This window comes from Paenibacillus sp. BGI2013 (assembly GCF_002843485.1).
In the GTDB taxonomy this organism is placed as follows: Bacteria; Bacillota; Bacilli; order Paenibacillales; family Paenibacillaceae; genus Paenibacillus; species Paenibacillus amylolyticus.
In genome coordinates this window covers 1-57,671 of sequence record NZ_PJFA01000023.1, presented here as the reverse complement: position 1 = coordinate 57,671, position 57,671 = coordinate 1, and the positions used below count along the sequence as shown (strand labels likewise).

Sequence of the window (57,671 nt, the reverse complement as noted above, 5' to 3'; positions counted from 1 at the left end):
ACTCTACGTTTACAACTTTAGGAAGTGGACGTAATTTCTCATATACTGGTGAGAATGGTGTTGGATTCAATGCTGATCTCAAAGGGGGCATTATTATAACAGAACAGGTTGCCTCTGCCGTCTTTACAATAGAACATAAAAAGCAAGGAAATCAAAGTGGTCTATCTCAAATACAATCCAATTACTACCACATTAAAGGTACGGGCAGTGTAGGATTGAGTTTTGGAGCTCTAGAGGTTAGCTTCTCAGGCTCTGCTGATAATGATTCCAGAGGTACACTTAAAAATTTTAATTATTAATAAAGTCTTTGTTAAATATGTTTATGTAATATAGGTAGAGTAAATTTAAATTCACAAAAGAGAACGATATAAAAATCGTTCTCTTTTACACATTTCACTCAAAAAGAGAGGTGAATAAATTAATGCGATTTTTATATATTCTTATCTTGTTCCTAGTCGGTATGGGTTCTTCCGCACTTCTACATGCTAGTAATCTTAAACTTTCTGATGGCGTGCTGTTTGTCATCGCAGGCATCCTATTTCAGATTTGGCGTAAGTTGGATTGAATCCAAGAGTTACGGTGAAGCGGGTTTGGCCTTGTCCAAACATTAATCAATATTTATAATTTAAAGCTTCAAAAAAACCTTCATCACTTGGCTCCCTTAGGAGCGCATCCGGTACTCCTCAGCCTTCGCCTGCATCCCTGCGGCTACGGCCTCGTCTTCGGGCAATTTCTGTTCAGCAGCGTAAGCACGAATGTCCTGCGTGATGCGCATGCTACAGAACTTTGGTCCGCACATGGAGCAGAAATGAGCTTCTTTGGCCCCTTCTGCTGGCAGCGTCTCATCATGGTAGGACAGCGCACGTTCCGGGTCCAGCGACAGGTTGAACTGGTCCCGCCAACGGAACTCGAAGCGTGCCTTGGACAATGCGTCATCGCGGCGCTGGGCACGTGGATGTCCCTTCGCCAGATCGGCGGCATGAGCTGCGATCTTGTAGGCTATAACCCCTTCCCGCACATCATCCTTATTGGGAAGGCCCAAATGTTCTTTTGGCGTAACATAACAGAGCATCGACGTGCCGAACCAGCCAATCATGGCCGCACCAATGGCGGATGTGATGTGATCGTAACCCGGGGCAATGTCGGTCGTCAGCGGCCCCAACGTATAGAACGGTGCCTCTTTACAGATCTCCATCTGCAAGTCCACATTCTCCTTGATCTTATGCATCGGCACATGCCCAGGACCTTCGATCATCACCTGCACATCGTGCTTCCACGCAATCTGCGTCAGTTCCCCGAGCGTAGCCAGTTCCGCCATCTGAGCCTCGTCATTGGCATCGTAGATACTGCCTGGACGAAGTCCATCTCCCAGCGAAAACGCTACATCATACCTTTTCATAATCTCACAGATTTCTTCAAAATGGGTATACAAAAAATTCTCCTGATGATGCGCCAGACACCATGCTGCCATAATGGAACCGCCCCGAGACACAATGCCTGTCATTCGCTTGGCGGTCATGGGGATATAACGCAGCAGTACACCTGCATGAATCGTAAAGTAGTCCACGCCCTGCTCTGCCTGCTCAATGAGTGTGTCACGGTACAACTCCCAGGTCAGCGCTTCCGCTTCGCCATTCACCTTCTCCAGCGCCTGATACAGCGGCACCGTACCAATCGGCACAGGTGAATTACGGATGATCCATTCCCGGGTGGTATGGATGTTTTTGCCTGTGGATAGATCCATCACGGTATCCGATCCCCAGCGTACCGCCCAAGTCATCTTCTCCACCTCTTCCTCGATGGAGGAAGATACAGAAGAGTTGCCTATATTGGCATTGATCTTCACATGAAAATGACGACCAATCAACATCGGCTCACTCTCCGGGTGATTGATGTTGGACGGCAGGATGGCCCGTCCACTCGCCAGCTCCTGCCTTACAAATTCCGGTTCCACGCCTTCACGAATGGCGGCGAATTCCATCTCTGCCGTAATGACTCCCTGCCTCGCGTAATGCATCTGAGTCACACAACGTCCTGGCTGTGCCCGCAGCGGTTTGCCTCGTAATCCGGGGTACTCTTCAGCGCCAGCTCTCTTCCCTCCGGGCTTCAGTCCGTTATCCTCCGGTTTAACCGTACGACCCTGATAAGCTTCAACATCGCCACGCTCTGTGATCCAGCGGGTGCGCAGGGCTGGCAAACCTGCGCGGATATCCGCATGAAATGCGGGATCGGTCATGGGGCCGCTCGTATCATAGACACGCAGCGGTTCGTTATGCTCCACCCCTTGGGGAGTATTCGTGTCATGAAGGGCTATCTCACGTTCCGGTACAGCAATGTCCGGCCGTGAGCCCTGAATGTAGACTTTGCGGCTGCCCGGAAAAGGCTGAACCCGTCCGGCCGCGCTTGTTTCCTTTTCCACCTGCTGATCGTTATGTTCCCGTTCCATCGCTTGTTGTCCCATTTGATTTCCTGTACTCATGTTCGCTTGTCTCCTCCTCAGTGTTCGTCGCTTGTTTGGTTGGAATAGTCATTAGCTCACTTACGTACCTGTCCCAAATCATGCGCAATGCAGAGAAGAAAGAGCGATCCTACACCAGACCAGGGGAGACATAATTTATGTACAGTTCACAACAGACCGGAAGGCAGCACAGATCATGGATCTATGGTGACTTCCCTCCTCATCCAAGCCCACTTTCGCAGGTATTGAAAAAGAAGTCGATGGAGTATGCGCTATATCGCCCGTTCCCTGTATATAAAAAAGCCGGTCCCCGAAGGAACCGACTTTTATGTCCATCACCAATAATGCACCTTTATGCAGCTCCTTAACGGAGCCCTACAAGGGTCACATCATGTGGTGGTTGTGGTCATATCGCCGATTACTTCCCTACGCTGGTATGATCCAGATCAGGTGCAAAGGGTCCGGAATCTCATGCGATTCCGTCTCAGTCCGGACAATTCGGACTCCCCCAGTAACGTTAATAAGTTGCGGCTTACATAAGCCGCTGTTCATATTCAATGAAGCTGGCCCCGTTGGGCCGTCCATTACAGAGTAGCGCAACCGGAACATAAAAACAACCTTTATATTCCAAATGATCAAACTCTATTGGAGAAAAAACTTACCTCAACATCAGGATAACATGAGCCCCATTTGCGTAGCAGCATCCTTCAACACAGGTGCGTATTCATGCAATGTCTCCTGTGAGAGTCGGCTGACAGGCCCTGAGACCGAGAGTGCGGCTGCAATATTGCCTCTGCGATCCATAATCGGTACCGATACCGCGGCAGCTCCCGGCTCACGTTCCTCATAACTCGTCGCATATCCGTTATCCCGGATATCTCCCATCTGCGCCAAATACACCGCGGGATCAATAAACACCGGCCATTCCGGCCCGTTCATCAGTTCTTCACGATCCTCGTCCGTGGCAAACGCCATCAGGACTTTGCTGGAAGCCCCCACAGACAGCGGGAGTCTAACACCAACGGGAGCAACTCGGCGGATCGCCTGATCACTTTGCACCGCCTGAATACGAATCCGTTCACTCCCATCACGCAGGTACAGACTCACGGTCTCCCCCAATCGATCTCTCAGTCGCTCCATCGCAGGCAACAGCAGAATAGCGGGATCATCACTGCGGGACATATGAGCTGACAGCTCCCAGATTCGGATGCCAAGTCGGTACTTCTCTGTTGCTGCATCGCGGATCACGAACCCTCGATCCTCCAGCGTAGCCATCAAACGGTGGACTGTACTTTTGTGCAGGCCGATCTGGCTGGCAATTTCGGTGAGTCCCAGATCACTGCGTGTGGTAAAACATAATAATATATCCAGCGCCCGTTCCACAGCCCGGACGGTTAACTTGCGATCTTCCATGGCATAATGCCCTCCTCATGTTTCATCACATGAAACTTGGTTACATAAATTATATGAGAAACGGTCTCATCTGTAAACCAAAAAGAGCCAAAATCAAAATAGGCCAACGTGTAAATTTTCCCTTTTTATAAGACTTAATCCCCTGTAATTTACACACTAAGGTAATGTTACCCATATATCTTAAGAACTATATAACAATTGCGTAACAAATGCCCTCAATCAATTGACTTTGACTATATTGGAACATACGATAAAGATATATTACATTAAGATATCGCTCTGAAGCAGGCTCTGAAATCGACGCAATTCTCTTTTCATGTCGTTGTTATCTTCAACTGAACTTCAAAGGAGGGGCATTCATGTATCAATCATCCCAGAGCGAAGCCCCGCTGCAAACAAAAGTGTCCGATCTGCCCTCTTCCCTATCACCGAGGCTGATTCGGTTCAAACATATTATCGTAGCGTTGCTGCTCTCCGTTGTATTTTTTCTACTGTTTTGTTTTATTGCACTGCATGGTTATATCGCATGGGTATTATCCAATCCAACGGTAGCGCCAGTCTTCTCCAATCCGATGCAAGCCAAGAACATGAAGTACGAAGACATCACGTTCCCGGCAGCAGATGGCAGCCGGACGATGCAGGGATGGTATATACCTGCTGACAATGCTGCAAGCAAAACGATTATTTTCAGTCACGGCTATGGTGCCAATCGTGAAGAAACATGGGTACCCATGTATGACCTGGCACACTATGCCCATCAACTTGGGTTCAACGTGGTCATGTTCGATTATGGCTTCGCCTCACAGGTGAACAAAGCTGTAGCCACAGGTGGCAAAGCTGAGTCACAGCAATTGCTCGGTGCGATCCAGTTCGCCAAGCAACGTGGTGCGCAGGAACTGGTTGTCTGGGGTTTCTCGATGGGTGCCGGTACAGCGTTACAAACCGGACTGATTACGAAGGAAGTGGATGCAATGATTCTGGACAGTGCGTTCCTGCTGGAGCCAGATACGCTGTACCACAACATTCACAACCAGATCGATCTGCCACGTCAGCCTACACTGGAGATCATGAAACTGTTGTTCCCTGTTCTGAATGGTACCGGATTACAACAGATTCCATACCAGGAAGTGAAAAAGGAAGATTATCCGTTCCCGATTTTCTTCATCCATGGTACAGAGGACGAGAAGGCGCCTTATCCAATTGCGGAGCAACTCGCCGCCAACCAGACCAATCCGTACTCGGATGTATGGATTGTCCAGGATGCGCATCATGAGTTGATCTTCCGGGAGCATCCAAAGGAATATCTGCGCCGTGTCTCAACTTTCCTGAGTCATGTAACGAAAACAAGCAGTGACGATGTGCAAAACACGAATAATGGAGAATAACCAAATTTCAATCATTGAATTTTTTCCAGAGCCCTCAGGGGCTCTTTTTTTTGCACTCATAGGACAACAAGCTCGCGGAATATACTCTTGGGACGCATGAACAGACGGTCTGCATGCAATGAATTTCATCTGAAGGAGGTTCAACATAGATGAACTGGTATGGATATGGTCACCTGCTGCCTCTGCGAACATTGGAGGAAATTCGTTTTTGGAAAGAGCAGGAGAAAGAACATACACTCGTGATTCGTGCCCTGGTTCCTGATCTGGAGCCCCCATACGTCAAGCTATTGGAGGAATGGGAGGTTACCTTTGCAAACAGTGAGCGAGTAGCCAATCAGCTTTTAAAACAACTATTGCCCGCAACCCATCCACCTGCTCCCTACATGGTTCGTTGTATCGATCAACTTGTGTTGGCAGCTCGGCAGCAATCGAGAGAGTTCATCAAACAGCTGTATGTTCTTCTGGAGCAAAGTGCTGCTGTGCAAGCTGTTCCGCTTGCCAAAGTACTCATTCTGCATTTTATCCGCGAGTCGGAGTATTTTCTGGGTGTATTGGATACGCTTGGCCAACCGGGCATCTTGCGTGAGACGGATTCGGAGCCATCACTTTTTCTGGAAAATGCGCTGCATACGTCAGAGTCAGGAAGCATCCATCGCCAAGCTTCAGAAGCTCCAACTTCTCCAGAGGGAAATGTAAATGCACCTGCCGCTCCAGCTCAGATCCAATCCGCAACCGTTCAACCGTCTTCTACCGGAACAACACAAGCCACACCCAGCTCTACAGCACCTCCTGTAAAAGAAAAGCCGGTTCCCATTGGAGGACACACACTGCCGCCTCTCCCCTATGCGTACAATGCGCTGGAGCCACATATTGATGAGCTGACGATGCGTATCCATCATGACAAACACCATCAATCTTATGTGGACGGACTGAATGTAGCAGAGAAGAAGCTGGCGGAATCGCGAAAAAAGAATAACTTTGAACTCATCAAACATTGGGAACGTGAACTTGCCTTCAACGGGGCAGGCCACTACCTGCATACGATCTTCTGGACAATTATGAACCCTGCTGGCGGCGGCAAACCTTCCGGTATGCTCGCAGAGCAGATCAAGCGAGATTTCGGGAGTTATGAAGCGTTTAAGAATCAATTCACAGAAGCCGCGAACAAGGTGGAAGGCAGTGGCTGGGCGATGCTTGTCTGGAGCCCGAGAGCACATCGTTTGGAGATTTTGCAGGCGGAAAAACACCAGAACCTGTCCCAGTCCGATATCGTACCACTCCTGCCACTGGATGTGTGGGAACATGCCTACTATCTGAAACATCAGAATGAACGCAAAAAGTATATCGAGGATTGGTGGAACGTTGTCTACTGGCCCGCTGTGGCCGAACGTTACGAAACGGCACGCAAGTTGTTGTGGCCGCCTTATTAAGCTTGGGGTTAGATGGATTAGAGAAAAAAAGAGATATCTCCAGCCGAATGACTGAACGATATCTCTTTTGGTGTATACAAAAAAGCAAGCCTCCTGTAAGAAGAGACTTGCTTGTATTTTGAGAGACTTCCTATTTCTAAATGTTCACTTAAGAAGCACAGCCCTCGCACGCCACATAGTTGTCGCCAACCTGTTTGCTAATGGAGATCAGATCGCCCAGCTTGATATCAGACTCATCTGTAAACTCCAGATCGGCTATACGTGCAACGATCAGTGCAGCAGCCTCTTCCTTGCTTGTTGCCATTTGGCTGAACTCGGATTTTTCGCCTGTTGATACAACCTCATATAAATACGTATATCTCAATGTGTCCATCCTAACACTCTCCTTCCGAAATCACATCATATCATCTCTATTAACCAATTCCAAGCCCTAGTAAAAAGTGTTAATCGTATCGCAGCTTCATCTGCTCAGCTGTCAGGCGTACTTCTTCAGAGCCAACGCTAAGCACCCTGCTGGTCTCCGCCTGTGGATAGCGATCCCGTAGTGTTCGAACCAAAGCCGCAGTATATGCCGCGGCTGAAGGTACACCTGCCAATTCTTTCAGACTTGCCATCGTGCCAGGCTGAACATCAGGATATCCTTCACTCGCCCCACCTGCTGCATGCTGATAGAATTGTCGCACGTCCGCTGCCAGTTGATCTCCCTGACCTTCCACGATGATAAAAGCCGTAATGATATACGCCTTTGCCTGCCTGCGCTGGGCAATACCACAGAATTTTAGGCCACCTACACTGACATCATAATCTCCCGGGCAAAAAGCACCCTGAACCTCACCAGTTTGCGCCTGATTCGACCACGGCGTTAGCGACTCGGCAATAATCGAAGCCATCTCTCGGAAATCATCATGAATATTGATGGCATGTCCGGGATTAGGCAGAATCAGCGACACATTAACTACCCCTGGATTCAAGGGTACTGCCGCTCCACCGGAAGGCCGAACACAGACCGCCGTCCCTTGGCTTCTAATCTGTTCCATCGCTTCTACAGCCTGTGGCAACCTGCGGTCACGCAGACCCGCTACAAAGGCATCTGGGTGTCTCCATATATGTGCAACAGGTAAATGCCCTGCCCCAACCCGCCTGCACATAACTTCTTCCCAAGCAAAAGCTTCGAGTACACTACTCCCTTGTCGCAAGAGTGGTGTCTCCCAGATTTGCAGACGCAATGTAGCCTGTTGATCTGCCTGTAGTCCCTTTTCCGGCTGAACCGGTTGATCTGAATGGGAAGGTACACTCATTGTTCCATTACCTCCGGCTTCACGAATTCATATGTATCCAGTATATAGGAATGACAACGCATATATAAATAAGCCGGTTCCCAGGGAACACGGCTTATTTATATCATATCCTATGGCTTAAAAACTGCTGCTTCCAAAACCAAAGGAACTTACTCATCCGGCTTGTCCAGCGAGTGGACATACCAGATCTTAATCTTTTACCAAAGACAAGAACTCTGCACGTTGTGCCGGATTCTCACGGAAAGAACCACGTACAGCAGACGTTACCGTCTTGCTTCCCGGTTTCTTCACGCCGCGGGAACACATGCACAAGTGCTCGCCTTCCACAACGACCATAACTCCATGAGGCTCAACGGCCTCTGTCAGAATGTCAGCGATCTGTGAAGTAATACGTTCCTGCACTTGAAGGCGACGTGTTACTGCTTCGACCAGACGAGCCATTTTGCTCAGACCAACGATCTTGCCGCTTGGTACATACCCAATGTGCACCTTGCCGAAGAACGGCGCCATGTGGTGCTCACACTGACTGTAGTAGACAATATCCTTGACGATAACCAGTTCTTCATGATTCTCGTCAAACGTGACACCGAGCACATCGCGCGGGTCTACTTCATATCCGCCAAAAATTTCTTCATACATTCGGGTCACACGTGCAGGCGTTTCAAGCAGCCCTTCACGTGTACTATCTTCTCCGATCAATTTCAGGATCTGCTCTACATGATACTCGATCTTCTCCCGATTGTCGGATACTTTTGAATTCAAATAATCTTTAACGCCAGCCACTGCCAAACGCCTCCTTTCGAACCACAATAAGGTAAGCAGTTATTCACTGCTATTATTTTCGGCGGCCCGAACTTTTACGCGCAGGATGCTGTTGCGGCTGAGGCATTTTCGCTCCTGGCTGCTGATTCTTCATCATCTGCTGGGCACGCTGCATTTGCTTGCCATTCAGGTTGTAGCCCATTTGCTTCGCCATTTTCTGAAGCATGTCCGGATTGCTTTGCATTTTCTCAAGTTGTTTACGCAAGTAGAACACCCCGATGAAAAATCCCCCGACCAGACCAACAATCAATGTAATAATCGGTATAACAATATCCATCTCTTAGACACCTCTGTATGCATTCTAAAAAGCCTGATAATCCGTGTCACTTCATGATGTTCGACACATAAGTTGCAAACCTGACACAGACCGGATTTCCTGAAAGTATCATAGCATTTCCGCACGCCTTGAGCAAACGGATTTTCCAGTTGAACCGCACACAAGCTACGTCATGACAGCTTCAATGAAAACGGTTGTATGCTGAGCCAGATCGATTTCAACCACATCCAGAGAATAACGCGTACTTCCGCGCGCCACCCTGATTACAGGTCTGCCGGGCAATCCCCGATGTTGACGCACAATGACTCCAGTCTCTTTGGTGGACAGTCGTACCGCTGTACCATTGGGATACACGGATACACTCTTATTGAACTCAATCAGAATGTCCCGATCCAGCTTTGTACCAGATAACGCCATCATCTCTTCACAGGCCTCATGTGGCATCAAACTGTCCTTGGATAAACCATTAATGAGATTATCATAGATATTAGCCACACTAACAATTCTCGCAAACAGATGAATGTCACTCCCCTTGATCCCTCTCGGCATGCCTGTACCATCTACATGCTCATGATGTTGCAGGGCTGTATGGGCGACCAACAGACTGAACTCCCGTTTGTTCTTAATCACTTCGAATCCAAGCCATGTATGGTGCAGCGAAGAATTTGCAGCAGAGCCACTGCCAGGAGGTTCCCCCACTTTGCCAATATCATGCAATAATGCCCCCACAGCAAGGTCCTTCAGTTGATTATAATTGAGTCCCATATTCAGTCCGATGACCGAAGACAACAAACATACATTCATCGCATGAACATACTGTGCATTGTCTTTGGTACGAATATCGGTGAGCTGCACAAGCATTTCACGCCCGTTCAGTACATCATTCAGCAACTTCTCTATACTGAGGGCAACTTTTTTCGGACTCCAGTCTTTCCCGGATCGAATGGATTCGAGTGTGACACTCATTTCGTTAATTATTGCCCGTTTCGTGGTTTCATCCAGAATGTCTTCTGCATCCACATCTTTATACGCTTCATCCTGGATGTATAACATGGTCACGCCAATACGCTTCAGCGTATTGACCATGTATACGGTGAGCTGGACTCCGGCAGACAGCAATACCGTGCCGTTACTGGAATATACCGTCTTGCCCAGAAGCTCTCCCGCTTCCACGCTCTCCACGTTTACATACTTCATGAACGTCCCCCGCTCTTACGATAGCTGCTCCAATGCGAGCAATTGCTCCTTGGTTTGCAGACCGCCTACATAACCCACCAGGGTACCGTCTTTACCACTGATACGGTGACAGGGAATAATAATCGGAATCGGATTCTTGCTAATGGCGTCCAGAACTGCACGAACAGCCTTGGGTCTGCCGATGATTTCCGCAACCTGTTGGTGTGATGAGGCCTCTCCATAAGATATATCGGACAGAACTTCCCATACTTGTAGCTGGAATGGTGTTCCAAGCCGATCAAGCTGCAAGTCGAACGTTTTTCTCTCCCCTGCAAAATACTCCTTTAACTGCTTTGCAGCTTCGCTGAGCTTCTCTTCATTCTTCTCATATCGATACTCGCCAATCCAGATGCGGGCCCATTGTTGCAGATGAGCTTCGCGTACGTGAAAGGCGCCAAAATCAATGTGACACAGCCCTTCATCCGTCGCGCATAACGTAAGAGTACCAATCGGTGTCAGTACCTCATCGTAGTATACGGGCTTGCCATGAAGACCCGTAACGGCTGAAGGTTTCCACGCTGCGGCTTCCGGTTTGGCAGGCTGTGCAGACTGCTCACTACCCGGTTCAATCCCGGCTTCCATTTTCAAATCCTGTTGTAACGCACGTAAGGCATTGTTCTCGTTGTTCTGTTCCTCTGGCTGCTTCTCACTCACTTGCCCAGCCTGTGGCTGTTTGGGTAAGGTCTCGGACGAACTCAGTCGCTCCTCGGCCTTCTGCAGCATGCTTAGTACGTTCCCATCTTGTTCGTTAGCGGCAGCTTCCCCAATTGCTCTCATGGCGTCTTCTCCTCCAATTCTGCTTAACGCCCAAGCTGCGGTTCCCCGCAACTCGGGGCGCGGATCACGTTTTAGTACTTCTGTAAGTTTGGGTACAGCACTTTTGTCTTTGAAATTGCCCAGGGCAATAACGGCGTTACGTTGAATCGGCTTTTTGCCCCGCCAAGCGGCGGAACTCTGACCGAAACGTTCCTTGAATTCCCGGTTACCGATGTCCAGCAGCGGCAGTAGGAGTGGCTTCACAATCTCCGGATCGGGGTGAAACTCGGGATGGTGATCCCAGTTCTTACCCCGGTTCTTCGGACAGACAATCTGACACGTGTCACAACCGTACAGACGGTTACCTATTTTCAGCATAAATTCTTCATCCACGAACCCTTTCGTCTGGGTTACAAAAGAAATACAACGCTGTGCATTCAACTGCCCCGGCCCCACTAATGCTCCTGTAGGACAGGCATCGATACATTTTGTACATTCACCGCAGTCTTCGGTCACAGGTGTGTCTGGTTGAAAAGGAATATTTGTTACCAGTTCCCCGAGGAAAATCCATGAACCGAATTTTGGTGATATAATGGCACAGTTTTTGGCGCTAAAACCAATCCCCGCACGCTGGGACACCGCACGATCCACCAATGCTCCGGTGTCTACCATGCTTTCGATCATGGCTTCAGGTACGCGTTCCTTTATAAAATTGACCAACTTGTCCATCGCTGCACGCAGGACCTGATGATAATCCTGACCCCAAGCCGAACGGGCAAAAATGCCTCGATACGCACCAGGCTCCGATTTCGGCGGATTCACCATTTTGGATGGGTATGCCACGGCTATTGCAATAAGTGAAGCGGGCTCACCATCTTTTAAGGCGGGGTGCACCCTTTTTTCAATATCCGGCTCTTCAAAACCTGAAGCATACCCTTTATCCCGCGACTGCTCCAGCAGCGACTTCAGGGAAACAAAGGGATCAGCCGAAGCAAAACCGATATCATCAATGCCCAGTCCGGGGCCAGCTGCCTTGATCTCCTGTTTTAACTTCTCCCATACGGAGGCATCCTGTGCTGCCCCGGTCTGTACGCTCGTCATTTCTCTTCCCTCTCTTCTTCCGACACTTATTCCGTAAATAGTGAACGCCCGCCTCACGGTAAGAGGACAGGCGTTAATTTCTATATATGCCTTACATACTTGAATTCAAACGGAACGAGTCTATATGGTTTAACGCAAAATGCAGTCTGAAGTTGTTGTCCTGTAAGCATTTTACAATTTCTTCAATTCAGAAAACGGCCAGAAAATAAATTCAGCTTTGCCTACAATCTGGTCGGATGTAATACTGCCAAACACTCGGCTATCCTTACTTTTGCCTTCATGACGATTATCCCCCATCACGAAGAAATGATCCGGCTCCAAGGTGATTGGGCCAAAATCTGGGTCCTGCACCTCAATATCGGTGTACGTTTCCGCTTGTTGCTCGCCGTTCACATATAGATGGTGATCCCTAACTTCAATTGTATCTCCCGGAAGTCCAACGATCCGTTTCACCAGAAAACCCTTCTTCTCCACACCTTCGCTTGGATCACGAAGTACGATCACATCTGATCGGGAAGGATTACCCAGATGGTATACGATTTTGTTGACGAAAAGGCGATCTCGCTCAACCAGTGTCGGCTGCATGGACTGTCCCTTGACCATTGACAGATTAAACACAAACAGGTTCAGCAGCATCATAATTACAAAAGCAACAACAATCGTTTTGACCCAGTCCCACAGCTCGACAACCCAGGATTTCCCCGATTGTTCAGGCTTTGACGGTTCATTACGTTGCTCGGAAGTCACATGTTCCATTGAATGATTATTGGAATTCAAAGGGACACCTCATTTATTAAATAGTTGAATTAAACTTGTAATATGGTAACCATACTCCCTTTCAGTCTACTCCATTTGGGAGAGTGAAACAATTGGTTATGAGCACCAATACCTTGGTTATCGTGAATACAGCCGGGATAGTCAGGGTGATTTAAATAGAATTCAGGGACTCCGAAGCATGTTCAGAAAATGAGGAAACTAGAGGAATATGACGTGAAGAACACTCATATAAATAGAAAGGCACATCCCTCACGTTCTTACACGTTAAAGAGATATGCCTAATATGAAATGAAAATCTTTTTTTTATTTCTTTTTAAACATGCAAACTAAGCTTTGGACAAAATACTAAGAGTCTGGAAAGCGCTCATAATCTGATTGGCACCGTAACCCATTGCTTCATATAGAGGCATGGCTACTTTGTTGTGCTCATCACCCGCCACCCATACTTGGCTGACTTTACGCTGCTGGAACCGCTGTTCCATAGCCTCGACAAGTGTTTTGCCGACTCCACGGCGACGATAGTCTGGATGTACCGCAATACGGTAGATACAACCCTGGTTGTGATCAATCGTACCGATCAAAGCGCCTACGAGGTCTCCCTCTTCTTCCGCAACCATGATCAGGTCAGAATCCCATGACAATTGACGGGCAAACGGGCCCATCGTGTTCTCATAACATTCTTCCGATAGTGCAACCTGGAGAAGCTCCGTCATCTGGCTTGCATCACTCAACTGAAAGGAACGAACGTGCATGTCTTAAATCTCCCTTTTCGTTAGCTTAGATGAGGTTTTTTACAAAAAGGGAATCCCTTTTTACCAAAAACCCAATGTTCATATAATGACAAAAAACGAGAAAATACCGCTTCTTCGTCAATTAAACCATACTTTTCTCCATAAAACACGCATTTTCTTTTGAAAGCGCTTAATTGTAACCGTTTACATACGGATATTAAAATTTCCATCCATTTAAACGCCTGAAAACACATAAATAGTTGCATAAAGGGTAAAATATGTTTGTTATCTCTGGCCCATCATTAGATCAACGCCTCGGGGGACTTAATAAACAAAAATGTTGCTTAATTAGCTCGAATGCGGTTTAATATTAGTGGCAAGGGTATTATTACATATGTACCTGTTTTCAAAAAAACCTAAAATCTCAGGAGGTATTTCATTATGACTTTTCAATTACCAGCACTTCCTTACGCTAACGACGCACTGGAACCACATATCGATGCAAAAACGATGGAAATCCACCACGATCGCCATCACAATACTTATGTAACTAACTTGAACGCAGCTCTGGAAAGCGCTCCTGAACTGCAAGAGAAAAGCTTGGAAGATCTGATTGCTAACCTTGACAGCGTACCTGAAGGCATCCGCACAGCGGTTCGCAACAATGGTGGTGGACATGCTAACCACAGCCTGTTCTGGGAAATCATCGGACCTAACGGCGGCGGCGCTCCTACAGGCGATATCGCAGCAGCTATCGATAGCGAACTGGGTGGCTTTGATAAATTCAAAGAAGATTTCGCTAAAGCAGCTACAACTCGTTTCGGTTCCGGCTGGGCTTGGCTCGTAGTTGGTAAAGATGGCAAGTTGTCCATCACTAGCACACCTAACCAAGACAGCCCTCTCTTCGAAGGTCTGACTCCGGTTCTGGGTCTGGATGTATGGGAGCACGCTTACTACCTGAACTACCAAAACAAACGTCCTGACTACATCGCCGCTTTCTGGAATGTAATCAACTGGGATGAAGTGAACAAACGTTACGCTTCTGCAAAATAAGACTGTTAGCATGCAACAGTTAACATAAAAGAGAGCCTGATTCGGTCGTCGTGACCGTGATCAGGCTCTCTTTTTGCTACCACTATAGTTATAGTTAATGGGTGTTTTATTTCTAACGAACCCAGGACACGTTATTGCTCCATATTTCATCGTATCGCTAACCTAACGAATCTCAGAGTAGCTCTTTCCCCAAATATGGGTTTTGATGCGCACTTTTGGGTTGATTTGTCTATGATAACGTCACTCAGGTTCGTTAGAATTCATAATTGTGGTATATCCACATGATAAGACCTCTGGAGTTCGTTAGCTCCCCCATTTAATCATTCACTTGATCATACGCACCAGCAAAATAACTGCTGATCAGCTTCAGGAAGATATTCGGGAATGCCATCTTATCCATATCTTCCGGACCGATCCAGCGGTAGGTCAAGCCATCGCCTTTACCTGTCAGTGTCGTAGTACTCAGTGCTAGGTCACTAACGTCAGATGATGACATCAACATCTCTCCATCGTTAAGTGATGTTGAGATGTTCTGCGCATTAGGCGTGTCTGGCTCCGATGGATGCATTGTGTCTGACTCAGGTGACACAGCTGATGATGAGGCTGTGCCCTCCCTTGCTGCCGCCTGTGCATCGTAGGCGGCTCTGGCTTCCGCTGCGATCAGCGGAAGCTCACTGCTCTGGTCCTGCTCGGTACACTTGTACACCTGCAGGCTCCAGACAATGTGGCTGAACACATGCTCCGCATGGGTAGCCAGCCCTTCCGGGCGGGCAGCGAAGCCTTCCGCCCATAGACTGCCGGCCAGCAATGCCATGGCCGGCTCATCCGCCAGCGGCGCCGCCTTCTTGCTCACTGCGGCGGGCGCCGCGAGCACATGCGGCAGCTCCCACATGCGGGCCAATAGGCCCGTGTCTGGGCGCTGGCGCACAAGCACTTGGCCGCGATGAGCACCGCGGCCCTCCACAATGGCGACCAGCCGCTGCTCAGGGCGCGGCGGCTTCGCCTTGGTCTTGACCGGCAGTGTAAGCTCTCTTCCGGCGATGCGGCCGGAACATTGCTCCATGACCGGGCAAGTCAGGCAGTGCGGCGCTTTGGGTGTACACACCAGCGCGCCAAGCTCCATCAGCGCCTGATTGAAATCACGCGCCCGCCCTTCCGGAATGAGCTCTCCTGCGAGCTCTTCCATCAACACCCGGGTGCTGCCCTTCATAATGTCCTCATCGATGAGGAAGTATCGGGACAGTACCCGCATGACATTGCCATCTACCGCAGGCTGCGGCTGGTTGAAGGCAATACTGAGAATGGCCCCGGCAGTATACGGGCCCACCCCTTTTAATGCAAAGACAGCCGGCTTGTCCTGCGGCATCTCGCCTCCGTGCAGCTCCATGACTTGTCTCGCAGCTGCCTGAAGATTACGTGCACGGGAGTAATAACCGAGTCCCTCCCAATTTTTCAACACATCCTCTTCGGGTGCCTCCGCTAACGCTTGCACGGTCGGGAAATTTCCGATAAAACGATTGAAATACGGAATTACCGTATCTACCCGAGTCTGCTGAAGCATAATCTCCGATACCCATGTAAAATACGGATTGTTGTGGCGACGCCACGGCAAATCCCGTCGGTTGACCATATACCAGTCCAGCAAATTCACGCTGAAATGTTGTTTCTGTTCCTGTAAACCCATATTTCCGTCCTCTCCTATTGCCAAGCTAACTACTTTTCCATCTGTTCCACGATCGCAAAGGCCGCTGCCAATTCCGTCTGATGTGTAATACTCAAATGAATGTCATATTGCTTATCATATGGCAGCTGCAGACGTTCCCAGGCTTGACTGGACAGCGAGGCCACTGGACGTCCTGTCCCATCAGGTAGCACCTCAATGTCAGTGAAGCCCATGACACCACCAATACCGCAGCCAAATGCCTTAGACACCGCTTCTTTCGCTGCAAATCGACCGGATACAAACTCCGTCATCCGCTTCCCTCGACGAACCGCGATCTCCTGCTCTGCTGGCGTTAAAATTCGTTTTATGAAAGCTTCCGCATGGCGACCGGACAATAGCTTCTGCATACGTCCAATCTCCAGCACATCATTACCTATGCCATATATCATCAACGCTTCACCCGCTTAATCTTTTATACTGTAAGAGGTTATTCAAAAAGTCCCATCTTCTCGGTACTGAAAACCGCTCTTTTTGAACCTTCATTGTAAAAGATCTCCATTCAATCACATGATCCGTAACTCTCCGAACACGTATTCTATTGTAGCAGGAGGGGCGATCAGAAGCGAGTACCTATCCGCATTACCATATATGCTAAAATATGAATCAGGAATCGTCTGAAATTCTTAGGAGGTCTGAATAATGCCCATAACTTTTGAATTGCCCACTGACGTAGATGCGATCATTCGCGGAGACTTTTTCCCTGCACAACAACCCGCTCAAGGTGTCATCGTTCTGTCTCACGGATACAAAGGCTTCAAAGACTGGGGCATGTTCCCCTATGCAGCTGCACAGCTAAGCCAGACGCATCATGTGCTTACCTTTAATTTCTCTCACAACGGTATCAGCGAATATCTGGAGCAATTCTCTGAACTTGAAAAGTTCGCAATGAATACCTACAGCCGGGAGCTTGCCGATCTGGCCCTGGTATTGGAACATGTGGCTACACAACCTGAACTCAGTGGACTTCCTGTATACCTGGTTGGTCATAGCCGCGGTGCGGGCGTAAGTCTCGTCTATGCACTGGATCATCCCGAGCAGGTGGCAGGTGTCATCTCCTGGAATGGCGTAACCAATCTGGATCTCTTCACAGCGGAGCAAAAAGAAGAAATGCGTACACATGGCCGCAGCCATGTCGTTAACGGACGAACAGGCCAGCAGATGCCACTGGACGTGGCTATTCTGGAAGACCTGGACAAGCATAGCAAACGTTACGCTATCCTTGACCGCTTGGCTTCTTCAACTTTGCGAGTCGCACTCATTCAGGGAACAGAAGATCCCCAGCGTCTGCGGGACGGTTCTGCTGCACTTGTGCAAGCACGCCCTGATATCCCATGGCACCAGATTCCTGATGGGAACCATACCTTTAATACCGTACACCCATTTAAAGAAACCACTCCGCAACTGGAGCAAGCCATCACCCAAACCCTGCAACAGATCAAAGACTGGAATAGCTAACACATCTTTAATATAGTAGTCACCTGGATTTTTGCGGTTTCTCGTTCCACATAACAAAAAGAGTCACTGCGTGAGCAGTGACTCTTTTGCATTCCCTAAGAGGGACGTTATTTCAATGTTGGTGTTAACAGCTTATAACGATCATGCTCATCCACCCGTATTAGATACCAGGAATGGCATTGCGTTTGTGATGTGTGCGCGTATAGAACGCTTCGAGGCGCTCTTGTGCAGCCGGATCGATCTGTTTGCCTTCGAGATAGTCGCTGTTCGCTTCATACGAGATTCCCAGCTCATCTTCGTCCGTCTGACCTTCCCATAGCCCTGCCGATGGTGCTTTGTCCAAAACAGCCTGTGGCACGTTCAGATATGCTGCCAGCTGGCGTACCTGACGTTTGTTCAGGGTGCTCAGTGGTGTGATATCCACAGCACCATCGCCCCATTTGGTATAGAAGCCCGTGATGGCTTCGGATGCATGATCCGTACCTACCACGAGCAGGTTCTCTTCAAACGAGAGCGCATATTGCATAACCATACGAGTTCTCGCTTTGACATTACCTTTGCCTTGGTGAGTCATATGACGTGGGCTACCCAAGGATTTGAAACCTTGCTCAACTTCCAGCGCAATCTCGTTAACTGCATCTTCGATATTGGTTTCCACGACATGCTTCAGATCGTATGCTTTGGCTACAGCGTAGCTGTGATCGATATCGGATTGTTCACCATAAGGTTGGAACACACCAAGCGTTTTGTACTCTTGGTTGTTCTCTTGCGTAAGCTCGTCCGTCGCTTTTTTGCAAAGCGCCGTAGCCACTGCACTGTCAATACCGCCGCTGATCGCAATCAGCAAACCCTTGGCACCCGCATTTTTCACATACGTCTTCAGAAAATCAACACGCTTGCGTACTTCCTCTTCTTCATTAATGCTTGGTTTAACCTTCAATTCAGCGATGATCTGTTGTTGCAAACTCATCGTTCACACACCCCGTTTCTAAATGAATGAAATTTGATGTTCAGCTTGAAAGGTCCGAATGGTTCAATAACCTTATCTATCCAAAATGAAACGCCCCGGCATCGGTGATCCGAAGGGCGGGGCGTTCTATTGGAGCGAATTAACGGCAGTAACGGTCAAATGCACTTTTGAGATCAGCCGCAATATCCTCTGCAGAACGGTCTTCCACTTGATGACGCTCGATAAAGTGAACGAGTTCTCCGTCTTTCATCAGAGCGATGGACGGTGAAGATGGAGGATACGGTGCAAAGAATTCACGTGCTTTTGCAGTTGCTTCTTTGTCCTGACCAGCAAATACAGTGTACAGGTGATCAGGTGTAATATCGTGCTGCAGTGCTTGGGACACACCTGGGCGACATTGACCTGCGGCACATCCGCAGACAGAGTTAATGACAACCAGCGCTGTTCCTTTTGCATCCGGAAGACTTGCTTCCACTTCTTCAGGAGTACGCAACTCCTGGATTCCTAGACGAGTTAAATCATCCCGCATCGGTTGAACCATATCTTTCATGTATTGATCAAATGACATCGACATTCGGTTTCACTCCTTATAAATGGTTGTTCTATGATCTCGATAAAATTAAAGGCCAATAAACTCTCCAAAACAACGTTACATTCATATCGAACATTATGGATGTAATGATGTGCTATTCCTATTATACATCCATAAGCAATGAAAGCAAGATTCAGAAACCGCCTGCGGAAAGGCTTCTTCCATAATATTATGTCTCAATGTCTGGCAAAATATGCTGAATGACTAACGTTCAAATGCTACTTTGAAGGTCGTGCCCTGGCCTTCCTCCGATTCCACAGTAATGGTTCCATTATGTCGTTCCACAATACTCAGGCACATGGACAATCCAAGTCCGGTTCCCTTGGCTTTTGTTGTATAGAAAGGTTCAAACAGCTTTTCCTTCTTCACTCTGGGTAGACCAGGTCCTGTGTCACGTACACACAGTTCCACCTTATCATCCACTATCCGTGTCTCCAGCGTAAGCACACCCTTCTCATTCATGGCTTCCATCCCGTTACGGGCCAGGTTCAACACCACCTGTTTGATTTCCTTAGAATTGAGATGCAGCTTCGGCACATTATGGGCCAACATGAGTTCAATACTCTGACCACGCAGGTTCGCATCCGCCCATAACAACGGACTCAGTTCATGTATGATATCGTGCAGCTGGGATTCTTCTTTCTCGGCAATACGATTCTGAGCCAAAGACAAGAAATCATTAATGATACTGTTGGCCCGGTCCAGCTCTTCCAGAACGATCCGGTAATAGTGATCGAGGGAATCAGGACTCTTTTCCTGCATGAGTTGAAGAAAACCCCGCACAACCGCCATTGGATTACGCACCTCATGCGTAATGCTTGCAGCCATCTGCCCCACCAGACTAAGACGATCCACATTATCCAGTTCACTTCGCAACATCTCAAGCTCCGTGATATCCTGGATAATCAGCATGGCTCCTGTAACTTCTCTCGCAGACTCTGTTGAAAAGGCATAAATCGGTACGGTTCGGGATTGAAATACGTATGCACCGTAACGAACGGTCAACCCACTAATCTCACCATGAACGACGGCTCTGCGAATGCTTTTATCCATCTTGTCCGCCTGACCTTGTTCAACAAATTGACTGGCAGGCTGTCCAATGAGATCAGGCGTGGAGGTACAAGGTAGCTGCTCCCTTGCCGTTTGCTCCATCATCTCATTGACAAACATCACTGTGCCTTGTTTATCTACGGTGGCAATGGAGAGAGGCACTGCGTTCAGAATCTGATGAAGTTTCTCCGTTTCGGCTATATATCGGTGGTGGACTTCCGAGAGATGCTGTTCCAGCCCGCGATAGTGCTTCATCCGTTCCAGCCATAGCAGACTCAGACTACCCGCAACAATGGCTCCAGCGGTATATCCAAGTGCTGTAAGTATCATGTAGGTCGCAGAGTAAGTGGATTCATTCTGGAGGGATGCGATCCATAACAGACTCGTTACAACCAGTTCCATTGTAATCAGGATGATGAGGATCGCCATTTTGCGTGAAGGTGTATTATGCTTGAATCGTTTGGCAGACAACCATACAATAGGATAGAGAAGAATGCCCGTATGAAGGAGAAATCCGTACAGATCATAGGGATGCGCAAAAAGAAAATAGAAGAGAATATGTAGAATGGACAGCGTTACGCCTATAGCGGACTTACAATACAAAATAACAAGTATCACAGGTACGATGCTTAATGATATGGGTACGGCCACCGGGCTTGCATAGAGCGCAAACAGCAGACACAATAACATGCTCAGGGCACTTGTCACAGCAAAACTGGTATGAACGATTCCGGCATGTTCCATTCTGGCAATAACCCGCTTGGAGAGTGCCAGACGGAATAAGGGAATCAGAAATACCGCCGACCCTGCCAGCAGTACTTGTAAAAGCATGTCCTTTAACGCAACCACAATGCCATCTCCTCCTCTGCCTGCACATTCCCTCATGTATTTCTGATTAAAACATAGGCGACAGTATATTACAATATATCCCTTAAGACTGCACAATAGAACTGCTCATAACTCCATTATATTTCAGAAAAAGCCAGGAGTAGACACATTTTACGTAAAACAGACAAAATCAATGAAAAAAGAGGGTAATAACATATGTATGATGTCATTGTAATTGGCGGTGGATCTGCGGGCCTGATGGCTTGCGTTGCTGCTGCTGAGCATGGAGCCTCCGTGCTTCTGCTGGATAAAGGAGATCAACTGGGTCGTAAACTCGGCATCTCTGGCGGAGGTCGATGCAATGTAACCAACGCCAAGGAAACGGATGAACTCATCCGACATATTCCGGGTAATGGACGCTTTTTATATAGTTCGTTTCAAAATTTGGACAACCAGGGAATCATGCGTTTCTTCGAGAATCTCGGAATTGCCCTGAAAGAAGAAGACAACGGCAGAATGTTCCCTGTAACCGATAAAGCGAAAACAGTTGTGGATGCGCTGGTTGGCAAAATTGTCTCCCTCGGCGTTGAGATTCGCACCAAAGAACCGGTCAAGGAAATTATTCAGAATGGTCAGCAGATACAAGGTGTTAAATTGATATCCGGTAAAACCATTCTTGGGCGCTCTGTCATCATCGCTACCGGCGGCAAGTCCGTACCCCAAACGGGATCTACCGGAGATGGTTATCCTTGGGCTGAGGCTGCGGGTCACACGATAACGGAGTTATATCCGACCGAAGTGCCCATTGTGTCTGGAGAGAGTTGGATTCAGTCCAAAGAACTGCAAGGTTTGTCTTTAAGGGATATCGCTCTATCCGTAGTAGATGCCAAAGGAAAAACAGTCATCTCTCATCGCGGGGATATGATCTTCACGCATTTTGGCGTGTCAGGACCGGTTGCACTGCGCTGCAGCCAATTTATCCGCAAGGTTCAGATGAAGTCTGGAAACCCACAGGTCATTATGAGCATTGATCTGTTCCCGGAGCTGTCCTTAGGTGCATTGGAAGCACAGGTGCAACAAGTATTGGAACAAGAGTCCCGCAAAGCTGTCAAAAATATTTTAAAAACATGGGTTCCTGAACGTATGATTCCCTTAATGATGAAACGGGCAGAGATCAGCGATGACCTCACGTTCCACCATTTCCCCAAAGGTATGTTAAGCAACTTATGTGGGCTAATGAAAGCTTTTACCTTCCGTGCAGACGGAACGAGATCACTTAAAGAAGCCTTTGTTACTGGGGGAGGAATCCACTTAAAGGAGATATACCCAAAAACAATGGAATCCAAGCTGCTGCCTGGACTATTCTTTTGCGGTGAAGTTTTGGATATTCACGGCTACACCGGAGGGTATAATATCACCGCTGCATTCTCCACAGGATACACGGCTGGCATGCATGCAGCAGAATATAAACACGTTACATCATAATAGGTATTACACACTTTAAGCGCATGATGAATTAGCTCAGATGCCAAAGACCCCGATATCCACATCTGTGGACGATCGGGGTTTTTGGGTATTGTTCCATTTTAGAAAAATTGGCTCGAACTGCTCTTAGCTTGTGATGCTTCTATGCTTTCACACTGCCTGAGAATCCATCAGCCGAATCATCGTATGCCGGATCATCGCTATAGTTATGTCTGCCTTGCTCCGTCTGGCTTCCCTGGTTTTGGCTCGCATAACCCTCATGCCAGTCTTCATTCACGAGATGAGCCGGAATCGATATATTCTGAAACTGATCCAGCTCTTCCGTTTGCGAGGCAAATACGGCACTTCCTCCATGAGATTGTGCAATCTCTACGGCAGACTGAGGATCTTGGCGATCTGTGGGGATGTACAGTTCCAGCGGGCCGGACTGATACGGCTTATATCCCAATTCCTCCAAGGTTGCCCTTGCGGCATTCAACGCTGAACCGTCTGAAAAATGCACCTGTAGTTCGCTATTATCCATCATCGTCTCTTCCTCCTTGCTACAGCTAATCTCTCATCATCCATAGACGAGATTCTTCTTCTATAGCATGGGCAGATATAGCGCACGATATGCTCCGAATTAGAAAGGAATTCCTTTAGGCCCGGGTCAGCCGGACCCAGCTGGCAATAGATAAGACACAGAGTCCGAAGGCCACCGCACCTGCAGCTGTCAGAATACCGACGATCCAGCCGAGCCAGGCCAACCCCAGCGTGAATCCCATAAGAATACCAATCGGGATGAACAACATCCGAACCATCATTGAACCTGCAAGATGCAGCGCCTCCGTGTCATACGTTATAAGCTGAACATAATCGGACGTGGCAAAAACATCCCAGGAACGATAAAACATCACCGTCAACATGATGATTAATAACGCACACACAATGACATTGACCGGAAAAGGTGGTAAGGCAACTGCTGCGATGGATAGTCCGCCAAGCTGCAGATACAATTTCATCGTGGCCGAGTTCCGGAAAAATGCCTTGAATGCAATCTCCGCTGTCCGATTCGCGATGGAACGATTACGTAACAGTTTACGCGGTTTACGGAAGATGATGGACCGTGTTCGTGGGGCTTTCGGCTTGCTCACCGCCCGGCTTAACATTAGAGCTGTAAGCTGCAACCTGCTCCGCAGATCCTCCCGCACATCCCCTTCAAACGTTCCCTTCATCAATAGCCTCATCTGTCCAACTGTAATTAGAAGAAGCATGATAATTACGATTCCAAAACTGATTTTCCACGTCTGTCCATGCATCCATGATGTCGCATTAATGGTCATGTAACCTATGCCTATGACGAGAGGGATCATCTGAATCCAGCGCCGCCATCCTGTATGTCGAACCTTTGTCATATGTAGTGTTATGGCTTGGAATGAAGCTACTGCACCAAACCAGACAGCCATAAGTGCAATCTGGAGATTCGACATCTCATATACACGGGACAACAGGGGAGCGGTCAGCGCTGCAATCAGGATCATTTTGCCCAGATGTTGCAGACAGGACCGGTAGAGCCCTTGCCTCATTAACGTGCGCATCCACAATGGCCTTGATTTCAAAAACAATACATCCGCTTCCTCCACAAATATCAACACACCCCCGGTGAGCATAACGACGTCAATCAACCCGGTCAGTACGGGGAGCGGTAATCCTGTCGCCCATGCAGGCAGTGGTTTGGTCCACAGACTCGTGTACCACCCAATCAGATAGAGCAGACCCGGAACAAGCAGGTATACCCACACTGTCCAATCCACGACGAGTCTGAGATTTTTCATCTGTTCCTTGAAATGCTCTTTACGTCTTCGTCTGTATAAACGAAGTGGGGTATAACGCTGGGAAGTTTCCATTCTCTCTCACCCTCTCTCTATCTAAGACGTCAGTACATCGAAACAGTCAAACAAAGAGGCTTCCGACAATCCTGCCGCTTCACGGATCTCATCCAATGTTCCCTCGGCAGCAGATCTGCCCGAAGCAATCAGAATAAACCGGTCGCAGATTCGTTCAGCGGTATCCAGTACATGCGTAGACATAAGCACACCCGCGCCGCGGCGACGTTCATCATCAAGTAATTTTAGAAAATCCTTGGTTGCACGAGGGTCCAGTCCGATGAAAGGCTCGTCCACAATATAGATATCCGGTGAAGACAGAAATCCGATCATCAGCATCATTTTCTGCCGCATGCCCTTTGAAAAACTGGCTGGAAGATCATTTCGAACATGGTCCATACCGAAACGAACCAACAGCTCCTCCGCTCGGGCAACAAAAGCTTCTTCCTCCATTTCATACGCCGCTGCGGCCAGATCAAGATGTTCCCATAGCGTCATATATTCATAAAAAACCGGTTGCTCCGGGATATAGGCATAACGACCATCTCCCCCAATCGTCACTTCATAGTTCGCATGCTCCAGCAGACCAAGAAGCGTTTTGATTGTGGTACTTTTGCCCGCACCATTTGGTCCGATAATACCTACCAGCTCTCCTCGCGCCACATTCATCCGAATATTGCGTATAGTCGATTGTCCCGGCTCGTATCCTGCCTCTGTAATATGTACGTCCAATATGGACTCCTGTATAGTTGTACTGTTATATTCCGTTCCCATATCATTCACTCCCTGTTCTAATCGGGTGTTTATTTCATTCTTTATGTTTTATTGTAATCGAGTTGCGGGCTGTGTGTTTGATCATTTTGAGCATTTCTATATAGATGGGTAGGCTTCGTTACCAAAAGCTGATGATTGTGCTCTTACAACAGCAGATTCAAGCAGACCAGAATCTTTAACTCCAATCTGCTCTCCAGGACTGTAACGCTTAATCATAGCGTCGTTGATCGCAATAACCTCTTGAATACTCAATACCGGGTCATACTCACCTATCCTTGAGACCTTTCAAGGTTTGATCATAATCACCCATCACATCAGCCAATGTATCCATAAAATCACTACTGATTCCGTTAGGCAAATTAACTTTTGCAGACTTTTTAATAATAATCTCCCCATTTTTATAATAAAAAGAAGCAGGGGTTCCGGAGCCCCTGCTTCTTCATATTACAGTGAAAATCTCATATTACCGATTTGTCTCCACCACAGATGTAGTTTCACTCTCTGCATCCGCATCCGCATCCACGTTCAGATCCAGATCCAGTGCTCCGCGGCTTTCATTCGCATAGCTGCTGTTGTCGTGACGCTCGCTGTCTTTCACGTTGCTGTTGCGTTCAGATTGAGTCCATGTTGCACTCTCTCCCTCCGCTTTCGCGTTCAGACCCAGATCCAGTGTGCCACGGCTTTTTTCGCTCGCATAGCTACTGTTCACATTACGCTCACGGTCATTCACGCTGTTGCTGCGTTCGGATTGAGCCATCATTGCACTCTCTCCTTCTGCTTTCGCGTTCAGACCCAGATCTAGTACACCGCGGCTTTCGCTCGCATAGCTGCTGTTCGTGTTACGCTCTCTGTCTTTCACGCTGTTGTTCCGTTCAGTTTGAGCTACTGTAGCACTCTCTCCTTCAGCTTTCGCGTTCAGACCCAGATCCAGTGCTCCGCGGCTTTCGCTCGCGTAACTGCTGTTCACGTTACGCTCACGGTCATTCACGCTGTTGCTGCGTTCGGATTGAGCCATCGTTGCACTCTCTCCTTCTGCTTTTGCGTTCAGACCCAGATCCAATGCGCCGCGGCTTTCGCTCGCATAGCTACTGTTCGTGTTACGATCGCCGTCTTTCACGCTGTTAGTGCGTTCAGATTGAGCCATTGTTGCACTCTCTCCTTCTGCATTCACGTTCAGACCTAGATCCAGTGCGCTACGGCTTTCGCTCGCATAGCTACTGTTCGTGTTACGATCGCCGTCTTTCACGCTGTTAGTGCGTTCAGATTGAGCCATCGTTGCACTCTCTCCTTCTGCTTTTGCGTTAAGACCTAGATCCAGTGCTCCACGGCTTTCGCTCGCAGTGCTACTGTTTACGTTACGCTCACGGTCATTCACGCTATTGTTGCGTTCGGATTGAGTCCATGTCGCACTCTCACCTTCCGCTTTCGCGTTCAGACCCAGATCCAGTGCTCCACGGCTTTCGCTCGCATAGCTGCTGTTCACATTACGCTCGCCGTCTTTCACGCTGTTATTGCGTTCAGATTGAGTCCATGTTGCACTCTCACCTTCGGCATTCACGTTCAGACCGAGATCCAGCGCTCCACGACTTTCACTCGCATAGCTGCTGTTTACGTTCCGATCATCGCCGCCTCGTGAATAGTCGCTCATCGTTGTACCTTCTCCCGACACATTGGCATTCAGGCCAAGGCCCAGCGTGCCAGAACTGTTACGCTCAGCAGTGTGATTGGAAGAACGATCATTGTATCGGTTCATACTCTCGGAAGATAAGCCGGCGTTAAGGCCAAGATCCAGATTCAATGCTCCAGTTGTACTGGATGAACCTCCGTAGCTACCATTGTTCCCGTGACCTGTGTCACGGTGTCCTGACAGAAGAGATCCCAACTCCAGACGCAAACCTGCATTCAGATCCAGATTACCACTGCTGTTATTGCTATAGCTATCTGCGTAAGTTGCCTGCGAAGCTCCCAGCAATCCAGCCACCAACGTACCCGACAATACCGACAATTTTACCCAACGACTCACTTTTTTCATGATTATATACACTCCTTCTCAATTTTGGTTGAATTAACGCCATTGTTGCCTATGAGAAAGAGGTATATTGCGGCGGCCGCCCCGGCGGTGCCTGTGACCATTGACTGAACCCATCGAGCCGTTCCATTCGGAAAGCAAAATCGTAATCTGGCGTAACCAGACCCGTTGCTGCTCCCGGAAGTGCAGCGGCTGGAGCGGTTGCTCCACCTCCAGTTACACCGGACGAACCGGAGCTTGTCCCTGCGGAAGCATTAGCTGCTCCGGGAGAAGTTGCTGCAACAGACCAACTGGTTGGTCGTTCTGTACGAGGCTGCAATGGAGCTGTTGCATCGACATCAACTTGTTTCAGATCGGCTTCCTGGTTACTCTGCACTTGTTCAGTGACAGCTGCTTTAGCAGCTGTCTGATCTACGAGGAATAACTCGTTATCGGGCAAACCTGCATTAACATCCGAATCCTGCGTCAGATCGGTTACTTCCACAGGCAATGCCTGTGGGACAACAGGTTGTTCTGGACGTACTTCTGGTTCCGGTGTGACCTCCATCACTTTGCCCGTAACCTGTACTGAGTCTTGTCCTTGCTCGTTGTTCTGAGATGCGACAGGATTTGCGAGCGCACTCGTATTGGAAGTTTCAACATTCGGTGTTTTGACGAGCGTCGGCTTTTCCGGAGTGACTACAGGCGATTCCGGCTTCACACTTGGAATCTCCACCTTTTCCTGATCAGGATTGAGTTCAGCGGATACGTCTACAACTGGAACTTCTGCTTTCACAGAAGGCAACTGTACATTTCCCTTACTCAGAACCACACGGGATGAAGAGATATTGACCGAAGTAACTTCAGGCACATCCACCTTCACGGAAGGCAATTCAACCTTACCCTGCCGAAGATCTGTTTTCACAGCAGACGTCTCTGCCTTGATCACATCGGGTACCTCTGCGGTAACGCCAGGCAAGGAAGCTGTACCTTCGTTGAGGTTCACCTGACTGCTTGATACATCGGCTTTGATCACCGGTGTATCCGCCTGTACAGACGGCAGTTCGACGGTTCCCTTCTTCGCATCAATCCCAATCTCTGATGTTCCGGCCGATCCAAGCGGTGTATCTACTTTTAGCTCAGATACACTCAGCTTACCTGTCGATTCATTCGCTTTGATCGAAGGAACTTCAACATCCAGCAGTGGTGTGGATACCGATACTGACGGAGTCAGGTTCAACATCTCATCCGAATCACGTGAAAACAAATTTAGCGACAATCCGCTGGAAGGTTTTTCAGAAGATACCTGAGCCTCGTCTGCGTATACATGTGACGATCCAAACCCCAGCATCAAAGTCCCGGCGAGTATAGCCAGTGGTATGCTTCCAAGACGCACAATCGATTTTGGTAACTTTACATTCAAGTTGCTTCACCCCCTTTCCGCTAATGCGTTGGTGGGACAAGGCATATGAGTTTTCCCCTAGGAATAATTAGAATACAGGGATTTCTGCCTGTTCCTCATTAAACGTGAAGGCGTTTACTCAAACGCTTTATAATCATAAACTTAAAATTTGAAGTAAATTCAAACCTTCATTTCAACTGTTCTAACCTGAGCAGATCCGGCCTGTTTTCAGTCGCCTGCAATCATCGTCTTGGCTTCAATGGAGCCAGTCAAATCGGCTTTTTCCCCGCTACGTTTCATCAAATAAATCAAACCAAGCAGGGTCATCAAAATGCCTGAACAGACAAAAGCCGGCACTACACCAAATGAGGTGACCATAAATCCGCCTACCACCGGGCCCATAATATTACTGGCTGTCATCACGCTGCCTACCGTTCCAAACACCCTGCCTGTCATCGCCTCAGGTGTCTGTTCCTGCAACAGGATCTGAAAGGGGACAATTGCAAACCCAATTCCAACACCTGCCAGGGCAAAGAGGGATACTAACAACAGATTGGCACCTAATCCGGCGTGCGGCCAAATCCCAACAATAACTCCGGCTCCGCCGATAACCAGACCCATGAGTATGGTGCCCAGACCCATTTTCAAAACATGCCCTGCATGCTTCCACTTCCGTACACTCATCGCTGCAATTAATGTACCTGCGCCACTTGCTGCCACGCACCATCCCAGCAGATCAGTTGAAATTCCGGGAAGTTGTCTGAATAATACCACAGTCTGTGAATCGGCAAATTGCAGAAAAAGTATGGCTGAAGCAAGCAAAATCAGAGACGTTCCTACATGAGGGAGAGATGCAAGCATGCGGATACCCTCCAGTGTTTCTTTCCAAAAAGAGCCTTTTGAGCGGTTGCGAACATCTCCAGCTGGCTCTTCCTCTACTTCTGTTACGTTATGAATTGCGGTTTGGATCACCCGAGTTCCAGGAATCCACAATAAAATGATGCCGGAGATCAGAAAAGAAGCTGAATCGAGAACAAAACACCAGGTAATACCAAAAGCGGCTACCAGCAGTCCACCAAGCGCTGGACCAATAATTTTGGACATCTGTTCGATCACCGAGCTGATGGATACAGCTTGGGCAAGCTGTTCGCGAGGTACAATTTCCTTCAGCTTTCCGTTTTTGGCCGGAGAGAAGATTACATCAAACAGGGATTTGAGGACAAGCAGTATGTAGACGTGCCAGATCTGGTCAGCAAAAATTAACGCACCCACGATGATGATCCGTGCACCATCGGCTAAAATCATCAGCCATTTTCGGTTCAGGCGATCTGCAAGCGTGCCTGCGAATGGCCCTGTCAACAGAATGGGTAGTGCTGCGGAAAGTGTGACAAATGTAATCTCCCATGGCGTTGCATTCCAGCGGATACCCACGAGGGTCAGAATTGCGAGCAGATGCAGCCAATCACCCAGATTGGAAATGGCCTGTGCCACCATCAATGTTACAAAAGATCGGTTATTCTTCAGCGGTCGTTGTCCTTCAAACGTTAAATCACTTGTCATCCTTCTTCTCCTCCATTATATTCCAATTCATAGTATGAACTCATTATATAGAGCAGCCCTTGACTCGACCTCCTGCCAGAGGCGGAGAAAAAGCGACATCTGAAGGATAATTTTTCAGCATGACGAATGATCAAATTTTAAATGCTAAAAATGCAAATCTTGTGACATATCGCATGTTTTTCGTAGAAATAGAAGTTTACAATTAAACCATGGCGACAACCTGAATCGTCAAACATAACTAACCAACTCATATAAGTTGAAATACTCTTTTACATGAACAGCATAACGGAGAGGACAGAAATAACCTGAAAAAGCGAAGCGTTCACCTAAAAGCTTTCTGAAAGAAAGCTCCATCGGAAGCATACGCTATCACCGGATTTTACCTTTGAAGAATATTTCAAAAATCTGGGGATAACAGTGATTGGAAGGTTGTTCTGTCCTCGTAGTGGTAGGTTGTAACTTTATCATTTCAACTTATAAACTAATCTGAAAAGGCGGGATCAGCATGCTGGAATTACAAGAAATCGGAACCGAACGTTCACTTCATCTGTACCGCACCTTGGCCCAGACATTCAAGAGCGTGAATGAACACGCTGTATCCGGAAGCAAAGTGCATGGCTTCAACCCCACCGCATACGGGGTGCTCGAAGTGTTATATATGAAAGGAGCTCAGCCGATTCAACAGGTTGGCGCGCAACTTCTGCTGCAAAGTGGTAATGTGACCTATGTGATCGATAAGCTGGAGCAAAAAGGATTGTTACACCGTAAACATTGTCCGCAAGATAGACGTATCATCTTTGTGGAACTGACCGAAGAAGGACAGCGCACCATGGATGACATCTATCCAGGCTATGCGTTGAAGATTGATCGGGCGGTAAGTGGACTGAGCGAGGAAGACAAGGAATTGCTGTCTGAACTCTTGGGAAGGCTTGCACATTCTGCAGACCGTTTATCAGCGAGCAGCTAGAGCGTATCTTCAAACCTGTCGAAAGCCGGAGCGGAACAGAATGTACTGGAGCAGCTATGGAGCGGGAGCGCTAACGCTAACGAACCTGTGACGTCTTATTCAGGGGTCTGAAGCGCTCGCAGCATTTTAAGGAATCTGACACACGCTATCTTTGAATAAACAGCCGTTTACAACGTGTTTTTCAGGTTATTTCGGGAAATAAGTTGTCTCATGTTCCTTACAATTGAGAAAGAGGAGCAGAAGGTCAAATAAGACGTCCTCCGTTCCTTAGAAATTCGTCTGGACGATTCACCAGGATCAGCCAGCCTGTACTTCAAAATGCTTTAGACCCGGGACATCCCCCAACATATCACTTGCCTGAGTTTGAAGATGTAATCTAGTCCACTGCACGTGTGCCAGCAACAAAAATAACCGGATTTGCCTGACATCGGCGAATCCGGTTTTTCGTATACATATCTTCTTCTTACTTTGAGCCTTGGGGCTGCGTTGGAGCATCTGCATCTTCGGGTACGATCAAACGTTTGCGTAGAGCAAGCGTCGTTACCCACGAGATCAGTGCAATGACAAACATGATCACAAACAGGGAATGCAAGCTTCCTTCCAAAACGTTACGCAGCAACGCCCATTTGTCATCCGATAGGGCAGCATCCGTATGTGGAGCGAGAAGCTCGTTCAGATCATTTTCCGAAATTCCGGCTTCTGCCAGATTCTGCTCACTGGATAACGTGGAGATCCGATAATTCAACCAAGTGCCAAAAGCCGCTGCACCAATCGTCTGTCCCAACGTACGCATGAACGTGTGCAATGCCGTAGAGGAGCCACGCTCCTTATATCCTACAGAAGACTGCGCAATAATGGTGAAGATCGTAAAAGCAAAACCGAAACCAAGACCATAAATAAAGGTCAATACAAATAGCACAGCCTGCGGGGATGTCCCGCCAACCAGAAAGAGTCCACCCGATCCAATCGCAATACCGGTTAACCCAATCAATGCGGTCATACGTGATCCAATTTTCATTAACAGACGGCCTGCCATCACACTACCAATGAGCCAACCCACCGACATCGGTGCGAGCAGCAGCCCGGATTCCGTCGCATTACCTCCCCGAACCCCCTGCACCCAGAGCGGCAAATAACTGGTCAGGCCGATCATCAAAGTACTGGTCAGCAGTCCAGCGATATTCGCCACACGGATGTCCCGAATTCGGAACAGATGTAGTGGAACCATTGGAGCCTGAGCTCTTTTTTCCACCACGAAAAATAAAATGATAAACAGAGCGGCGACCACACTCAGCACAACAATCAACGGAGAACTCCAGGCATAATACTGCCCACCCGCCGACAGGACAAATAACAATGCGGTAATGCCCACCGTGAAGGTCAGTGCACCGACATAATCAATCTTGGCCGTACGTGGAGAGATATCTTCCTTCAGATAACGAAATACAAACCACATCGCGAGCAGACCAAACGGCACATTAAAACCAAAGATCCACTGCCAGCCGAGATTATCTACAAAATAACCACCAAGCAGCGGTCCCGCCAGAGAGGAAATGCCCCACACGGAGCTAATCCATCCCTGGATTTTGCCACGTTCTTCAATCGCGTAGATGTCCCCAATAATCGTAAATGTAACAGGAACTACCGCACCCGCACCAATCCCTTGAATAGCACGGAAAATAATCAATTGCTCCATGTTCTGCGACAGACAGCACAAGAGTGAACCCAGTAAAAATAACGCACAGCCAATCAGAAATACAGGCTTTCGTCCATACAAGTCACTGATTTTACCGAAAATGGGCGTACTCACAGCCATCGTCAACAGGTATGCGGTGAAAATCCAGCTCAGCAGCTGTACACTCCCCAGTTCACTGACAATGGTCGGCCCTGCCGGACCAATTACGGTGCCTTCAATCGCTGACAGAAATGTCGCAAGCAACAGCCCCGTCAAGATGAAACTGCGCTTCAAACCTCCAGTTGCATTCACACAAACCCTTCTCTCTTCATTCTCTATATAATTGGTACGTTAATTTACACCTCTACTACGAACCAGCACAAGCTTCCGATGTAGCTTTCTTTCAGAAAGCTTTAAAGGCGAACGCTTCGCTTCTCCAGCTTTGTTCTGTTTCTTCGTTTACGTGTATTTAAAAAAAATCATATATTGTCTCTTTTATTTACCTTTCTTACGAAGGAACTCATCATACAGCATTGAATACATCACCATATCCTTATATCCGGTGGACGTATGTTGCACCTGTCGCAGCAATCCTTCACGTGTGAAGCCGCGGTTTGTCAGGAACTCGCCGGAAGCCAGATTACGCGGATCAACCAGCGCTTCAATTCGATTAAGACCCATGGTCTCATATCCAAAGGGCAGCAATGCGGAGAAAGCCTCCGTCATATAACCATGTCGCCAATAATCACGTCCCAGCTCATAACCAATCTCACCCCGGAATGCGCCTTCAAGCTGCCATGTGTTAAAGCCACAGCTGCCGATGAGCTTGCCTGTTTCTTTAAGTTCGATCCCCCAGCGGATCGCATCCTCTTCTCCTGCCATTTGGTTGAGCAGTCCAATCATGTCCGCCGCTTCGCTTGTCCCAATCATGGGTGCAAGATTCATGTAACGGGTCACCTCGCGATCTGACCAGCATGCGAACATCTGGGCCGCATCCCGGCGACGCATTTTACGCAGACGAAGCCGCGCAGTCTCCATTTCGGGAATTCTTCCTTTGCATTTATACATATAAAGACACTCCGATCCGATCTATCTCCGCAGACCATAATATTCACTAGTCATCTAATCATAACCTGCGCCGAATGGCAACTGTTCAGTCATGGACACACGTCAAAAAACCGGGCCAATTTCGCTCCCGGTCTTGTTGTACGTATGGAACTATTCAAGTTTGAGTGAATTACGGAATCATGGCTTGTCCTAATGAATTTTAAGCTTTGGACGTTTTCTTGCCCTTCCCCAGTAATTCATCGCTAACCCGGCCAAACACAGCCGTGATTTCCTTGAATTCTTCGATGCCAGTCCCGGTCAGGCTCCATTGGTCCCCGTGGGCGGTCAGGAAGTTCTCCTGTGTCAGGTGTTCAAGCTCCTGCTTGATCTCCCGCTCTCCAACGCGATATCCCCGTTCTTCCAATAGGGGCAGTGCCTCGCTAACGTTCAAATCCTGATTTTGCGCGAAATGTAGTAGATGAATCCGTACAAAAAGATTCTGTACCTCTGCATGCATAAGCCAAGCTCCTTCCCGGGTTATAGCCCTCCGTGGTTGCTAAGTAATTACCCCGCGCAAGAAGCTGAGAAACAGGAGGATTCTTCAGGTATTCCCTTCCCTTTCCGAAATCCTCCGCTTGACTAACCGCATCCTCTGCACTATCTTGAAAATAAGTACCATTTTGCTCGGGAGGGTGATTTACCATGTTTCAAGCTGTTTCCTATGAAGGAACACGAAGTGAGCAGCACACCGCCGTCCTGGGACAGTTAAGTGCTCTGATCCGCGATGAACCTAGTGCGATTGCCAATCTGGCGAACGCTGCTGCGCTGCTCAATGTATTTATGACCGACACCAATTGGGTCGGCTTCTATCTGTATGATGGAAAAGAACTGGTCCTCGGACCATTCCAAGGACTGCCTGCCTGTATCCGAATTCCACTGGGACGTGGTGTATGTGGCACATCTGCTGCGGAAAAACGTACCCTGGTCGTTGATGATGTTCATGCCTTCCCAGGCCACATTGCCTGTGATGCAGCATCGAACAGTGAGATCGTCGTACCGATTATCAAAAACGGCGAGCTGTACGGGGTGCTGGATATCGATAGCCCGATCAAAAACCGTTTTGACGACGAAGACCGCGTCTTCCTGGAGAAAGCCGTAAGCCTGCTCACAGAGCAGTTGGAGGCAACCATACCTCTTTAGGAAATGATGAATAAGGTGATTGGAGTCTCATCACACACGATGATGAAGAACCCGTAATAACAAAGAGCGCAGTCCTCTCAGAGGTCTGCGCTCTTTGTTATCCATTATGATTCACACCCATGTTCTTGCTCGCCCATGTTACTTTATGCATTTAGGATAAATCATGTTCCGCTTTAATCATCATCCCATCCCGCAGGAATTCAGCCAGCCTCGGATGGTAACCATCATACATCTGACGGAAATTTTTATGCTCTACATACAGATTGGCCAAATCCCGATAGATCTCAGCGGTGGGTGTATAATAACCTTTGATCCATTCAAGATGCCTGCCAATAATCTGTTGTACTTTCGCACTACCGGGCTCCAATCCATCCTCAATGGCCTGTTGCAAGTCCAGATGAACTTGATCAATTTTCGCCTGGGAATCCAGATAATCTTCTTTTGACTTCATCTCCTGATTTTCAGGCAATGTGGATGAATTGGAAGATTGGATGTCGGACCTCTGAGCATCGTCTGTCTGCACATGGTTCATATCATTAGTGACTACAGCTTCAGAACCCGATTCATTCAGCAACTGGTGACGCCCCTTATTTACAAAACCGATATAAAGATCATGTTCATCAATTTCCTGTTCACCTTGCAAATGAGAGATCGTTTTGTCCAGTGTCTGAATCAATCCATGCAGACGGAGTGCCTTCTCCAGAATATCAATGCGATGTTGCTTCATGATGCGTATGACATCCTGAGGATTATCCCGGAGCATCGGGGCAATCTCATTCTCCTTCATACCTACTTCCTTACAGAAAAGGATTTGCTGGAGTCTCAACAATTCCTGCTTTTCATAATAGATGTCCTCATCTACATCCCCAAATGCCGGATTCAGAAGACCTGTCTCCGCATACTGGCTCAGTTCGTTCAGACTTACGCCTGACATTCCCGATACGTCAACCATGGAATATGCCATTTGAATACACCTCCTGCCTGTCCTGCAACTCCAGAGTTCAGGCTTAATTCATACTGCATTGTATTTGAATAATGAGAGAATATAAGACTTTCGGCAATGCTGTACCGCTTCATTCCGCTCGTGCTCTGGATGGGTACATCATGCTTCAGTGATATGAGCGGCGGTTGGTCAGTTATGTTGCGGTATGTTAACTATGTTATACCCGTCTCATCAGATGTGAACCCGCAGTCGGCGAAGAATCCGCATGTATTTTTGAAAACTTTTTCCATGATCTTCATATAAAAAAACCTGTGCCATTATTCTGGCACAGGCGTGTGTGGTTATGTTTTCATTGGCATACGGTATATTGAGTAAAATAATGGAAGATACTCACCCTTTGTTAAACATAACAAATTTCAATTCCGTCATTTCCTCTACAGCATATTTTACACCTTCACGTCCGATACCACTCTGTTTCACCCCACCATAGGGCATGTGATCCACTCGGAACGTCGGAATATCATTAATCATAACTCCGCCTGCTTCAATCTGATCGACAGCATGGAGGGCGGTATGGATATCGTTTGTAAATACGCCTGCCTGAAGCCCGTATATCGAATCGTTAACATGTTCAATACCCTCTTCAACGGAATCTACCGTATTGATCACAACGATGGGTGCAAACACCTCCTGACAGGATACCTTGGCATCACGCGGAACGTTAATCAATACCGTTGGACGAAGAATGCCTCCTTCAGCTTGACCGCCTGCTGCCACCTCAGCCCCTGCCTGTTTGGCTTCTTCAATCCAGTCGAGTGTACGCTGTACATCCTTGGAGGTAATCAGCGCAGAGACCACCGTATCCGGGCTCAGCGGGTCTCCGACCACCACTTGTTTAGCCGCTTCAGCCAAACGCCGGATGAATTCTTCCGAAATATCACGATGTACGTAAATCCGCTGTAGCGAGATACATACCTGTCCCTGATACGTGAAAGCTCCCGTCACACAGCGAGGAACCACTTTATCCAGGTCTGCGTCCTTATCCACAATCACCGCTGCATTCGACCCTAGCTCCAATGTCACGCGTTTGAGTCCTGCTTTGCTACGAATGCTCGTCCCTACCGCTGGACTGCCTGTAAACGTAATATGAGCAACACGGGGGTGCTCCGCAAGCACATCACCAATCGTTTTGCCATCACCGCTCACCACGTTCAGTGCACCATCCGGCAGTCCGGCTTCCTGAAGCAGATTAGCGATGTAATAGGAAGACAGAGGCGTCTGTTCCGCAGGTTTGAGTACGATCGTATTGCCCGCTGCCAGCGCTGGGCCTACTTTGTGGGCTACCAGATTCATTGGAAAATTAAACGGCGTAATCGCACCGATGACACCTAGAGGTTGCCGCATCGTATAACCGATACGTCCTTCTCCACCTTTGGCTGCATCCATCGGAACCGTCTCTCCGGTCAGCCGCTTGGCTTCCTCAGCGGCAAAACGATATGTTTCCACCGTCCGGTCAACCTCGGCCAGTGCTGCCGTAATCGGCTTCGCCGCTTCAAGCGCTATGATTCGCGCTGCTTCTTCCTTGCGTTCTTCGAGCATGGAGGACAACTTGTACAGAATATCTGCACGCTGATGTGCAGGCATCTGGCGCATTGCCTTCCCAGCCTGAACGGCAGCTGCAATAGCAGCCTCCGCTTCCTCGGCTGAAGCCGACGAGACTTCTGCGAGCGTTTCCCCGGAGTATGGTGCTTGAAGTGTTTTATAATCTACGGATTCGGTGGGTTTGCCACCGATAAACAGATGTTGTTTTTTCATATGCTGCATCCTCCATCCTTTTAGAACCTATTGAACTTAATCTATTTATACACTATTTCCGTGCCATCAACCCACTACGGTATTCGGCAATCATAGCTTGTAACGTACCTGATGAGCCATTGTGGCGATCTTGAGCTATTGCATTATAAAGGATTTCACAACCTATTTAACCGTCAGGACGGGGCATTCTGCATGTTTTAACACGCCATGACTGACACTGCCCACGATCATCTCTGCGAGCATGCCTTTCCCGCCGGTACCCATCACAATCATTCCACAATCTCGTTCACGCGCCACACGGCAGATCTCATTAACGGGATCACCTGCAATCAACAGCGTTTCATATGCAACGTCACGCCCTGACAACTGATTAGTCACCGGTTCTATAATATGTTGCCCTTCTTCGGCAATCCGAGCTTCCAGATCAACACCCAATGCAGGTTCATTGATAGAGATAGCCGGATTCACATGCACGATCAACAGACTTGCGGGTTGTTTCATATTTTCAGCTAGGATCAGTGCTTGCTCCAAAGCCTTATGCGCATGATCCGAACCATCAACAGCAACCAATATACGTTTCAGCATTGCAATTCCTCCTGTGAATTAATGAGATGTAATGGCGGAATCGATATCCCGCAGATGATGACGGCGTACCAGCAGTACCACGACTCCAATCAGTACCATTAATGCGCCAAAATAAAATGGTGTTTCTGGCAGGAACCACTCGGACAATTTACCCGCAAGCCATGGAGCAAGTGCACCACCCAGGAAACGAACGAAGCTGTATGCAGCAGAAGCAACAGAACGCTCCACAGGTGCAGCTTCCATAACAGCCGTTGTAATCAATGTGTTGTTAATCCCAAGGAAAATCCCCGCTACAATGACTGCAACAATTACGGTAGTTGGTGAACCCATCACCGTACCTACTGCCATAACAACCAGATCAATCGCGAACAATGTAAGCATGACACTCATGGACGGAACCGATCCGAATCGGCGTTGTAATCTTGGTGCCACGAATACCGACGTAATCGCCAGCATCAGTCCCCAGCCAAAGAATACATAACCCAAGCCGTGCTCATCCAGATTCATGACATATGGTGAATAAGCCATCAAGGTAAAGAAACCAAAGTTATACAGGAAGGCGGTAATCGCCAATGTTTTCAGTGAAGGATAACTTAATGCTTTAAACGGATCGGACAAAGAACTGCGTGTTTTCGGTTTGGCCATCTTGGGCAACATAAATGTAATGCTGATAAAGGCAATCGCCATCAGAACAGCCACCCCATAAAACGGGCCACGCCAAGAGATGGAACCTAGCTCACCACCAAGCAGCGGTCCAACCGCAATCCCGAGACCAAGCGCTGCTTCGTACAAAATAATTGCCTTGGCTGTCCCTGACGTGGACAGTCCCACAATGGCAGATAACGCCGTTGCGATGAACAAGGCATTCCCTAGTCCCCAACCGCCACGGTAACCGACCAGTGCACCTACCGTGTCTGAGGTACCGCCGAGGAATGAGAAGATAATAATCAACAATATGCCGCTGAGCAGCGTCCACTTCACACCAATCCGGCTGGATACGACACCCGTAATCAGCATCGCTACACCGGTTACAGCGTTATAACTGGTAAATAGCAGCGACACCTGGCTTTTCGAAGCATGTAGCTGATCTGCAATCGCGGGCAGGATCGGGTCAACCAGACCCAGACCCATAAAGGATATGATACATGCAAAGGCAACCGCCCATACTGCTCGCGGCTGGGATAACAGGCCCCCACGTGATGACGGCAATTCATCCGGTAATGATGGCTCTCTTTTCATACGTAATTCCTCCTGTGAATAATTTATGTGGTTAAGCTTTATATTTGAAAACGACCGTGAAAATAATGAAAACATTCTATACATTTTCAGAATTAGAGGTAACAAAACGGCACAAATGACACCGAAACATCCGGTGTTTGTACAGGATCGCCACAGGTACTATGGTGCTCACTCCATGTAGCGATTATGTGTATACAGTTTTGTTTATTTGAAAATAGATGCTAATTCGGTTAGCCGTCTTCATCACCCTGCGGATCATGTGCCTGTAACTTCTGAATACCGCTCCGAACGCGTTCACGCAGCTCTTCCAGTTCAGTCTGTACGGCATGTATGCTCTGAAGTTTCTGCTCAATCAGTTGCAACTGACCATCCAGCGTTGTTTCCATCGCGGTAAGCTTCTCGATCCGTTCTCTTACTTCGGTCGTCTGCTGGTAGTCAAAACGTTGTTCGTTCAAGGCATCTGCCGTTGCCACATAGGTATGTAACTCCTGAAGGGAGAATCCAAGTACCTCTTTGGCGCGAACCACCTTTTTCAGATAATCGATATCCTCCCGAGTGTACAACCGCGTCCCGCCATCTGTCCGCTGAGGTGAAGGCATGACACCAATCTCTTCATAATACCGAATGGTTCGCTTGGTCAAACCACATTCCTTGGCTACGTCGTCGATTTTATATAAACTCATTCCTTCACCTCTTCCATATGACTATAATGTTATGTACATAATTATATATAATATTAACATTAACGTCAACGTTAGATTTTACACATAAAGTCTTAGCGAGTTGAACATCGACTTCCATTCTCTATCTTCAACAAAAAAAGACCCGCTTCACACGCGAGTCTTCCTCTCTACACTATTCATTCATTTTACCTTAAACGTTCTGCTCATTCTGTTGCTGTTGTGCACGCTGCATTTGCTTCAACCGGCCTTCAACTCTGGTAAACAATCTGAACGTATAAAATCCTGTAGCAACCAGACTCAGCACCAAAGCTCGTACATCTGTAAGCCAGAAACCGATAATGCCGAATATCGTGATAATCACACCAAATTGCATCATCAGATTGGCGCTATAACTTTGCGCTTCGTCCCATAACTCGGGATTACTCATTGCACGCGGGGTCCGATAACCATATATTCCGTTAATCATTTTCGGTGGTTTTTTGAACACCATGAACCCCAGAATGAAATAACACACCCCAATGATGATCCCTACTACTGCTCCTGTCAAAACGTTCTCCCCTTCACTGTTGTCTTCCATAGAGCTGCTTACACTAGCACTCCGATGACAGAATAACCTGCCAATCACTGTTACCCTCAGATTTTTGATTCCTTATTGAAAGGGGAAAATCCGGGGATAAAGGCGAACGCTTCGCTTCTTCAGGTTATCTCTGTCCTCTCCGTTCTCGTGTAAATGTCTAGTTAGACTTATCTACATAAAAATATAAAAACGGCTCTACGTATATACGAAGAGCCGCCTGGATCGTTTCGTAAACTTAGATATTCTTCACACGAAGTACACGCATGGCGTTCAGGACAGCTAGCACCGTGACACCGACATCCGAGAATACCGCTTCCCACATGGTAGCTATGCCAAACACACCGAGTAACAGGAAGATCGCTTTAACTCCCAGAGCAAACGCGATATTTTGCCACACAATCATTCGTGTACGCTTAGCAATGCGGATTGCACTCGCTAGTTTCGACGGTTCATCGGTCATGATGACCACATCTGCCGCTTCAATCGCGGCATCTGAACCAAGTCCACCCATGGCCACACCCACATCGGCGCGTGCCAGCACAGGTGTATCGTTGATACCGTCACCGACAAACACCATTTTTTCCTTCGGAGATTTGGCAGCTTCCAGTTGTTCCAGTCGCTCGACTTTATCCTGTGGCAACAATTCAGCGTAGACCTCATCCACACCCAGCTCACGTCCTACCGCTTCACCTACGGCTTTGGCATCACCTGTCAGCATGACCGTTTTGCGGATGCCGAGTTTCTTCAGCGCCTGAATAGCCGCGGCTGCGTCATCCTTCACTTCATCGGCAATGATCAGATGACCAACATACGTGCCAGCTTCAGCCACGTGGACTATCGTTCCAGCCGTCTCTGGTGTGGTATAGGTTATACCTGCCTGCTTCATTAATTTGGCGTTGCCTGCCAGCACTTCCCGACCATCGACGCTCACCTTAATCCCATGTCCGGCAACTTCGTCATAACCTTCAACACCTTGCGTGGGAATGGCTTTGGCCCAAGCTGCGCGAATGGATTCAGCAATCGGATGATTGGAATTGGCTTCGGCAATGGCTGCAAGCTCCATCAGTTCTTCTTCCGTGCGTCCACCTTCGGGATGAATGGCTGTTACTTTGAATACACCTTTGGTTAGTGTACCCGTTTTATCAAAAACAACAACTTTCACATCGTTCAACGCTTCAAGGTAGTTACTGCCTTTGACAAGAATCCCGTTACGTGAAGCTGCTCCGATACCACCAAAGAATCCAAGTGGAATAGAGACCACGAGCGCACAAGGGCATGAGATAACCAGGAAGACCAATGCACGATAGATCCAGTCAGCAAATGTTGCACCACTAAGTATCAACGGCGGAACAAATGCAATCACGGCTGCAAGGATAACAACAACCGGTGTGTAATAACGAGCAAATTTACTAATAAAATGTTCTGTTTTCGCTTTCCGACTGCTCGCGTTCTGCACCAGGTCCAAAATCTTGGATACCGTTGATTCACCAAACGTTTTGGTTACTTCAATCGTCAACATACCATTCTTGTTCACAAATCCACTCAGTACATCACTTCCAGGCTCCAGCTCACGAGGTACGGATTCACCTGTCAGAGCAGAAGTGTCCACCATGGAACGCCCAGCTCTAACGATACCATCCAGTGGTACTCGCTCTCCTGCTTTCACGACAATACGATCACCAATCCGTACGTCTTCCGGAGATACACGACGGGTCTCGTCACCCGAACCCGTCAGGATATTCGCGTAGTCCGGGCGAATGTCCATGAGTGACTGAATCGACTTACGTGACCGATTAACCGCCATGCCCTGAAACAGCTCCCCGAGCTGATAAAAGAGCATGACCGCTACCCCTTCCGGATACTCTCCAATGGCAAAAGCACCCAAGGTAGCGACGGACATCAGGAAGTATTCATCGAATACCTGACCGCGGATGATGTTTTTGGACGCCTGGAGCACGATATCTCCCCCGGCAATCAGATATGCGAGTGCATATAGAGTAAACTGTGCCCAGCCCTCCAGCGGCGACCAGATCGCAGCTGCGAGCAACACAGAACCTGCAGCAAGACGAGCAAGCAACACTTTTGTCTGGCCTGCACCATGTTCATGCGAGTGGCCTGCATGGGCATCATCATGGGTATGGCTGTGATCATGCCCAGCATGACCCCCGTGCTCATGTGTATGATCATGGTCATGTGCGTGACCATGTTGATGTTGATCATGAGTATGCGAGTGTTTGCCATGTGAATGTGAATGTCCATGATCATGTCCGGTATGGTCATGACTGTGGTTATTTGCACTACCTGTACTCCCTGTATGGGTGTGCACATGTCCGTTCACGTGTTTTCCTTTTTCCGAAATGCGAATATGCGGCTCCAGCCGAAGCACTTTGCGTTTTGCTTCTTCCACTACCTGTTCATCCATATCGGAAGTGGTGTGTAGCGATAATGTTTTGGTAACAAAATTGACAGAGCATTCGTTAATGCCCTTAATTTTTTTGACGCCATTCTCAATCTTCAATGCGCAGTTCGCACAATCCAGTCCATCAAGCAGCAGTTCCCTTTTCACCTGTTCCTGTCCGGTTCCCATGTGAATTCTCCCCTTTGCAGTACAAAAACGATGTTATATTTCAATTGTATTCAATATATGATCACTCATTCATATGTTTGGTTACCCCTATTATATGCACGCCTAAACATGAGTGTCAACAATCGTTGTTGATTTTTCATACAGATTATGCTAATAGTAATCATTTCGCTTTAGGCGGGTTTTGGATATAATAGAGCTATAGTTAAACTTTTGCATAAATCCGAACCAGTGAATTCCAATCAACAACAATTAGATCGAAATGGTTTTATTCGTCTAGTTGTTGTACTTACCAAATGGTTAAATCGAATTATGCAAATGTTGAGTTAACATAGGCGGTGATAGGAAATGGAACAACCGGTTAAAGCACCAAGCGAATGTGATGCAGCCTGCTCAGGTACTGAAGCCGACGTGCAGACGATTCGTACTTCACTCATAGATCGGGAGACGTCTTCCGAGATGGCAGATTGGTTCAAGGCATTCAGTGACCCCACACGTCTACGTATTATTGATGCGCTGTTACAGAAGGAATTATGTGTTCATGACCTGACGGTTCTGCTCGACATGGGACAGTCGGCCATTTCACACCAGCTGCGTTCACTCCGCAACATGCGGATCGTCAAGCGGCGCAAGGAAGGTAAGACCGTGTACTACTCTCTGGATGATGCTCATATTGAGCAGATTTTCCTGCAAACGCTCCAACATATTAAACACAGCTAGGCAGCAGCCAAGCTTGTTCATGCAGAAGAACCCCCGCCTTCCGGCTGTATGCCGATGGACGGGGGTTCTTCTTGGTAAGGGTACCGTTTTATACAGGATACAAAGTGACTATATCTTCTGATTAACTATCCATTGGAGCTTGCCACTTTGGTCATAAAAGATTGTTCTTGTTCGGGTCGTACAGGCCCGATCTGTCCTTGAACCAGTTGAAGATATGTGATACACATACTTTGAGCACCGCGTATCCTGGAACAGCGAGCAGAATGCCCACGACTCCAAACAGATTACCCGAAGTCAGAATGACAAAGATAATCGTGATAGGATGGATCTTCAGCGTTTTGCCCATGATCTGTGGTGAGATGAATTTACCTTCAATTAACTGTACGATCGTCCATACGGCAACCATTTTCAGCAGCATCACCGGAGAAGTGACGAGTGCCACGATCAATGCTGGTGTAATCGCAATTGCAGGTCCCAGATACGGAACAACACTTGTGAACGATGCGATAATTGCAAGAATCAATGCATAATCCAGACCAATAACCATATAACCGATGTAGAGCAGAATACCGATGCAGAAGCTGACGATAATCTGTCCACGAATGAATGAACTGATCTGGTGATTGATGTCTTCCAGCACATGCATTGCGCCCGTACGGCTCTTGATCGGCAGGAAAGACAGAATTTTCGCTGGCAGCTTCTTGCCGTCTTTCAGCAGATAGAACAGAATGAATGGAACCGTTACGATAGACAGCACGGTCTCAGTGAAAGCTCCGAGGAATCCGCCCAATTTGGTCCAGGTCGAGTTCAGAATTTCAGTAGCCTTTTGGGAGATTGTTCCCCACCAGTCCTGCGAATTCAGATTCACCGTTTCCTGGAACTGACCGAACAATTTACTGCCCGTAAGCTCCTCAAACTGCTGTTTTACCGTCTCACTGTAGGTTGGGAAATTTTCAATCAGCCCCACAATCTGGTTACGCACAACCGGAATGACCGCCAATACTACGACTGTCAGAATGCCTCCAATCGCAAGATACAGGATCAGAATGGACCAGCCGCGCTTGATTTTCCACCTTTCCATCACGTCCACAATCGGATTCAGCAGATAATAGAGTATGCCTGACAGAATAATAGGTAACACAATTGTTTTGATGAGTACTGCGAGCGGATGAAGAACAAAGGATACTTTGGTCAGAACCATCACGTTCAGTCCCACCAACAGCAGAATCAGCAGAAATAGAACAAACTTGTTGTTAAGAAAAAATCGCTTGAACCGCTCCGGCCAAACGCGGGGTTGCTCAGGTTGCTCCATAGGCGTGTCGTCCTCTCTTATGACTCTTAATCAAAACTAAACTATAAAGCTAAATAAATGCCCACACACGAAAAAAATACCTTGTACAAGCCAACATATGTATAACACTCTGGATTTATACGTATGGTGCTGATTAACCGTTTCAAATTAAACCGGTAAAGTCATTTTACCCCAAAATGAGTCTTCTGCCCCACACGAATCATTTGCAAATTCTCCCTATTCAAAAACGGCTCGCCTCACTGGGAGACGAACCGTAAATTTGTAGCTATACCCTACCATTAAGCCAGCTTTAACGCTGAAAATAAAGATTAAGCTTTTCCCGCCAATTGTGCGATTAACTCATAGGAATGCAGACGTGCCTTATGATCATAGATCATCGACGTAATAATCAGCTCATCTGCCTGTGTCTGCCGAATGAAAGATTCCAACTGTCCACGTACGGTTTCTGGTGAACCATTAACAGCTGCCTTCAGCGTCTGCTCCACACCAGCTTTCTCACGATCCGTCCATTTGCCTTCCATCTCTGCCGGAGGCTGTACCAATCCCGTTGTGCCACGAATAATGTTCAGGAACTGCTGTTGCATCGTTGTACCCAGCCATGCTGCTTCCTCGTCTGTATCTGCAACAACAGCGTTAACACCAACAATCACATGTGGCTCCTTCAAGCTTTCAGATGGTTGGAAGTTGTTTCGATACGTCTCTAATGCGATCCGGGTATAATCGGGCGAGAAGTGGCTGGCAAAAGCAAACGGCAATCCCAGCTGACCTGCCAGACGTGCACTGAAATCACTGGACCCCAGGAGGTAAATTGGAATATTCAATCCTTCTCCAGGAACTGCGCGAACAGGCGCATGATAAGATGTCGCCGAAGCATCAAAGTATGCTCTGAGTTCTGCCAAAAGCTCAGGGAAATCTTCCCCACTGTTCAGATCTTTACGTAGTGCAAGCGATGTACGGCGGTCACTACCTGGTGCGCGACCCAGTCCCAGGTCAATTCTGCCAGGATAAAGGGATTCCAGAGTACCAAACTGCTCAGCGATGACAAGCGGTGCATGGTTAGGCAACATGATGCCTCCTGAACCCAGACGAATCGTTTTGGTTCCACCAGCCAGATATCCAATAACAACCGAAGTTGCGGAAGAAGCAATACCCGGCATGTTGTGATGTTCAGCTACCCAGTAACGATGATATCCCCAACGCTCTGCATGCTGTGCCAGATCAAGACTGTTGCGCAAAGCATCAGCAGGTGTTGCACCCACAACGACGGGAGCCAGATCCAGGATGGAAAGCTTAACGTCATTAATATGTTCTTTATGGGATGAAGCCGTATTTTCTGTAGTCATTATCGTTTAATCTCCTCGATGATTATATTTTTGTATATCCAGATATATAGATTAATTAAATCACAACTGGATATGGTGATGTGTTCATAAACTAGCCGTTTACATCCGGACGGAATCCCTGCCTGCATATGCATCCTAGCTTCCGTTCCGGCATCCGGCTTATAACTCGTTCTGTACGTACTCGGCAAACTGACGTATCGTCTCCTCGTTGCGCCGATAATACGTCCATTGTCCTCTGCGCTCGGAGAGCAGCAACCCTGCCTTGAGCATAGTCAGCAGATAACTGGATATAACCGACTGAGCCAGTCCAGCCTTCAGTTGAATCGTGCCAACACAGATTCCGTTCTTGCCACCATCCGGATGCTGAGATAGTTCCAGCGGTGGGAAGTGTTGCTCCGGGTTTTTGAGCCACAACAGGATTTGTCTACGTGTCTCGTTCGATAATGCTTTAAATATAAGTATAGGTTCCATGGGTACGATTATACCCCCTTTCATCCATTTTGCAAACACATGAACAAACAAACCGACTCATGATCGAGTCGGTCTGGTATCATATGGAATCCGCATCTGGATTCAACATCCATATTAGAAATTGGTTGTAATCGTCTGTTTAACCTGATCCAACATGGCTTGATATGCGGGTGCATCCAGATATCCAATACTACCGAAGAGCAGATGATCTACGGCTTCAATACCTACAAAATCGAAGATGCCTACGTCTGAAGTTAATTTCAGTCCAGCAGTCATGCCAATCTGATCATAAATTTCACTTGGTGTACCATGTGTGTTGATGATGAGTCCTTTTTTGCCTGTCAGCAATTTCTCGATTCCCGCTTCACCTGCTGCATATGCAAAACCATAGGCGAATACACGGTCAACATATCCTTTCATAATGGCAGGAAGACCTGTCCACCAGATCGGATAGATGAATGTGATAACTTCTGCATCCGTAACAAACTGTTGCTCTGTTGCGATATCCTGTGGTGTCTGTCCTGCACGCATGGAAGCTGTGTCAGCTTCAGTCAGTACGGGTTGGAATCCAAGTTTGTACAAGTCACGAACGTCTACTTCATGGCCTTGAGCTTTGAGAGCTTCTACAGCAGTATTGAGGATTGCGTTATTCAAGCTGTCTGTGTGCGGGTGAGCATATACGATAAGATGTTTCATAGTGTGAATCCCTCCAGGTTTGGTTTGAGTTAGGTTGCGAAAATGGGGTTACATTGATACGCTCCCGCATACATAGATATCTATGTATATGGGCAAAAAAATATTTGGGCTCCTCCGCCTCCACCCCAGTCAAATCTGAAAGGGTTGCAGACAGAAGAGTTCATTCATTATAACTTTCGGACAATAATGGATAACAAGCTCTCCAATTGCTCCGACTGTTCATCGGACAAGCTACTATAGATGATGTCATTAATCTGCTCTGATACCTGATGGAAGATCGGTTCGAGTCGCTTCCCCTGTTCGGTTAGGCGAATAATCGTCACCCGGCTATCTTCCGCACTCTTGTTGCGTTCAACATAGCCAAGCTTCTCCAGCTTGTTGACCAGTACCGTTACCGTTGGTTGCGTGCGTTGAACACGTTCAGCCAACATCTTGATCGACAGCGTCTCTTCCCGGTATAAGAACATCAATACATCTCCATGAGAAGGAACAATCCCTGTTACCTCATGCTGTTCCAATTCGTGTACAATCCGTTTGTTGACATGGTCTCTGATTCTTGCAATCAGTGCAATTGCGTTGTATTTAGGCATGACCTCATTATAAATAGACATCTATGTATTTTCAAGTTATTTTATATAAAAAGAAAAACAGCCCTTTCCATCCTGCTAACATGTGGAAATATCGGGCTGTTTCGATTCTACTTTGATCCTGATCTATAATGTTAGATCTTAGCTAATCGTTTTTGAATTCATGTTGGATTCATGCTGAATTCAGTTAATCCATTGCGTGATTTTCTCAACGGATTGTCGGGACTTCTCACGCTGGGGCTCCTCTGCCCGATAACCGAAGGCTGCCATCATGGAGACGCCCCATGCGCCATTTTCAAGCAAGCCCTCTTCTTCCATAATACGGTGGACGCCCTCACGGCTGAAACCTTCGATTGGACAAGAATCAATCTCGATCTGAGCTGCCGCCGTCATCATGTTGCCGAGTGCAATATAAGTCTGTTTAGATGCCCAGTCAAATAATGATCGTGGATTATCCAGAATCTTCTGGTTATTTTGAAACTTTCCATAAGCCTCACTTGTTAGCTCAAATACGTTATTTGGCATTCCCTTTGTTTCCTTCAACATGTACTCCGCATAGGGAGAATTATAACTGGCATCTGATCGGGCCAAAATAACAACAAAATGGCTTGCTGTAGCCAATTGCTTTTGCGCGCCGGAAGAGACTTCGGACAGACGCTTACGCAGGTTTGGATTTTGTACAATCAGAAACTTCCACGGTTCAAGGCCAATGGAACTTGGAGATAATCTGCCTGTTTCCAATATAAATTGGAAATCCTCATCCGAGATTTTGCGGGTATCATCAAATATCTTTGTTGCATGCCGGAAATGATACGCCTTTAAGATGTCTTCCTTTGTCTTTGACTTTGCTGTAACTTCCATGGAGCTCCACGTCCTTTTTATAACTTTTTTATGTTGAACAATAATGTTTAAGTGGTTTCATCTCAAGTATTATTTTAGGCTCTATATGTATAAATTAAAAGTACGCACATTATTGTTTCTTGGTTTATAAAAGTAAGTATTGATGAAAGACAGCAATAATCCACTGGGCATACATGGCCCTAGTGGATTATCTATGACTCTTTTCTTTTAAATCTTGAAATCTTGAACCAGCTTATTCAAATTTAATGCACTATCCTTGACTTGATCAGATTGTTTAACTACTTCCACAGATTGCGCAGCAGAGGCAACCATATGTCCTGCGATTTCCTGACTGGATGCGGCTGATTGTTCACTGGCTGATGCAATTTCGTGAATGGAGCCCACTAGTATTTTGATATTTGCAGTCACTTGTTGTGAGGTTGCATTGAGATCTTTAACTGCATTGGCATGATCAAGGGAATCGACATAATACTGTTCAGCTGTATCCTCCAATAATTTATAATCTTTGCCAACCTGATTGAACATAAAGGATAGCAACTCTTTAGCATTCGAGGACAGATTGGTCACAGACTGCATAACTTCTTCCGTGACCTGCTGAATTTGATCGGCAGCCTGTCTGGAATCATCAGCCAACTTTCGAATCTCGCTTGCAACAACCGCAAAACCTCTACCTGCTTCTCCAGCCCTTGCAGCTTCAATGGATGCATTGAGTGCAAGCAGATTAGTCTGCGCCGTAACATCCAAGATAGATTGAGATAATATACCAATCTGATCTACAGCTGTTGCACGTTCCAGCGCTTCTGACATCTTCTTACTCGTATGATCATACATGTCTATGGCTGCTCGGCTCGATTCGCGGGCTTCCTGCTTCAACTTTTCAGCCTTCGTGCTGGTCACATAGGCGGACTCTGCTTGTTTAGATGTCTGTTCCGATATATATTCAGCTCCCTGTTGCATCTCCGCAGCCGAATGATTCATATTTTCCGTATGGGCTGAAGCCTCTTCCATTGCAGCCGAGAGCTCTTCAACTGTAGCTGATACTTCACGAATTCGTTCATTCAGACCAGCCATATTCTGGTTGGTAAGATCGCTAACCTGGTTGATATGATGAGATTCCTGAACTACACCACGAATGACATTTGTTGTGGAATCGGTCATTGTACGAATAGCTCGTGCGATGACACTTATCTCATTATTTCCCTGTGTTAGATGCGGATCTAAGGATGCCGTTAAGTTGCCTTGTGTTATTTCTTCACAATAACGGGTGATAGCTTTCATTCGTTGACGTATACTGCGAATCACTACAAATGAAATAAGAATGAGTGCTGCAAGTGAAAACAAAAGAACCGAACCGAGTACCAATGCTCGTTGCTGAATTACTTCCTGTGTATCCGCATAGAGCTTGGCTGACTCTTCTTCGTTATGCGCACTCAAAAGGGTGATCGTCTCCACAATCGCTGTACTGCTTTTGTTAATTCTTCCTCTCTCTTCACTATCGTAGGTGCCCGACATCTTTTTGGTATCCATGATTTGCTCAATATCCTGATAATATGTATCCATCTTTGTTGCCAAATCTGCAAATATCTCTTTTTCTTTGGTATCCAATGTTCTTGCTGAAAATTCATTCAAGCCATCCGTGATACTCTTCTTACCTTTCTGAACCTGATCGTACTGTTTGTCTGTATACTCTGCATTATCAAGAACCTTTGTATAATTGGCACGCATATTATAGAAATTACTTTTCAATTCAAGAACATTGGTTTGATGCTGGAAGCGGTCATTGTAGAGGATACCTTGTCCCGTTTTTGCTTCGTTCATTCCGAAAATCCCAATCAGAAAAACAGTAAACAAGCCGATTAGACTAATCACAGTCATGATGACCATCGTTGTTGTTAATTTCATATTTTTGAGTTTATTTCCTTTCTTATTTTTTGGCTTAGACTGAATTGACATGATTATTCCCCCACTTTAAATAGTAGATTGCCTTATATATCTTATATCTATATCGTATGTATCCATATTGTTTGTTAGCATTTCAGGAAAATCGACTTTATTCATTTAATGAGAAAAGTAATGGGAGACAACAGAAAAGCCGCTAGGATATAATCCAGCGGCTTTTCTGTGAATATGAAACGATATCTGTTCGACCTATAGTTGCTCCATCCACTCATTTTCAGAAATGACGGTAAATCCTTCTTGTCGCAGCAATGCTGAGGTGACACCTTCTCCAGTTACCTTGTGATTGGCAAACTTCCCATCATAGATCATCTGTGTACCACAGGACGGACTGAACTCCTTCAATACCACACACGATACATTCAATTTTTTGGCCCATTCGAGCGTCTGATAGGCTCCCTTAATATACAGCTTTGTGACGTCCTTGCCACTTTTCTCGATCACTTTTGCAGTGCCTGCCAGTACGTCCTTGCCCGTGCCACCGATAATTTCAGCCGGTTCCCGTGGAGTGGAGAATCCGCCAAGCAGCTCCGGACATACCATCTTAGCCTGCTCCTGCTCCACCAGCTCCTGAATTTTCTCATCCAGGCTCGCTGTTCCATTGTAACGGCAAGCTACCCCTGCCAGACATGAACTCACCAAATATTTCATCGTTATCTCCTTATACACATTCCATCTATGAAGTAAATTGTAACATATAAGATCAGCCCTATAACTCGCCTCTGGTAATCATCTTGATCCGTCCATCTTCCCTGTATTCAACCTGAAAAACATCCGTGCTCGACTCCAGTTCAAATGAGACGACTCCTAATTGCTCAGCATTTCTGTGAAGTTTATAAGCATCAAAATCAATGTTAAATATCTTCTTCACTATTGGCCCCACTTTTTCTCTAAGAAGAAACTCATCTATATTATATAATTTCTCATGATAAGCCTCCATCTCTTCAATGTTGCCTATTTCTTGTTGCTCATAGTGATTAGCATCCCCAACCGTATAACCCAAGCCTGCTTTTCCTTCGGTCATCTGTACAAAGTAGTTATCTTTAAAGGAAAAAAAGACTGTATCCTTACCGAGTTCATCATCTTTGCTTCGGCTTGCTCTTATCAGATCAAGATTGGCTTTACCAGACAGAGCCTCAATCGCGTTTCTGGCATCCGCCAGCGCCGCCTGGGATACTTGATCAGGTCTAAGGTCGCCTGTGATCGAGACAGCCTTGTCCTGCTGCCATACAATCTCCCCATAACCATCGCCAGTCTCATTCTCTAACGCTAATGTCGTATGCGATATTGGCTCCGACTCCCCTTGCTTCATACTCACAAAACGTTGGACTGATGCAGGTTTAAGCGTTGGAGTACTGCCTATACTTTGCAAAAGCGATGGAACTTGACGCAGATAACGGTGTTCCAGCTCGCTTGGCTGCATCTCACGTCTCATTCCTACTTCACGCAGATTTCCTGTTGTCGCATCGAGCCATATCTGTGCATACTCCTTCTCACTTTCATTTCCAGCCTCTACATATATTCTGCCGGACACAGGCAAGTCTTCCACTTTCATAATTTTCAGCTGTTTACCCAGATCATCTCGCATGGTAGTTGCAACATTTCTTTTCATTTTGTCGGTTAGCAGATTTGTGTTCAAACCATCGGATAACTGTAACGCTGCTGTCGGATAGACATGCTCGATCACGGGTTTCACCAGCTGTCCATCATCCCAGATCCATAGGAACAATCCAGCAGCAATAACCAACGCGCCCGTGCCGGCAACAAGAGGCCCTCTTCTAAGGCGACGCTTGTGTGACGCATTTTTCACTTGCGGTCTAAACGGCCTGGATGACCTGGATCTGCTCTCTGGCCTATCTCCCTTGCTTCCCTCTTCCGACTTCTTCATCCACTCCACCTGTTGAAGCACCTTTCGCTTGTGATCCTCTGTAAAAGGAGACGAAGCAAACGGTCCCTTCCGGATTTCCTTCTCCCATTGCTCATCCTTGTGTGTCATTTGCTTCGCTCCTCCCATTGTTTCCGTACCTTATCCTTACCTCGGGATAGTCTGGATTTTACTGTGCCTGAGCTGATTTTCAACATCTCAGCAATCTCACTCGTCGTAAGCTCATACTTCAGATTCAGCAAAAGAATCTCCCGAAACTTCTTTGGCAACGCCAGAACAATATCCCAGATTTCATGGATATGCTCCTTACGCATCACTTCCATCTCGGCCGAAGGATGTGCAGGCTGCTCTGCAATCATGACTCTTTGGTTCGAACCCCCATGCTCTGTCTCAATGGGTAACGTCTCTCCCCACAGACTGCTACGAAAAAATCTGGATTTTCGATATGTAAAAGTGGTGTTCCTAGTAATCGTCAACAGCCATGTTTTCAGTGAGCAATCTCCACGATAATGAGCGATCCCTGAGTACGCCCGAATAAATACCTCCTGTGACAATTCATCTGCCTGTTCGGCACTTTTGGTCAGAAAATAAGCGTAATTCCACACGTCATTTCCGTAGTCATCCATTATGCTACTAAGTGTGTAATTGTCTATGGTCTGAGCCTGTGCCAGTAATTGATCATCCAACTGTTGTTCACCTCACTTAATATGACTGAGTCTAATGTGATTTGGTTCCCTGTTTTGGACATTATTTCTTATTATTGTAGCAAAATAAAAAAACAGCATGTTCAACATCGCTGAACACGCTGATTCCTTCAAGTTTGCTTAGTTAGAAATCTCTATCAGAAAGCTTTTAAGCGAACGCTCCACTTCCTCAGTTTCTTTCTGCCCTCTGGTCTATCATATCATTTTCATCGTTATACTTTCACAGCAGCAATCATCAGAAACATCGGTCTTCGATTTTCGTCTCGCATGCCTGGAACCTGTTCGATCATCTCTGGTGATGGTTTGGATTCAGCCACCTTTTGAATAGCAAACCCTGCCTTAATCAGTTCATTGAGATGTGTTGCCAGAGTGCGATGATATTTAACCACATCCTGATTCAGAAAGTTCGCCACACGTTTCCCTTCATCATGGTAATCATCCACGGGCCAGTGAAGAATCTCACCTGTGGGTCCGTAATGCCAATCCTGCGCAGCACGAGCGGTGAAGATGGGATGTTCGGAAGATAGTACAAATGTGCCACCTTCTACGAGACAATCATTGATCTTAGCGTACACCGTGTCTAATCTTTCAATATAATGCAAGGCAAGTGAACTAATCACAATGTCGAATTGTCCCGGTGCAAAATCAATATCTTCAATCGCCAGCTGCTTGTACTGGATCTGCGGGTCGTCCGTCATTTCACGAGCACGCTGAAGCATATTTTCAGACAGATCTACACCGATCACTGAACTCGCTTGCTGCTCTCGCGCATACCGGCAGTGCCACCCAAAACCACATCCCAAATCCAGCACACGCTTGTCCTTCAAATCAGGCAAAAGAGTCTGCAGTTCATACCACTCCCCGGCTGCATCCAGCCCTTGAACGGAACGAGCCATCTTACTATAGTTGTCGAAAAACTCAGCTTCATCGTATTTATTTTGTTTCATCAAGAGATTCCTCCCGCCTTATAAATATCCACCTACTCTATCACATAAACGATATTTAAACGCAAAAGTTGCCAAGAGAATTCATGGCGTGTTATCATACAGAACGAACGTTCAGTATTATTATATACAGAATGAACATTCAGTTTACTAACGGAGGTCATTATGAATACGAATTGGACGCATCCATTGGAAGGGCAATCTGTAGGTAAAGCTTTTATAAGTTACCTCGTGCCTTCTGTATTGGGGATGCTGGTAGTTGCTTTTAATTTTATTATCGACGGCATTATGGTTGGACACAAACTGGGTTCTACCGCGATGGCCGGGATCGGCATTGCCTCACCTGTCTACACGCTCTTTGTTGCCATGTCGCTGTGGATTGGTATGGGCGGGGCAACGTTGTACTCCAACGCTATGGGTAGAAAAGATATCACATCAGCCAAACAAATTTTTACCAAATCCATTATGCTCATTATGTTAGTTACGGTAGCCATTGGTTATGTTGCATTTACATTCAAAGACAAACTGGTATACTCCCTCGGTGCAAACGCCGAGACCTTCCCGTTTGCTTCAGACTATATGAATATCATGTTATTGTTCGGGTTTGTTTTCACCATTGAGAATGCACTCTCTATCTTTGTACGAAACGATGGGAACCCCAACACATCCATGTACGCTCAGATTACGTTTGCTGTAGCCAATATCATCATCAATTATATAACACTGTATGTACTCGAATGGGGTGTACGCGGTGTGGCCCTCGGTACAATTGTATCGGCGTCTCTTGCGCTACTTGTCCTGTTTACTCATTTTTTCAAAAAAACAAATAATCTCACGTTCACCCGGTTCAAATGGAACAACAAACTGCTGGCTTCCCTTCTACTCATTGGTTTCCCCAGCTTTCTGGCTGAACTTGGCATGTCGGTCTTCTCTGTCTCTCACAATATCTCCATGGACCGCATTGCGGGTACGGATGGTGTAGCATCCTTTACCGTGTTGAACTATATTCATGGTGTGGTACTGTTAGCGTTCCTGGGTCTGGCGTCTGCTGCCCAACCTCTGATCAGTTATTATCATGGTGCGAAACAGATTAAACGGGTACAACAAACGATACGTTTAGCTACCAAAACGGCTCTGGCTTGCGGTCTACTATTACTGATTGTTGTTCAAATTGGTGCGCCTTATTTCGTGCAAATCTTTGGAAACTTCAGTACCGGCGTAACAGATAATGCCGTCTACGGATTACGTATATTTACATTTGCCTATGTGTTTATGGGTGTTAACTTTGTCATGAGCACCTATTTTCAATCTGTAGGCAATGCCAAAATGGCCATCTGGATTACAGCTGCGCGTGAAATGATCATCATGATTGCGTTGATTGCGATCCTCCCTTCATTCTTTGGTGTCACGGGTGTCTGGCTTGCCGTACCGCTGTCCGAAATGCTGGTTCTCGCAACCATAGCCCTGTACTATAGAAAACGATCCCTTACGGATCGAATACACGCGCTGCAGTCTGAATAACGTTAACAGGTAATAACAGCAACAGATAGAAGATCAATGGAACGTAGATAAAATGTAGGTAGACCTCATAAATAATCTAAAAAACTAATATACAAAGCCCTGCACGATCAATATAGATCGGTCAGGGCTTTTGTTTTATCCTAAATTTAGATGGAATTAGATACGTATATCAAATCGACCATTGCTGTCTGTCGTTGCGTTTGCAATCTCCTTAGGGGTAGCTACTCCCATTCCATTGGATGGTGGTTGGGCAGGTGGAGCCTCCTTCGTAGCAGTTGTACCAGCTCCTTGAGAGCTTTGCTGTGCAATCTGGTTCTCAATCTGTTTGATCTGCTGTTGAAGTTGTTTGGTCTTTGTCTCCTTAGTCTGTTCATCGTCCTTGCTGGATTGTACTTTCTCCAGCTGAGCCTCAAGCTTCGTCTTTTGTTTCTCCAAGCTGCTTGAATTGTCCGAACTCGAAGATGTCGATATGTATGATGTAGTGGAGCTGGCTGTAGAAGATATATTCATTATGATTTCTCCCCTCTTTACTTAGCTTCACTATACCCTATCCCACTGAAACGTACGTTAAATTCAACTGAAAGGTTGCTGAAGGAGCTAAGAATAAGAAGTCGAACAGATGGAAATATACCTACCAGCATTAATAGTCTGATCAATAATATTGGAAGTCTTCATATAAGTGAAGAATCTTAATTTCGTCTCATCTGTAAGTTAGTTGTTTGCCAGTGTAAAATAGTAAAACAAAAAGACACACTCGATATCATCAAGTGTGTCTTTATATTGCTTGGCGGCGTCCTACTCTCCCAGGACCCTGCGGTCCAAGTACCATCGGCGCTAGAGGGCTTAACGGTCGTGTTCGGGATGGGTACGTGTGGAACCCCTCCGCCATCGCCACCAAACGCATAGC

Annotated in this window: 53 protein-coding genes, 1 rRNA gene and 1 riboswitch (1 of these 55 running past the window's edge); of the genes, 10 read left to right on the top strand and 44 right to left on the bottom strand. The window is 47.1% G+C overall.

Annotated elements, in window-relative coordinates; all coding sequences use genetic code 11:
- Positions 1–299, top strand: the 3' portion of a protein-coding gene (locus CXK86_RS32855; protein WP_101315048.1) for a hypothetical protein. It extends 478 nt beyond the left edge of the window; 299 of the gene's 777 nt are visible here — the last part of the coding sequence; its start codon lies off the left edge, out of view; it ends in the stop codon at positions 297–299.
- Between the two features lie 362 nt (positions 300–661).
- Here CXK86_RS32855 and thiC read toward each other — a convergent pair whose 3' ends face one another.
- Together thiC and CXK86_RS30595 are read right to left on the bottom strand one after the other, a co-directional pair.
- A complete protein-coding gene (thiC, locus tag CXK86_RS30600) occupies positions 662–2,446 on the bottom strand; it encodes a phosphomethylpyrimidine synthase ThiC (protein ID WP_083685185.1) in 1,785 nt (594 codons plus the stop codon).
- A 418-nt stretch (positions 2,447–2,864) separates the two neighbouring features.
- Positions 2,865–2,978: riboswitch (TPP riboswitch) on the bottom strand.
- A gap of 149 nt (positions 2,979–3,127) precedes the next feature.
- Positions 3,128–3,871: an IclR family transcriptional regulator gene (locus tag CXK86_RS30595; RefSeq protein ID WP_017690772.1), complete on the bottom strand. Its 744-nt coding sequence runs from the start codon at positions 3,869–3,871 to the stop codon at positions 3,128–3,130.
- Positions 3,872–4,230: 359 nt separating this feature from the next.
- Between CXK86_RS30595 and CXK86_RS30590 the strand changes: the two genes are divergently transcribed.
- On the top strand, positions 4,231–5,256 hold the full coding sequence (locus CXK86_RS30590; protein WP_036614129.1) for an alpha/beta hydrolase: 1,026 nt from the start codon (positions 4,231–4,233) through the stop codon (positions 5,254–5,256).
- 149 nt (positions 5,257–5,405) lie between these two features.
- The gene (locus CXK86_RS30585; RefSeq protein WP_076254738.1) at positions 5,406–6,686 is read left to right on the top strand and encodes a Fe-Mn family superoxide dismutase; all 1,281 of its coding nucleotides are present in this window, start codon (positions 5,406–5,408) and stop codon (positions 6,684–6,686) included.
- A gap of 148 nt (positions 6,687–6,834) precedes the next feature.
- On the opposite strand, the gene CXK86_RS30580 is transcribed toward CXK86_RS30585, so the two are convergent.
- The 8 genes from CXK86_RS30580 to CXK86_RS30545 all read right to left on the bottom strand — a co-directional run bounded on the left by CXK86_RS30580 (position 6,835) and on the right by CXK86_RS30545 (position 13,705).
- The gene (locus CXK86_RS30580) at positions 6,835–7,059 is read right to left on the bottom strand and encodes a hypothetical protein (protein WP_036614132.1); all 225 of its coding nucleotides are present in this window, start codon (positions 7,057–7,059) and stop codon (positions 6,835–6,837) included.
- 70 nt (positions 7,060–7,129) lie between these two features.
- Positions 7,130–7,984, bottom strand: coding sequence for a lipoate--protein ligase family protein (locus CXK86_RS30575; RefSeq protein ID WP_083685176.1), 855 nt, complete (start codon positions 7,982–7,984; stop codon positions 7,130–7,132).
- Positions 7,985–8,173: 189 nt separating this feature from the next.
- Positions 8,174–8,767 (bottom strand): GTP cyclohydrolase I FolE, encoded by a 594-nt coding sequence (gene folE, locus CXK86_RS30570; protein WP_036668229.1) that lies wholly within the window; start codon positions 8,765–8,767, stop codon positions 8,174–8,176.
- 52 nt (positions 8,768–8,819) lie between these two features.
- Positions 8,820–9,083, bottom strand: coding sequence for a YneF family protein (locus tag CXK86_RS30565; RefSeq protein ID WP_017690778.1), 264 nt, complete (start codon positions 9,081–9,083; stop codon positions 8,820–8,822).
- Between the two features lie 165 nt (positions 9,084–9,248).
- Entirely contained in the window at positions 9,249–10,280 is a 1,032-nt protein-coding gene (locus CXK86_RS30560; RefSeq protein ID WP_076254740.1) for an HD-GYP domain-containing protein, read from the bottom strand.
- A 15-nt stretch (positions 10,281–10,295) separates the two neighbouring features.
- A complete protein-coding gene (gene queG, locus CXK86_RS30555) occupies positions 10,296–12,176 on the bottom strand; it encodes a tRNA epoxyqueuosine(34) reductase QueG (RefSeq protein ID WP_076254742.1) in 1,881 nt (626 codons plus the stop codon).
- Positions 12,177–12,347: 171 nt separating this feature from the next.
- Positions 12,348–12,932, bottom strand: coding sequence for a signal peptidase I (gene lepB, locus CXK86_RS30550; RefSeq protein ID WP_076254806.1), 585 nt, complete (start codon positions 12,930–12,932; stop codon positions 12,348–12,350).
- 347 nt (positions 12,933–13,279) lie between these two features.
- The gene (locus CXK86_RS30545) at positions 13,280–13,705 is read right to left on the bottom strand and encodes a GNAT family N-acetyltransferase (protein WP_017690782.1); all 426 of its coding nucleotides are present in this window, start codon (positions 13,703–13,705) and stop codon (positions 13,280–13,282) included.
- 420 nt (positions 13,706–14,125) lie between these two features.
- Between CXK86_RS30545 and CXK86_RS30540 the strand changes: the two genes are divergently transcribed.
- Positions 14,126–14,737: a superoxide dismutase gene (locus tag CXK86_RS30540; protein WP_036614138.1), complete on the top strand. Its 612-nt coding sequence runs from the start codon at positions 14,126–14,128 to the stop codon at positions 14,735–14,737.
- Between the two features lie 316 nt (positions 14,738–15,053).
- Here the strand turns inward: CXK86_RS30540 and mutY are convergent, their stop codons facing one another.
- On the bottom strand, positions 15,054–16,421 hold the full coding sequence (gene mutY / locus CXK86_RS30535; protein WP_076254744.1) for an A/G-specific adenine glycosylase: 1,368 nt from the start codon (positions 16,419–16,421) through the stop codon (positions 15,054–15,056).
- A gap of 29 nt (positions 16,422–16,450) precedes the next feature.
- Positions 16,451–16,849, bottom strand: a complete 399-nt coding sequence (gene acpS, locus CXK86_RS30530) for a holo-ACP synthase (protein ID WP_036668233.1) — start codon at positions 16,847–16,849, stop codon at positions 16,451–16,453.
- Between the two features lie 250 nt (positions 16,850–17,099).
- On the opposite strand from acpS, the gene CXK86_RS30525 reads away from it, so the two are divergent.
- Positions 17,100–17,915: an alpha/beta hydrolase family protein gene (locus tag CXK86_RS30525; RefSeq protein ID WP_076254746.1), complete on the top strand. Its 816-nt coding sequence runs from the start codon at positions 17,100–17,102 to the stop codon at positions 17,913–17,915.
- 160 nt (positions 17,916–18,075) lie between these two features.
- Here CXK86_RS30525 and nadE read toward each other — a convergent pair whose 3' ends face one another.
- The 3 genes from nadE to CXK86_RS30510 all read right to left on the bottom strand — a co-directional run bounded on the left by nadE (position 18,076) and on the right by CXK86_RS30510 (position 21,358).
- Positions 18,076–18,885, bottom strand: a complete 810-nt coding sequence (gene nadE, locus CXK86_RS30520; protein WP_017690787.1) for an ammonia-dependent NAD(+) synthetase — start codon at positions 18,883–18,885, stop codon at positions 18,076–18,078.
- A 139-nt stretch (positions 18,886–19,024) separates the two neighbouring features.
- Positions 19,025–19,459: a BrxA/BrxB family bacilliredoxin gene (locus CXK86_RS30515; protein ID WP_017690788.1), complete on the bottom strand. Its 435-nt coding sequence runs from the start codon at positions 19,457–19,459 to the stop codon at positions 19,025–19,027.
- A 222-nt stretch (positions 19,460–19,681) separates the two neighbouring features.
- Positions 19,682–21,358 carry a two-component system sensor histidine kinase NtrB gene (locus CXK86_RS30510; RefSeq protein ID WP_179087978.1) on the bottom strand — a complete coding sequence of 559 codons (1,677 nt, stop codon included), beginning with the start codon at positions 21,356–21,358 and terminating at the stop codon, positions 19,682–19,684.
- Between the two features lie 213 nt (positions 21,359–21,571).
- Between CXK86_RS30510 and CXK86_RS30505 the strand changes: the two genes are divergently transcribed.
- A complete protein-coding gene (locus CXK86_RS30505) occupies positions 21,572–22,840 on the top strand; it encodes a BaiN/RdsA family NAD(P)/FAD-dependent oxidoreductase (protein ID WP_036668236.1) in 1,269 nt (422 codons plus the stop codon).
- A gap of 142 nt (positions 22,841–22,982) precedes the next feature.
- Here the strand turns inward: CXK86_RS30505 and CXK86_RS30500 are convergent, their stop codons facing one another.
- From CXK86_RS30500 to CXK86_RS30465, 6 genes are all read right to left on the bottom strand, one after another.
- Positions 22,983–23,366, bottom strand: a complete 384-nt coding sequence (locus CXK86_RS30500) for a hypothetical protein (protein ID WP_076254748.1) — start codon at positions 23,364–23,366, stop codon at positions 22,983–22,985.
- 112 nt (positions 23,367–23,478) lie between these two features.
- Positions 23,479–24,726: an ABC transporter permease gene (locus tag CXK86_RS30495; RefSeq protein ID WP_076254750.1), complete on the bottom strand. Its 1,248-nt coding sequence runs from the start codon at positions 24,724–24,726 to the stop codon at positions 23,479–23,481.
- Positions 24,727–24,747: 21 nt separating this feature from the next.
- A complete protein-coding gene (locus CXK86_RS30490; protein ID WP_076254753.1) occupies positions 24,748–25,479 on the bottom strand; it encodes an ABC transporter ATP-binding protein in 732 nt (243 codons plus the stop codon).
- A gap of 463 nt (positions 25,480–25,942) precedes the next feature.
- Positions 25,943–27,511 carry a hypothetical protein gene (locus tag CXK86_RS30475; protein ID WP_101315047.1) on the bottom strand — a complete coding sequence of 523 codons (1,569 nt, stop codon included), beginning with the start codon at positions 27,509–27,511 and terminating at the stop codon, positions 25,943–25,945.
- 49 nt (positions 27,512–27,560) lie between these two features.
- Entirely contained in the window at positions 27,561–28,910 is a 1,350-nt protein-coding gene (locus tag CXK86_RS30470; protein WP_076254757.1) for a hypothetical protein, read from the bottom strand.
- A 207-nt stretch (positions 28,911–29,117) separates the two neighbouring features.
- Positions 29,118–30,449 (bottom strand): MFS transporter, encoded by a 1,332-nt coding sequence (locus CXK86_RS30465; RefSeq protein ID WP_076254759.1) that lies wholly within the window; start codon positions 30,447–30,449, stop codon positions 29,118–29,120.
- A 505-nt stretch (positions 30,450–30,954) separates the two neighbouring features.
- On the opposite strand from CXK86_RS30465, the gene CXK86_RS30460 reads away from it, so the two are divergent.
- On the top strand, positions 30,955–31,416 hold the full coding sequence (locus CXK86_RS30460; RefSeq protein WP_017690799.1) for a MarR family winged helix-turn-helix transcriptional regulator: 462 nt from the start codon (positions 30,955–30,957) through the stop codon (positions 31,414–31,416).
- Positions 31,417–31,879: 463 nt separating this feature from the next.
- Here the strand turns inward: CXK86_RS30460 and CXK86_RS30455 are convergent, their stop codons facing one another.
- The 3 genes from CXK86_RS30455 to CXK86_RS30445 form a co-directional block, all read right to left on the bottom strand.
- Positions 31,880–33,385, bottom strand: a complete 1,506-nt coding sequence (locus CXK86_RS30455; RefSeq protein WP_083685188.1) for an MDR family MFS transporter — start codon at positions 33,383–33,385, stop codon at positions 31,880–31,882.
- Positions 33,386–33,586: 201 nt separating this feature from the next.
- On the bottom strand, positions 33,587–34,159 hold the full coding sequence (locus CXK86_RS30450) for a GNAT family N-acetyltransferase (protein WP_076254763.1): 573 nt from the start codon (positions 34,157–34,159) through the stop codon (positions 33,587–33,589).
- A gap of 199 nt (positions 34,160–34,358) precedes the next feature.
- Positions 34,359–34,655, bottom strand: coding sequence for a hypothetical protein (locus tag CXK86_RS30445; protein WP_076254765.1), 297 nt, complete (start codon positions 34,653–34,655; stop codon positions 34,359–34,361).
- Between the two features lie 185 nt (positions 34,656–34,840).
- Here CXK86_RS30445 and CXK86_RS30440 point away from each other — a divergent pair, with 185 nt between their 5' ends.
- A complete protein-coding gene (locus CXK86_RS30440) occupies positions 34,841–35,338 on the top strand; it encodes a GAF domain-containing protein (protein WP_036614172.1) in 498 nt (165 codons plus the stop codon).
- 151 nt (positions 35,339–35,489) lie between these two features.
- On the opposite strand, the gene CXK86_RS30435 is transcribed toward CXK86_RS30440, so the two are convergent.
- From CXK86_RS30435 to CXK86_RS30405, 7 genes are all read right to left on the bottom strand, one after another.
- Complete coding sequence (locus CXK86_RS30435; protein ID WP_101315046.1) at positions 35,490–36,302, bottom strand: MerR family transcriptional regulator; 813 nt, start codon at positions 36,300–36,302, stop codon at positions 35,490–35,492.
- Positions 36,303–36,671: 369 nt separating this feature from the next.
- Positions 36,672–38,096 (bottom strand): aldehyde dehydrogenase family protein, encoded by a 1,425-nt coding sequence (locus CXK86_RS30430; RefSeq protein WP_101315045.1) that lies wholly within the window; start codon positions 38,094–38,096, stop codon positions 36,672–36,674.
- A 162-nt stretch (positions 38,097–38,258) separates the two neighbouring features.
- Positions 38,259–38,681, bottom strand: coding sequence for a universal stress protein (locus CXK86_RS30425; RefSeq protein WP_101315044.1), 423 nt, complete (start codon positions 38,679–38,681; stop codon positions 38,259–38,261).
- A gap of 18 nt (positions 38,682–38,699) precedes the next feature.
- Positions 38,700–39,920, bottom strand: a complete 1,221-nt coding sequence (locus tag CXK86_RS30420) for an MFS transporter (RefSeq protein WP_062837652.1) — start codon at positions 39,918–39,920, stop codon at positions 38,700–38,702.
- A gap of 230 nt (positions 39,921–40,150) precedes the next feature.
- Complete coding sequence (locus CXK86_RS30415; protein ID WP_101315043.1) at positions 40,151–40,603, bottom strand: helix-turn-helix domain-containing protein; 453 nt, start codon at positions 40,601–40,603, stop codon at positions 40,151–40,153.
- 190 nt (positions 40,604–40,793) lie between these two features.
- Positions 40,794–41,150 (bottom strand): SdpI family protein, encoded by a 357-nt coding sequence (locus CXK86_RS30410; RefSeq protein WP_180361902.1) that lies wholly within the window; start codon positions 41,148–41,150, stop codon positions 40,794–40,796.
- Between the two features lie 265 nt (positions 41,151–41,415).
- Positions 41,416–43,767: a heavy metal translocating P-type ATPase gene (locus tag CXK86_RS30405; protein ID WP_076254777.1), complete on the bottom strand. Its 2,352-nt coding sequence runs from the start codon at positions 43,765–43,767 to the stop codon at positions 41,416–41,418.
- 345 nt (positions 43,768–44,112) lie between these two features.
- Here CXK86_RS30405 and CXK86_RS30400 point away from each other — a divergent pair, with 345 nt between their 5' ends.
- Positions 44,113–44,484 (top strand): ArsR/SmtB family transcription factor, encoded by a 372-nt coding sequence (locus CXK86_RS30400; protein ID WP_036614212.1) that lies wholly within the window; start codon positions 44,113–44,115, stop codon positions 44,482–44,484.
- Between the two features lie 151 nt (positions 44,485–44,635).
- Here the strand turns inward: CXK86_RS30400 and CXK86_RS30395 are convergent, their stop codons facing one another.
- From CXK86_RS30395 to CXK86_RS30345, 11 genes are all read right to left on the bottom strand, one after another.
- Positions 44,636–45,796, bottom strand: coding sequence for an AI-2E family transporter (locus CXK86_RS30395; RefSeq protein WP_036614215.1), 1,161 nt, complete (start codon positions 45,794–45,796; stop codon positions 44,636–44,638).
- 308 nt (positions 45,797–46,104) lie between these two features.
- Positions 46,105–47,139 (bottom strand): LLM class flavin-dependent oxidoreductase, encoded by a 1,035-nt coding sequence (locus tag CXK86_RS30390; protein WP_017690813.1) that lies wholly within the window; start codon positions 47,137–47,139, stop codon positions 46,105–46,107.
- Positions 47,140–47,298: 159 nt separating this feature from the next.
- Entirely contained in the window at positions 47,299–47,610 is a 312-nt protein-coding gene (locus tag CXK86_RS30385; protein WP_017690814.1) for an ArsR/SmtB family transcription factor, read from the bottom strand.
- Positions 47,611–47,724: 114 nt separating this feature from the next.
- The gene (locus CXK86_RS30380) at positions 47,725–48,306 is read right to left on the bottom strand and encodes an NAD(P)H-dependent oxidoreductase (protein ID WP_076254780.1); all 582 of its coding nucleotides are present in this window, start codon (positions 48,304–48,306) and stop codon (positions 47,725–47,727) included.
- A gap of 167 nt (positions 48,307–48,473) precedes the next feature.
- The gene (locus CXK86_RS30375) at positions 48,474–48,896 is read right to left on the bottom strand and encodes a MarR family winged helix-turn-helix transcriptional regulator (protein WP_076254782.1); all 423 of its coding nucleotides are present in this window, start codon (positions 48,894–48,896) and stop codon (positions 48,474–48,476) included.
- 180 nt (positions 48,897–49,076) lie between these two features.
- Complete coding sequence (locus CXK86_RS30370; protein ID WP_036614223.1) at positions 49,077–49,754, bottom strand: NAD(P)H-dependent oxidoreductase; 678 nt, start codon at positions 49,752–49,754, stop codon at positions 49,077–49,079.
- A 207-nt stretch (positions 49,755–49,961) separates the two neighbouring features.
- Positions 49,962–51,707, bottom strand: a complete 1,746-nt coding sequence (locus tag CXK86_RS30365) for a methyl-accepting chemotaxis protein (RefSeq protein WP_076254785.1) — start codon at positions 51,705–51,707, stop codon at positions 49,962–49,964.
- 195 nt (positions 51,708–51,902) lie between these two features.
- Positions 51,903–52,361, bottom strand: a complete 459-nt coding sequence (locus tag CXK86_RS30360) for a 2-thiouracil desulfurase family protein (protein WP_076254787.1) — start codon at positions 52,359–52,361, stop codon at positions 51,903–51,905.
- Positions 52,362–52,419: 58 nt separating this feature from the next.
- Positions 52,420–53,706, bottom strand: coding sequence for a hypothetical protein (locus tag CXK86_RS30355; RefSeq protein ID WP_076254789.1), 1,287 nt, complete (start codon positions 53,704–53,706; stop codon positions 52,420–52,422).
- The gene (locus tag CXK86_RS30350) at positions 53,703–54,281 is read right to left on the bottom strand and encodes an RNA polymerase sigma factor (protein ID WP_076254791.1); all 579 of its coding nucleotides are present in this window, start codon (positions 54,279–54,281) and stop codon (positions 53,703–53,705) included. Before CXK86_RS30350 ends, CXK86_RS30355 begins: the two co-directional genes overlap by 4 nt.
- Before the next feature lie 230 nt (positions 54,282–54,511).
- A complete protein-coding gene (locus tag CXK86_RS30345) occupies positions 54,512–55,246 on the bottom strand; it encodes a class I SAM-dependent methyltransferase (protein ID WP_076254794.1) in 735 nt (244 codons plus the stop codon).
- Positions 55,247–55,408: 162 nt separating this feature from the next.
- Here CXK86_RS30345 and CXK86_RS30340 point away from each other — a divergent pair, with 162 nt between their 5' ends.
- Positions 55,409–56,764, top strand: coding sequence for an MATE family efflux transporter (locus CXK86_RS30340; protein ID WP_076254796.1), 1,356 nt, complete (start codon positions 55,409–55,411; stop codon positions 56,762–56,764).
- A 156-nt stretch (positions 56,765–56,920) separates the two neighbouring features.
- Here the strand turns inward: CXK86_RS30340 and CXK86_RS30335 are convergent, their stop codons facing one another.
- Both CXK86_RS30335 and rrf read right to left on the bottom strand, forming a co-directional pair.
- On the bottom strand, positions 56,921–57,274 hold the full coding sequence (locus tag CXK86_RS30335; protein WP_076254798.1) for a FlxA-like family protein: 354 nt from the start codon (positions 57,272–57,274) through the stop codon (positions 56,921–56,923).
- Between the two features lie 272 nt (positions 57,275–57,546).
- Positions 57,547–57,663 (bottom strand): 5S ribosomal RNA (gene rrf, locus CXK86_RS30330).
- Between the last annotated feature and the right edge of the window lie 8 nt (positions 57,664–57,671).

Excerpts from the sequence above, each read along its gene's own strand:
- CXK86_RS30590 (WP_036614129.1), top strand. The coding sequence starts at position 4,231 with ATGTATCAATCATCCCAGAGCGAAGCCCCGCTGCAAACAAAAGTGTCC.
- CXK86_RS30385 (WP_017690814.1), bottom strand. The coding sequence starts at position 47,610 with ATGGAACCTATACTTATATTTAAAGCATTATCGAACGAGACACGTAGA.
- CXK86_RS30540 (WP_036614138.1), top strand. The coding sequence starts at position 14,126 with ATGACTTTTCAATTACCAGCACTTCCTTACGCTAACGACGCACTGGAA.
- acpS (WP_036668233.1), bottom strand. The coding sequence starts at position 16,849 with ATGATATATGGCATAGGTAATGATGTGCTGGAGATTGGACGTATGCAG.
- CXK86_RS30515 (WP_017690788.1), bottom strand. The coding sequence starts at position 19,459 with ATGTCGATGTCATTTGATCAATACATGAAAGATATGGTTCAACCGATG.
- CXK86_RS30415 (WP_101315043.1), bottom strand. The coding sequence starts at position 40,603 with ATGAGTTTATATAAAATCGACGACGTAGCCAAGGAATGTGGTTTGACC.
- thiC (WP_083685185.1), bottom strand. The coding sequence starts at position 2,446 with ATGGAACGGGAACATAACGATCAGCAGGTGGAAAAGGAAACAAGCGCG.
- CXK86_RS30560 (WP_076254740.1), bottom strand. The coding sequence starts at position 10,280 with ATGAAGTATGTAAACGTGGAGAGCGTGGAAGCGGGAGAGCTTCTGGGC.
- CXK86_RS30335 (WP_076254798.1), bottom strand. The coding sequence starts at position 57,274 with ATGAATATATCTTCTACAGCCAGCTCCACTACATCATACATATCGACA.
- CXK86_RS30575 (WP_083685176.1), bottom strand. The coding sequence starts at position 7,984 with ATGAGTGTACCTTCCCATTCAGATCAACCGGTTCAGCCGGAAAAGGGA.
- CXK86_RS30565 (WP_017690778.1), bottom strand. The coding sequence starts at position 9,083 with ATGGATATTGTTATACCGATTATTACATTGATTGTTGGTCTGGTCGGG.
- CXK86_RS30475 (WP_101315047.1), bottom strand. The coding sequence starts at position 27,511 with ATGAAAAAAGTGAGTCGTTGGGTAAAATTGTCGGTATTGTCGGGTACG.
- CXK86_RS30595 (WP_017690772.1), bottom strand. The coding sequence starts at position 3,871 with ATGGAAGATCGCAAGTTAACCGTCCGGGCTGTGGAACGGGCGCTGGAT.
- CXK86_RS30430 (WP_101315045.1), bottom strand. The coding sequence starts at position 38,096 with ATGAAAAAACAACATCTGTTTATCGGTGGCAAACCCACCGAATCCGTA.
- CXK86_RS30460 (WP_017690799.1), top strand. The coding sequence starts at position 30,955 with ATGCTGGAATTACAAGAAATCGGAACCGAACGTTCACTTCATCTGTAC.
- CXK86_RS30440 (WP_036614172.1), top strand. The coding sequence starts at position 34,841 with ATGTTTCAAGCTGTTTCCTATGAAGGAACACGAAGTGAGCAGCACACC.
- CXK86_RS30405 (WP_076254777.1), bottom strand. The coding sequence starts at position 43,767 with ATGGGAACCGGACAGGAACAGGTGAAAAGGGAACTGCTGCTTGATGGA.
- CXK86_RS30355 (WP_076254789.1), bottom strand. The coding sequence starts at position 53,706 with ATGACACACAAGGATGAGCAATGGGAGAAGGAAATCCGGAAGGGACCG.
- CXK86_RS30500 (WP_076254748.1), bottom strand. The coding sequence starts at position 23,366 with ATGATGGATAATAGCGAACTACAGGTGCATTTTTCAGACGGTTCAGCG.
- CXK86_RS30375 (WP_076254782.1), bottom strand. The coding sequence starts at position 48,896 with ATGCCTAAATACAACGCAATTGCACTGATTGCAAGAATCAGAGACCAT.
- CXK86_RS30435 (WP_101315046.1), bottom strand. The coding sequence starts at position 36,302 with ATGGCATATTCCATGGTTGACGTATCGGGAATGTCAGGCGTAAGTCTG.
- CXK86_RS30420 (WP_062837652.1), bottom strand. The coding sequence starts at position 39,920 with ATGAAAAGAGAGCCATCATTACCGGATGAATTGCCGTCATCACGTGGG.
- CXK86_RS30395 (WP_036614215.1), bottom strand. The coding sequence starts at position 45,796 with ATGGAGCAACCTGAGCAACCCCGCGTTTGGCCGGAGCGGTTCAAGCGA.
- CXK86_RS30545 (WP_017690782.1), bottom strand. The coding sequence starts at position 13,705 with ATGCACGTTCGTTCCTTTCAGTTGAGTGATGCAAGCCAGATGACGGAG.
- CXK86_RS30390 (WP_017690813.1), bottom strand. The coding sequence starts at position 47,139 with ATGACTACAGAAAATACGGCTTCATCCCATAAAGAACATATTAATGAC.
- CXK86_RS30370 (WP_036614223.1), bottom strand. The coding sequence starts at position 49,754 with ATGGAAGTTACAGCAAAGTCAAAGACAAAGGAAGACATCTTAAAGGCG.
- CXK86_RS30495 (WP_076254750.1), bottom strand. The coding sequence starts at position 24,726 with ATGGAAACTTCCCAGCGTTATACCCCACTTCGTTTATACAGACGAAGA.
- CXK86_RS30525 (WP_076254746.1), top strand. The coding sequence starts at position 17,100 with ATGCCCATAACTTTTGAATTGCCCACTGACGTAGATGCGATCATTCGC.
- CXK86_RS30465 (WP_076254759.1), bottom strand. The coding sequence starts at position 30,449 with ATGACAAGTGATTTAACGTTTGAAGGACAACGACCGCTGAAGAATAAC.
- CXK86_RS30450 (WP_076254763.1), bottom strand. The coding sequence starts at position 34,159 with ATGTATAAATGCAAAGGAAGAATTCCCGAAATGGAGACTGCGCGGCTT.
- CXK86_RS30490 (WP_076254753.1), bottom strand. The coding sequence starts at position 25,479 with ATGGGAACGGAATATAACAGTACAACTATACAGGAGTCCATATTGGAC.
- CXK86_RS30360 (WP_076254787.1), bottom strand. The coding sequence starts at position 52,361 with ATGAAATATTTGGTGAGTTCATGTCTGGCAGGGGTAGCTTGCCGTTAC.
- CXK86_RS30445 (WP_076254765.1), bottom strand. The coding sequence starts at position 34,655 with ATGCATGCAGAGGTACAGAATCTTTTTGTACGGATTCATCTACTACAT.
- CXK86_RS30425 (WP_101315044.1), bottom strand. The coding sequence starts at position 38,681 with ATGCTGAAACGTATATTGGTTGCTGTTGATGGTTCGGATCATGCGCAT.
- CXK86_RS30510 (WP_179087978.1), bottom strand. The coding sequence starts at position 21,358 with ATGCTTTTACAAGTACTGCTGGCAGGGTCGGCGGTATTTCTGATTCCC.
- lepB (WP_076254806.1), bottom strand. The coding sequence starts at position 12,932 with ATGGAACATGTGACTTCCGAGCAACGTAATGAACCGTCAAAGCCTGAA.
- nadE (WP_017690787.1), bottom strand. The coding sequence starts at position 18,885 with ATGAGTTTGCAACAACAGATCATCGCTGAATTGAAGGTTAAACCAAGC.
- CXK86_RS30580 (WP_036614132.1), bottom strand. The coding sequence starts at position 7,059 with ATGGACACATTGAGATATACGTATTTATATGAGGTTGTATCAACAGGC.
- queG (WP_076254742.1), bottom strand. The coding sequence starts at position 12,176 with ATGACGAGCGTACAGACCGGGGCAGCACAGGATGCCTCCGTATGGGAG.
- CXK86_RS30505 (WP_036668236.1), top strand. The coding sequence starts at position 21,572 with ATGTATGATGTCATTGTAATTGGCGGTGGATCTGCGGGCCTGATGGCT.
- CXK86_RS30365 (WP_076254785.1), bottom strand. The coding sequence starts at position 51,707 with ATGTCAATTCAGTCTAAGCCAAAAAATAAGAAAGGAAATAAACTCAAA.
- CXK86_RS30380 (WP_076254780.1), bottom strand. The coding sequence starts at position 48,306 with ATGAAACATCTTATCGTATATGCTCACCCGCACACAGACAGCTTGAAT.
- CXK86_RS30345 (WP_076254794.1), bottom strand. The coding sequence starts at position 55,246 with ATGAAACAAAATAAATACGATGAAGCTGAGTTTTTCGACAACTATAGT.
- mutY (WP_076254744.1), bottom strand. The coding sequence starts at position 16,421 with ATGGGTTTACAGGAACAGAAACAACATTTCAGCGTGAATTTGCTGGAC.
- CXK86_RS30400 (WP_036614212.1), top strand. The coding sequence starts at position 44,113 with ATGGAACAACCGGTTAAAGCACCAAGCGAATGTGATGCAGCCTGCTCA.
- CXK86_RS30340 (WP_076254796.1), top strand. The coding sequence starts at position 55,409 with ATGAATACGAATTGGACGCATCCATTGGAAGGGCAATCTGTAGGTAAA.
- CXK86_RS30585 (WP_076254738.1), top strand. The coding sequence starts at position 5,406 with ATGAACTGGTATGGATATGGTCACCTGCTGCCTCTGCGAACATTGGAG.